Origin of the sequence: Streptomyces sp. NPDC000151, assembly GCF_040301705.1 — a bacterium.
In the GTDB taxonomy this organism is placed as follows: domain Bacteria; phylum Actinomycetota; class Actinomycetes; order Streptomycetales; family Streptomycetaceae; genus Streptomyces.
The window spans coordinates 1-55,505 of record NZ_JBEPFC010000030.1 but is presented as its reverse complement, the minus strand read 5'-3'; the positions used below and the strand labels follow the sequence as shown (position 1 = coordinate 55,505).

Below are 55,505 nucleotides of genomic sequence, written 5' to 3'. Positions count from 1 at the left end.
GCTCGCCGGGCTGGACCGGGAGGCGCTGCGGGGACCGGCCCGCCGGGCGCTGGGCGTCCCGGACGGCGCCCGGCTGCTGCTGGTCAATGGCGGCAGCCTGGGTGCGGCGCGGCTCACCGAGGCAGCGCTCGGGCTGGCCGCCCGGCACCGCCACCGTGCGGACCTGCGGATGCTGATCAAGACCGGCCCCGACGCGCTGGACGCGGCGCGCGAGCGGCTGGTCGCCGAGGGCGGCGCGGCGGTCGCGGAGGCGGTCCCCTACCTGGACCGGATGGACCTCGCCTACGCCGCCGCCGACCTGGTGGTGTGCCGGGCCGGCTCGGCGACCGTCGCGGAGCTGGCCACGATCGGGATGCCCGCGGTCCTCGTCCCGTATCCGCACGCCCCCGGCGACCACCAGACGCACAACGCGCGGGTGCTGTCCGACGCCGGCGCCGCGCTGTTGCTGCCGGACGCCGAGACCACCGCCGAGCGCCTCGACGCCGTCGTCGGCCCCCTGCTGGACGACCCGGCCCGGCTGGCGGCGATGGGCGCCGCGGCCGACCCGGGCACCCACGCCCGCGCCGCCGATCTGCTGGCGGACAAGGTCCTCCGGCTGGCAGGGCGTGCCACCCCCACCACGAACCCGCTCTCTTCGAAGGAGTACGCATGACCACGCAGCACAACCCCTGGAAGGGCCGCCGCGTCCTCGTCACCGGCGCCGAGGGGTTCATCGGCTCCACGCTCGTCGACCTGCTCGTCGCGCGCGGCGCGCGGGTCCGGGCCCTGGTCCACTACAAGCCGTACGCGGAGAAGGGCCACCTCGCGCGCTATCTGCGCCCGGACAGCCCGGTCGAGATGATGGCGGGCGACGTCCGCGACGCGGGCCGGGTTCGGGACGCGGTCGCCGGCTGCGACACGGTCTTCCACCTCGCCGCGCTGATCGGCATCCCGTACAGCTACGACTCGCCCGGCGCGTACGTGCAGACGAACGTGGTCGGTACGGAGAACGTGTGCGAGGCGGCCCGGCTGCACGGCGTGCGGCGGCTCGTCCACACCTCCACCAGCGAGGTGTACGGGACCGCGCGCACCGTGCCCATCGCCGAGAACCACCCGCTCCAGCCGCAGTCCCCGTACTCCGCCTCGAAGATCGGCGCCGACATGCTGGCGCTCTCGCACTGGCACGCCTTCGAGCTGCCGGTCACCGTGGTCCGCCCGTTCAACACCTACGGACCCCGGCAGTCGGCCCGCGCCGTGATCCCCACGATCCTCGCCCAACTGCACTCCGGCGCCCGGGAGATCCGGCTCGGCTCCCTGACGCCGACCCGCGACTTCACCTACGTCACGGACACCGCCGAGGGGTTCCTGGCGCTCGCGGAGTGCGACCGGGCGGTGGGGGAGGTCGTCAACCTCGGTACGGGGCGGGAGATCTCCATCGGGCAGCTCGCGGAGGAGCTGATCGCGGCCTCCGGCCGGGAGGCGAAGGTGGTCGTGGACCCGGCGCGGCTGCGCCCCTCGGGCAGCGAGGTGGAGCGGCTGCTGTCGGACAACGCGCGGGCCCGGGAGCTCTCCGGCTGGCAGCCGCAGGTCTCCCTGGAGGTGGGGCTGCGGCGGACCTCGGACTGGGTCGGCGGGCATCTGCACCTGTTCGCGGGGGAGCGCTACCAGGTCTGAGAACCGCGGTGCGGCCCGCGCTCAGTCCCTGCTCTCCAGGCCGCCCAGCCCGGCGAGCAGGAGGGTGGTGAAGCGGGCCGCCCAGGCCGCGTCCACCGGCTCGCCGCTGACCAGCGCGCGGTGCACCACCGCGCCCGCGATCACGTCGAAGATCAGGTCCACGTGGCGTGCCGCCGCCGCGGCGCCCTCGGACCCGCCGCCGTCCGGCGGCAGTTCGCCGCGCCGCTGGGCGCGCTGCCGGCCCTGCACCACCAGCCGCTTCTGGCGCTCCACGACGGCCTCGCGGATCCGGGCGCGCAGCGCGTCGTCCGTGGTGGACTCGGCGACCACCGCCATCAGCGCGGTCTTGGTCTCCGGGCGGGCCAGCAGCGCGGCGAACTGCAGCACGACGCCCTCGATGTCGTCCTGCAGGGAGCCCCGGTCGGGGAGTTCCAGCTCGTCGAAGAGGACCGCGACGGCGTCCAGCACCAGTTCGTTCTTGCCGGCCCAGCGGCGGTACAGCGTGGTCTTGGCGACCTTGGCGCGTGCGGCCACGTCGCCCATCGTGAGCTTCCCCCAGCCCAGCTCGACGAGGGCCGCGCGGGTGGCGTCGAGGATCGCGGCGTCGGCCTCGGCGCTGCGCGGGCGTCCCGTGCGGCCTCCGGGGCGGGCGCGCCCCTTGCGGGGGCCGGTGGGAGAGCACTGCATGCGGCCGACCATACCGGCCGGTAGGCGCGGGGCGCGCGCGGCGGGTGAGAGAGATCACGAGCGCGGCGGCCCCGCATGGTTGCGGCGGCGGGGGACCGGAGAGTTACGCTACGACTCGTAGCGAAAGAGCGACGCCACATCGGCCGCGGGTGGGGACCCCGGCCACCACAGACAGGTCCTCTCGGGACCGCAGAACGGTCCTCCTCGGGACCACCACAGAGCTCCGCCTCCGGCCCGCTTCAGGCAATCCGGCGGGACGCGCGGCAGGACGCGGAGCTCACCTCGCGGAATCCAGGGCCATGGGGGCCCTGGATTTTCCGCACCGCTTTCCGGAACGGCCCGCTCAGGGGGGAGGATGGGACCATGCAGCCACGCAATATGTCCATGAGTGGAGTGGTCGACCTCGCCGCGGTGAAGGCGGCCGGGGAAGCGAAGCAGAAAGCGGAGCAGTCACGCGCCGAGGCGGCGCGTACGGGTCAGGCCCCGACGGGCGGCCGGCTCGTGGTCGACGTCGACGAGGCGGGCTTCCAGCAGGAGATCCTGCAGCGCTCCACCGAAGTCCCGGTCGTCATCGACTTCTGGGCCGAGTGGTGCGAGCCGTGCAAGCAGCTGGGCCCGCTGCTGGAGCGCCTGGCGGCGGAGTACGCCGGCAAGTTCGTGCTCGCCAAGATCGACGTAGACAGCAATCAGGCCCTTTTCCAGCAGTTCGGTGTGCAGGGCATCCCGGCGGTGTTCGCCGTCGTCGCGGGCCAGCCGATCCCGCTGTTCCAGGGCGCGGCCCCGGAGGCGCAGATCCGGCAGGTGCTGGACCAGCTGGTGCAGGCCGCCGAGCAGCAGTTCGGCATCGTCGGCGCGCCCGTCGACCCCGCGGAGCTCGGCGACGAGGAGCCCGTCGAGGCGCCCGTCCCGGCCGGTCCGTACGACGCGCTGCTGGAGGCCGCGACCCAGGCGCTGGACTCCGGCGACCTCGGCGGCGCCATCCAGGCGTACAAGAACGTGCTCTCCGACGACCCGGCCAACGCCGAGGCGAAGCTGGGCCTCGCGCAGGCCGAGCTGCTGCACCGCGTGCAGGACCTCGACCCGCAGGCGGTGCGCAAGGAGGCGGCCGAGGGCCCGGCCGACGTGCAGGCGCAGATCCGCGCGGCCGATCTGGACCTGGTCGGCGGGCATGTGGAGGACGCCTTCGGGCGGCTGGTCGACGTCGTGAAGCGCACGGCGGGCGACGACCGCGAGGCGGCCCGGGTGCGGCTGCTGGAGCTCTTCGAGGTCATCGGCGGCGACGACCCGCGCGTCGTGCGCGCCCGCACCGCCCTGGCCCGCGTCTTGTTCTGACGACTCGCCAACTCCTCCCTCCTCAAACGGAACGGCGGCCACGTTTTACCAAATCTTGGTAATCGTGGCCGCTGTTACTTGGAGTAAGAGCGCTGGGATGGCTTGGCGTGTTTTGGCCGTAATTTCCGGATGTTTCTTCCGCGTTAAAGGTGACCCTCCGCGCCGGGCCGATTCCCCTCGGTGCAGAGGCGGTTATTTGTCTGTTACTCGTAGGTAACGAGCCCCTTGTGCGTCGGCCCCGAATGGACCACGATCAGCCAAGCTCGGTCCATCACCCCGCAGTCCGGCAGCCGGCCGGGAGGCGCGGAGGGTGGGTCCCCACCGAGTGGCCGGCGGCAGTGGCGCCGGTCGGGACAGGGGGGTCTTCGCCAATCCGGCGGAGCCTGTCCAGAGAGGTTGCGCGAGAGCGTGGCCAGTGGTTGTCGCTCGGGGGTGATCGCCGGCGGTTCGGAACGCAAGACCTCCGAAGCGGGCGCTCTCCTTCCCGAGGACGTAGCACTTCTCCCATCCCAGGTGCGGCCGTATCCATGACCCGAGCGGCCGGTGCCGGAGATGTACGTCCGAGAAGGAGGAAAGTCATGGAGTCCCTGGCTCGTGGCGGGACCAGATGGAAGCGGTTCGCCGTCGTCATGGTGCCGAGCGTCGCTGCGACGGCCGCGATCGGAGTCGCCCTTTCGCAGGGTGCCCTCGCCGCGTCGTTCAGCGTGTCCGGCCAGCAGTTCAAGGTGTCGACCGACCGCCTGGACGGCACCGGCTTCCTGCAGTACGGAGCCGTTGACGCCCAGAAGGGCGGCAAGCAGATCCCGGTCGCGGTCTCGGCGTTCTCGAGCGCCAAGATCAAGAACCTCTGCCAGTCCGTCGTCGTGCCCGTCCCCGTCTTCGGTGACGTGTCGATGAAGCTGCAGGCGGGTGGCGGGTCCACGCCGGTGGAGGCGAAGAACCTCTACATCGACCTGGACCAGCTGGAAGCGGACGCGACCTTCAACAACATCAACATCGGTGTTGCTGCGGGTTCGTCGTCCAAGGGCCCCGGCATCAAGAAGGGCGACAAGGCCGACCCCGGCTCCTTCGCCCAGGAAGCCGACACGGCCACGCTGACCCACGTCAAGCAGACGGCCTGGGCGACCACGGCCGGAACGTTCAAGCTCAGCGGCCTGAAGATGAAGGTCTCCGCGGGCAAGAACGAGTGCTACTGACGCACTGAGCGCGCGGGCACGGGGGAGTCGATCGTCAGGTCTTCGGGCCGCGTCCCTGTGCCCGTTCGCCGGTCCCCGCAGCACTGAGCATCATCAGCTCACGTACCACCGAATTGCCAGTCCCGAGGAGCTGTACGAGATGAGCGCCGACACGCGACCACGGCTGAGCGAGACAATCGGCCGGCAGCGCCGTTCGTTCCGGGTTTGGCGTGGACAACGCCCGTACTGGGGCGGGTTGCTGACCGTGCTTGCCGGCATCCCGATCATGTACATCCCTTACGCGAACCTCACGATCGGTTCCCTGACCGTCCGCATGGCGACGACGGCGGGCGCGGGCTCGCTGATCATCGGCGTGCTGCTGGTCGTGCTCGGTCTGACCATGTGGTTCCAGCCCGCTTCGCGGGTCTTCGCCGGTGTTGCGGGGATCCTGCTGTCGCTGGTGTCCCTGGTCGTCTCCAACTTCGGTGCCTTCCTGGTCGGCTTCCTGCTGGGGCTGATCGGCGGTGCGCTGGCGGTCTCCTGGGCCCCCGGCAAGCCGGCGCCCGCCGCGTCCTCCACCGAGGACACCGACGGTGAGCCCAAGCGCCTGGACGACGGCCTCGGTGAGGAGTTCAGCCCGTTCGGCGACCGGCCCATGGCGGCCGGCGCGGGCGGTTCGCGCGGCGTACTGGACGACCTGTCAGGTAAGAGCCCGACCAACGGGACGAACGGGAGGCACCGTGCCGGGTGATGAGCTGCACGACGAGGGCGCAGCCGCCGGGGCGAGATCCGGGCGGCACGCGGCGCCGCGGAAGCCGCTGCTGACGCGGCTGCACGTACCCGCCGGCAAGGCGATCGCGATCGCCGCCATGCCCTCCGCCGTGCTCATGGGCATGGGGCTCACGCCCCAGCTGGCCGTGGCCAAGCCCAAGCCCCCGGAGAGCCCCTTCCGGGGCGGTCCGTGCGTGACCGCTCCGGACAAGGTGGACGAGCAGGACGCCAAGTCCAAGGACAAGGCCAAGGACAAGAAGGACGACGCGAAGGACGGCAAGGAGTCCGCCGAGCCGTCCGCGAAGCCCTCCGCCTCGCCCTCGTCCGGTGCGGACGAGGACAAGACGTCCGAGCCGTCCGCCACCCCGAAGACCGAGGAGCCGTCGGATTCCGCGACGCCCTCGCCGTCCGCCTCCCCCGAGGCGGAGAAGAAGGACGGCGGCCTGCTGGGCGGCGTCGGTGACGCGCTCGGCGGTCTGCTGGGCGGCGGCGACAAGTCCGGCGACGAGTCCGCCTCGCCGAGCCCGTCCCCGTCGGCGTCCGAGGACACCGCGTCCAAGGACAGCGCGTCCGGGGACTCCGGTTCCGCCGTCGGCAAGGTCACCAAGCCGGTCGAGGACACCGTCGACGGCGTCAAGGACGGCGTCGGCAAGGCCGGCGACTCCCTCAAGGGCGGTTCGAAGGCCGTCGGCGACACCGTCCACGGCGCCGTGGGCATGGCGGACAACGCCCTGCCCGGCGGCGGTCTGGACGGCAAGGACGCCGACGGCAAGAAGGGCTACCCCTGCGTCGTCGAGAACAAGCAGAAGGGCAAGGACGAGCAGACCCCCGTCACCCTGCCCGACCGCCCCTGGCACCTGGAGTCCTCCGCGCTCACCCTGCGCGGCCTGGACTACGAGGGGGTAGTCAACGTCACCACCCAGAGCGGCCACACCAAGCAGGCCCTGAAGTTCACCGCCGACAGCGTGGACATCGGCGACCTGCACCAGACCGTCGACGACCCGGCGTCCGGGAAGAAGTACCACGTCCAGGCGCGCAAGGGCTCCACGTCCACGATCCGCGGCGGCAAGGTGACGATGTACACCGAGAAGCTGCAGGGCAACCTCTTCGGGCTGATCCCCGTGACGTTCGACCCGGAGCACCCGCCGCCCATCAACACGCCCTTCGCGGTCTTCACCAAGGTGAGCATCGACCAGGCGGGCCAGTTCGGCGGCAACCTGCACGTCCCGGGCCTGCAGCAGTACATGACCGGCTGAGCACCACGCCGTCACGGCCCGGTCCACCGGACCCGTTCCGGGAGCCGCACCACGAAGGCCCCGCTCCTCCGAAGAGGAGCGGGGCCTTCGCGTACCTGCGGGACCGTCAGGCACCCAGGTGGTGCACCCGGACCATGTTGGTGGTGCCGGGGACGCCGGGGGGCGAACCGGCCGTGATGATCATGGTGTCACCGGCGTTGTACCGCTTGAGCTTCAGCAGCTCGGAGTCGACCAGGTCGACCATGGCGTCGGTGGTGTTGACGTGCTCCACGACGTAGGTCTCCACGCCCCAGCTCAGCGAGAGCTGGTTGCGGGTCGAGACGTCGGTGGTGAAGGCCAGGATCGGCTGGGCCGCGCGGTAGCGGGACAGCCGGCGCGCGGTGTCACCGGACTTGGTGAAGGCCACCAGCGCCTTGCCGTTGAGGAAGTCGGCCATCTCGGCGGCGGCACGGGCGACGGCGCCGCCCTGCGTACGCGGCTTCTTGCCCGGGACCAGCGGCTGCAGGCCCTTGGACAGCAGCTCCTCCTCGGCCGCCTCGACGATCTTCGACATCGTCTTGACGGTCTGGATCGGGTACTGGCCGACCGAGGACTCCGCGGAGAGCATGACCGCGTCCGCGCCGTCCAGGATCGCGTTGGCGACGTCGGACGCCTCGGCGCGGGTCGGGCGGGAGTTGGTGATCATCGACTCCATCATCTGGGTCGCCACGATCACCGGCTTGGCGTTCCGCCGGCACATCTCCACCAGGCGCTTCTGCACCATCGGGACCTTCTCCAGCGGGTACTCCACCGCCAGGTCACCGCGGGCCACCATGACGCCGTCGAAGGAGGCGACGACCTCTTCCATGTTGGCGACGGCCTGCGGCTTCTCGACCTTGGCGATCACCGGCACCCGGCGGCCGACCTCGTCCATGACGCGGTGCACGTCCTGGACGTCCTTGGCGTCCCGCACGAAGGACAGCGCGACCAGGTCGCAGCCCATGTTCAGGGCGAACTTCAGGTCCTCGATGTCCTTCTCGGACAGCGCCGGGACGTTCACCGCGGCGCCGGGCAGGTTGATGCCCTTGTGGTCGGAGATGACGCCGCCCTCGATGACGATGCAGCGCACGCGGGGGCCGTCGACCTCGATCACCTGGAGGGCGACGTTGCCGTCGTTGATCAGTACCGGGTCGCCCTTGGAGACGTCGCCGGGCAGGCCCTTGTAGGTGGTGCCGCAGATGGTCTTGTCACCGGCCACGTCCTCGGTGGTGATGACGAACTCGTCGCCGCGCACCAGCTCCACCGGACCGTCGGCGAAGGTCTCCAGGCGGATCTTGGGGCCCTGGAGGTCGGCGAGCACGCCGACGGCGCGGCCGGTCTCCTCGGCGGCCTTGCGGAGCCGGTGGTACCGCTCCTCGTGCTCCTCGTGGGTGCCATGGCTCATGTTGAAACGGGCCACGTTCATACCGGCCTCGATCAGCGTCTTCAGCTGGTCGAAGGAGTCAACGGCGGGGCCCAGGGTGCAGACGATTTTCGAACGGCGCATGGGCTGAATCCTATCGGTTTGTTTCAGAGCGGAATATTCCACCTGGCGGAAGCGCCGAAAACTAGGCGCTGACCAGTGCGTATGTCTGGTTGGCGATCTCCAGCTCCTCGTCGGTCGGCACCACGGCGACCGCGACCCGGGCGTATTCGGGGGAAATGATCCGGGCCTCGTCGGACCGCTCGGCGTTCAGCCGCGCGTCCACGGCCAGCCCCATCTCCTCCAGGCCCAGCACCGCGGCCGCGCGCACCGGCGCCGCGTTCTCGCCGACGCCCGCGGTGAACGCCACGGCGTCGACCCGGCCGAGCACCGCGGTGTAGGCGCCGATGTACTTGCGCAGCCGGTGTATGTAGATGTCGAAGGCGAGCGCCGCCCGCTTGTCGCCCTCGTCGATCCGCCGCCGGATCTCCCGCATGTCGTTGTCGCCGCACAGCCCGACCAGCCCGCTCTTCTTGTTGAGCAGCTCGTCGATCTCGGCGCTGGACAACCCGGCGTTGCGCTCCAGGTGGAAGATCACCGCCGGGTCGATGTCGCCCGAGCGGGTGCCCATGACCAGGCCTTCCAGCGGGGTCAGGCCCATCGAGGTGTCGACACAGCGGCCGCCGGCCACCGCCGAGGCCGAGGCGCCGTTGCCCAGGTGCAGCACGATGACGTTGACGTCCTCCGGCTGCTTGCCGAGCAGCTTGGCGGTCTCGCGCGAGACGTAGGCGTGCGAGGTGCCGTGGAAGCCGTACCGGCGCACGCGGTGCGCGTCCGCGGTCTCCACGTCGATGGCGTACCGGGCCGCGTACTCCGGCATCGTCGAGTGGAAGGCGGTGTCGAAGACCGCGACCTGCGGCAGGTCCGGGCGGAGCCGCTGGGCCGTCCGGATGCCGGTGAGGTTGGCCGGGTTGTGCAGCGGCGCCACCGGCACCAGCCGCTCGATCTCCTTGAGCACCGCGTCGTCGATGACGGTCGGCTCGGTGAACCGCAGCCCGCCGTGCACCACCCGGTGGCCGATCGCGGCCAGCTCGGGGGAGTCCAGGCCCAGCCCGTCCGCCGACAGCTCGTCCGCGACGGCCTTCAGCGCGGCGTCGTGGTCGGGCATCGGCTCGGAGCGCTCGCGCTTGTCGCCGCCGGCGGCCAGCGGGGTGTGCACCAGCCGCGAGGCCGGCTCGCCGATCCGCTCGACCAGCCCCACCGCCAGCCGGGTGCCCCCGTTCATGTCCAGCAGCTGGTACTTCAGCGAGGAGGATCCGGAGTTCAGGACGAGGACTCGGGTGGCGTCGGCAGTCATGGAAAAGCTTTCGGTTCGGTTGCGGGAGCGTTCGGTCACGGGAGGTACGGGAGACGGGGACAGGGCTTCAGCGGCCGGTCGGGGCGGTGCCGCCCTGGGCCTGGATGGCCGTGATGGCGACGGTGTTGACGATGTCCTGGACCAGGGCGCCGCGCGAGAGGTCGTTGACCGGCTTGCGCAGGCCCTGCAGCACGGGGCCGACGGCGACCGCGCCGGCCGACCGCTGCACGGCCTTGTAGGTGTTGTTGCCGGTGTTCAGGTCCGGGAACACCAGCACGGTGGCCCGGCCCGCGACCTCGGACTCTGGCAGCTTGGTGCGGGCGACGCTCGCGTCCACCGCGGCGTCGTACTGGATCGGGCCCTCCACCAGCAGGTCGGGGCGGCGCTCGCGGACCAGCTCGGTGGCCTTGCGCACCTTGTCGACGTCCGCGCCGGAGCCGGAGGTGCCGGTGGAGTACGACAGCATCGCGATCCGCGGCTCGACGCCGAACTGGGCGGCGGTGGCGGCGGACTGGATGGCGATGTCGGCGAGCTGCTCGGCGTTCGGGTCCGGGTTGACCGCGCAGTCGCCGTAGACCAGCACCCGGTCGGCCAGGCACATGAAGAAGACGGAGGAGACGATCTGGGCGTCCGGCTTGGTCTTGATGACCTCGAAGGCGGGCCGGATGGTGGCGGCGGTGGAGTGCACGGCGCCCGACACCATGCCGTCGGCCAGCCCCTCCTGGACCATCAGCGTGCCGAAGTACGACACGTCGGCGACCACGTCGTACGCCAGCTCATGGGTGACGCCCTTGTGGGCGCGCAGCTCGGCGTACCGCTCGGCGAAGCGCTCGCGCACCGGCGCGGTCTGCGGGTCGATGATCTGCGCTTCGCCCAGGTCGATGGAGAGGTCGGCGGCGCGCTTGCGGATCGCCTCCTCCTCGCCCAGCAGCGTCAGGTCGCACACGTCGCGGCGGAGCAGCACGTCGGCGGCGCGCAGCACCCGCTCCTCGGTGCCCTCGGGCAGCACGACGCGGCGGCGCCCGGAGCGGGACCGCTCGATCAGCTCGTGTTCGAACATCATCGGGGTGACGCGGTCGGACTTCAGTACGGAGATCCGCTTGGTCAGCTCGACGGTGTCCACGTGCCGCTCGAACAGGCCGAGCGCGGTCTCGGCCTTGCGCGGCGAGGCGGCGCTCATCTTGCCCTCGATGGCGAAGAGCTCGCCGGCCGTCGGGAAGGACCCGCCGGGCACGGATATCACCGGCGTACCGGGCGCGAGCCGGGCGGCCAGCGCCAGGATGTCCGGGCCCGGGCGCTCGCCGAGGGTCAGCAGCACGCCCGCGATCGGCGGGGCGCCCGCGCTGTGCGCGGCGAGCGAGCCGATGATCAGGTCCGCGCGGTCGCCGGGGGCCACCACCAGGCAGCCGTCGGTCAGCGCCTTGAGGAACGTCGGCAGCATGGCGCCGCCGAAGACGAAGTCGCGGGCGTCCCTGGCCAGGCCCGAGTCGTCGCCGAGCAGTATCTCGCCGCCCAGGGTGTGCACGATCTGGCCGACCGTCGGCGCGGAGAGCGAGGCGTCCTCGGGGAGCGCGTAGCAGGGCACCGGGAGGTGCGCCGCCAGCCGCTCCACGACGGCCTCGCGGTCGGCCGGGGCCACCCGGTTCACGACCATGGCGACCACGTCGCAGCCCATGGAGTCGAAGGCGCGGTAGGCGTTGCGGGCCTCGGCCCGTACGGACTCCGACTCCTGGTCGCGGCCCGCGACGACCGGCAGCACCGAGGCGCCGAACTCGTTCGCCAGTCGCGCGTTCAGGCTCAGCTCGTCCGGCAGGCTGGTGTCGGCGTAGTCCGTGCCCAGTACGAGGACGTAGTCGTACTCCCTGGCGACGGCGTGGAAGCGGTCCACCAGGTGCGAGACCAGCTCGTCGGTGCCCCGCTCGGCCTGCAGGGTGCTCGCCTCCTCGTAGCCCATGCCGTACACCGAGTCGGCGGGCTGGGTGAGGCGGTACCGCGACCGCAGCAGGTCGAAGAGGCGGTCAGGGCCGTCGTCGTGCACGAGCGGCCGGAAGACGCCGACCCGGTCGACATGGCGGGTCAGCAGCTCCATGACCCCCAGCTCGATGACCTGGCGGCCGTCGCCGCGGCCGATGCCGGTCACGTACACGCTCCGCGTCACGCGCGATCTCCGTCCTTTTCCGTTGCTCACAGGGGAAAATTACCCGTTATGGCGGGCTTGCCCCCCTTGACAATACCTGCGCCAGTGGATAAGCCGCTCTCCCAGTGTCCATGGTGGGCACCCGTGGGCGAAGAGAGGTGCTCGAGGCGGGTGACCGCCCCTGTGCGGGGTACCCGGAGGCGGGGTACCCGAGACGCGTGAGGGCACCGGTCACCGGCCCGTGAAACAATCGCACCGGCTCACCAGAACCCACATCGAGCACAGGAGACTCAGCACGATGCGTATCGGAGTCCTGACCGCGGGCGGCGACTGCCCCGGCCTCAACGCCGTGATCCGCTCTGTGGTGCACCGCGCCGTCACCGAGCACGACGACGAGGTCATCGGCTTCGAGGACGGCTTCGCTGGTCTGCTCGACGGCCGTTACCGAAAGCTCGACCTGGACGCCGTCGGCGGCATTCTCGCCCGCGGCGGCACGATCCTCGGCTCCTCCCGGCTGGAGCGCGCCCGGCTGCGCCAGGCGTGCGAGGACGCCAAGGACATGTCGAAGGAGTACGGCATCGACGTGCTCATCCCGATCGGCGGCGAGGGCACGCTCACCGCGGCCCGGATGCTCGCCGACGCCGGGCTGCCCGTCGTCGGTGTGCCGAAGACCATCGACAACGACATCTCCTCCACGGACCGCACCTTCGGCTTCGACACGGCCGTCGGCGTCGCGACCGAGGCCATCGACCGCCTGAAGACCACCGCCGAGTCGCACCAGCGGGTCATGGTCGTCGAGGTCATGGGCCGGCACGCGGGCTGGATCGCGCTGGAGTCCGGCATGGCCGGCGGCGCCCACGGCATCTGCCTGCCGGAACGTCCCTTCGATGTGAACGACCTGGTCACGATGGTCGAGGAGCGCTTCTCGCGGGGCAAGAAGTTCGCCGTCGTCTGCGTCGCCGAGGGCGCGCACCCCGCCGAGGGCACGATGGACTACGCGAAGGGCGAGATCGACCAGTTCGGTCACGAGCGCTTCCAGGGCATCGGCACCAAGCTCGCCGTCGAGCTGGAGCGGCGGCTCGGCAAGGAGGCCCGCCCGGTCATCCTCGGCCACGTGCAGCGCGGCGGCACTCCCACCGCGTACGACCGCGTGCTCGCCACCCGCTTCGGCTGGCACGCCGTCGAGGCCGCACACCGCGGCGACTTCGGGAAGATGACGGCGCTGCGCGGCACGGACATCACGATGGTCCCGCTCGCCGAGGCGGTCACCCACCTGAAGACCGTGCCGGCGGACCGCATGGGCGAGGCCGAGTCGGTCTTCTGATCCGGCCGAGCCGCTGAGCGCCGGCCCCCGCCGGGCCCTCCGTGGGCCCGGCGTGCGGGCCCGGCCGTTCAGCCCTCCCCGACCTGCTCCCAGAAATGGTCGAGCACGTCGCGCAGGAACTCCCGGCCCGCGTCGCTGGACTCCGCCGCGCTCTCGGTGCCGCCGCCCCAGCCCAGGGTCCCGGCCATCCGCCGGTGGTACTCCTCGAAGAGGTGCTCCAGCGCCTTCTGCACCTCGGGCTTCGGCAGCCCGAGCAGCTTGCACACCGGGCGCACGTACGCCTGCCAGCGGGTGGTCGCGGCGCCGCGCAGCATCTCCGCCAGCTGCTGGGCCCGGCCGGTCAGCCGCACCAGCGCGGGCAGCGGCAGTTCCAGCTCGGCCTTGAGCGCGGCGGCCTGCCGGTCGTTGCCCTGCCACTGGCCGGTGGCCTCCATCCGCTCGTACGCCGGGATCTCCATGCCGATCCGCAGCGCGAGGTCGTCGGCGGCGATGCCGCGGGAGATCCGGTACTCACGCAAGGTGTCGGGCGTCCCGAGCAGGTCGCCGGGCGCGCACCACAGCGCTCCCGCGAGCGCGTTCAGCTCGCTCTCCGTCGGTGACCCCTCGCCCCGTTCCCAGGCGACGATCATCCGTGGCTGAATCGGTTTTCCGTATGCGGCGTTGATGCCGTACGCGACGTGCGCGGGCGTCATTCCGAGAGCCTCGCGCATGCGCTTGGCGGACTGGGCGTCGAAGGGTGGGCGGCGCTCGCCCCTGTCTGGCGTGTGCACGGCCACACCGTAAGCGACCGACATGTGTCTACGCGGGTAGTTCTGCAGGTTCCTTCGAAAACTCGTAGCAATCTACGGGTTGCTCAGAGTGATCCCGTGACGGTGGGTGATTTTCTCACGGACCGTGACCGTTTGGCGAGAGGATTCTCGGCCAAACTCCTGCGTTACTGAGCGCTTGGTCATCCCTTCACCGCGCCCCCCAGTGCGAAGCCGCCGCCCAGGCGGCGGGCGATCAGGATGTAGAGCAGGAGGACCGGGGTGGAGTACAGGATGGAGAAGGCGGCCAGCTCGCCGAAGGCGATCGCGCCGTAGTTGCCGAAGAACGTGAAGATGCTGACCGAGGCGGGGAGCTGCTCGGGGGAGAGCAGCAGCATGAAGGGGACGAAGAAGTTCCCCCACATCATGATGAAGGTGTAGATGGCGACGACGGTCAGGCCCGGGCCCATCAGGGGCAGGACGATGCGGGTCAGGGTCTGGAGCCAGGAGGCGCCGTCGGTCCAGGCGGCCTCCTCCAGCGCCTTCGGCACGCCGTCCATGAAGTTCTTCATCAGCCATACCGCGAAGGGGAGTTGGGCCGCGGCGAGGAAGAGGGCGGTGCCGTACAGGGTGTCGATGAGGTTGATCTGCACGAAGAGGCCGTAGACCGGCACCATGATCGCGGTTATCGGGAGGCAGCTGGAGAACAGGATGGTGAGCAGGTAGGGGCGGGTCAAGCGGGAGCGGTGGCGGGAGAGTGGATAGGCGGCGAGCGCCGCGCAGACCACCGTCACGGCCGTGCCGCCGCCGCACAGCAGCAGGCTGTTGAGCATCGGGGTGAAGGTGACGTCGGGGGTCAGTACCGCCCCGAAGTTGTCCGCCGTCGGCGCGTCCGGGAGTCGTACCCGCAGCGTCGCGTGCGCGTCCAGGGATGCCGACACCATCCACAGCAGGGGGACGGCGAACGCGGCGGCCACGGCGAGCAGTGCCGCGTCGGCCGCCAGCCGCCGGCGCGCCGGCCGGCCCAGCAGGGGGCGCATCAGACCTCCTCGCGCAGCAGGCGCAGGTAGAAAGCGGAGAAGAGGGCGCCGACCAGCAGGAGGAGCAGGGCGACCGCGGTGCCGTAGCCGATCAGGGCCTTGAGGAACGCCTGGTCGTACATGAAGACCGGGAGGGTCTGGCTGCGGTTGCCCGGGCCGCCGCGGGTCATCGCCCAGATCAGCCCGAAGACGGAGAGCGTGGAGAGGGTGTTGAGCATCAGGTTGGTGGCGATGGAGCGGCGGATCATGGGGAGCGTGATGTGCCAGAGGCGCTGGCGGCTGGTCGCGCCGTCGACCTCCGCCGACTCGGTGACCTCTTGCGGGATCTCGGAGAGCGCCGCGGAGTAGAGCAGCATCGAGAAGGCCGTGCCGCGCCAGACGTTGGCGAACGAGACGGCGAGGATGGGGAGGGTGAACAACCAGTTCTGGGCGGGGAGTTGGAGCCAGTCGAGGAGCGCGTTGAGGGTGCCGCGGCGTTCGAAGAAGGTGTACAGGAGGAAGCCGGCGACGATCTCGGGGACCACCCAGGCGCAGATCACGACCGCGCCGGTGACCGTGCGGACGGCCTTGGAGGCGCGCCGCATCAGCCCGGCCAGGGACAGCCCGAGGACGTTGTGGCCCAGGATCGAGGAGATCACCGTGAAGACGAGGGTCAGGACGACCGCGTTGAGGAAGTTCGGGTCGGCGAAGGCGTGGCGGAAGTTGGCCAGGCCGACGAACGACGTGGACTTCTGGCCGGTCAGCTGCATGTCCGTGAAGGAGATGTAGACGCAGTAGCCGATCGGGCCGGCGAGGAAGAGCAGCAGGAGGAGGGTGGCGGGGGCCAGCGGCAGCCAGCGCAGCGGGTGGGCGCGTCGCATCGGAGCGGTCCCTCAGCGCCTGGTCACGACCCGGCCGTCGACGGTCGCGGCCAGCTGACCGTCGTACGCCTTCGCGGCCTGCTCGGGCGAGGCGTCGCCCGTGGTCACCGACTCCATCGCCTCGCCGATCGCCGCCGAGACCTTCGGGTAGGCCGGCAGCGCGGGACGGTACTTGCTGACCGACACCAGTCCGGTGAAGAAGTCGATGCCGGGCATGGAGGTGAGGTACTCCGGGTCTTTCGCGACGTCCTTGCGCACCGCGATCTGCGCGCCGCGCAGGCACCACTCCCGGGCGTTCGCCCTCGTCTGGAGCGTCTCGATCAACTGCCAGGCCAGGTCGGGGTTCTGAGAGCGCTGTGGGACGGACCAGGTCCAGCCGCCGGCCAGCGAGACCTTCCCCGGTGCCGCGCCGTGCTGCGTCGGGAACGGCGCCTGGCCCAGCGTCTTCGCCCACTGCGGCCACGGCTTGCCGCCGCCCTTGGGCTGCCACTGCTGCCCCAGCCACGAGCCGTCCAGGTCGATGGCCAGCTTCTCCTCGGGCAGCAGCTCGGTGGCGACGTTGGTCTGGATGTTCGGGCTGAGCGCGTCGGAGACGTCGGGGCCGAGCTTCTCGGAGTAGACCGTGTCGAGGAAGCGCAGGCTGTCCCGGAAGCCCTGCGAACCCTTCACCCACTTCTGTGACGTGGGCTCGTAGAGCGGGTCGTCGCCCGTGCCGTACAGCAGCATCTCGAAGCCCTGCATGACGGCGGCCTCGCCCGCGCCCTTGCCGGTGAAAACGTTCAGCGGGATGACGCCGGGGACCTTCTTCTTGACCGTGCGGGCCGCGTCGAGGACGTCTTCCCAGGTCTTCGGCTGCCAGTCGGCGGGCAGCCCGGCCTTCGCGAAGATCTTCTTGTTGAACCACAGGCCGCGGGTGTCCGTGCCGTCCGGGACGCCGTACGTCTTGCCGTCCTGCGCCTTGGCGGCCTCCTTGGCGCTGGGCTGGTACTGCTTCCAGTCCTCCCACTTGGCGAGGTACGGGTCCAGCGGGCGCAGCAGCCCGGCCTCGATGTCGGAGTTGATCAGGAAGGTGTCCTCGTAGACCAGGTCGGGCGCGGTCTTCGGGGAGCGCATCATCTGCTGGACCTTGGCGTAGTAGTCGTTCTCCGACGCCTGGATCGGCAGCAGCTTCACCTTCTTGCCGGGGTGGGCCTTCTCGAACTGCCTGGCCACCATCCCGACATAGTCGTCCCGGACCGTGACCTTGTTGTTGGTGTCCTTGATGAAGGCGACCTTGAGGGTGTTCGCGTCACTTCCGGAGCCGCCGCCACAGGCGGTCAGCGTGCCTGCGGCGAGGACGGCGGAGAGGAGCATCAGCGGGACGGCAGGACGCACGGTACGACCTCCAACTGGCCACGGTGGGCTGCACGGTGACCGTAAGGTGACCGGTTGGTCAGGTCAATGGTCCGACCAGCGATACCGCAATTCGGGGCGGCCGACGTGGCCGTACTGCGGGGCCCGGACCGCCCGCCCCGCGTCCACCAGATGCTCCAGGTAACGCCGCGCCGTGATGCGGGAGATGCCCACCGTCTCGGCCGCCGCGCCCGCCGACAGCCCCTCGGGCGCCGCCCGCAGCGCGTCGGTCACGGCCCGCAGCGTCGCCGGGGTCAGCCCTTTGGGCAGGGTGGCGGGGCGGGGCGCGCGCAGCGCGGCGATGGCCCGGTCCACCTCGTCCTGGCCGCTGGCCTCGCCCGCCGCCGAGCGGAAGACGGCGTATCGGGTCAGCCGGTCGCGCAGCGTGGAGAAGGTGAACGGCTTCAGGACGTACTGGACGATGCCGAGGGAGACGCCTTCGCGGACGACCGTCAGGTCCCGGGCCGAGGTGACGGCGAAGATGTCCGCCGTGTGCCCGGCCGCGCGCAGCGTCCGTACGAGCTGCAGCCCGTGCCCGTCCGGCAGGAAGAGGTCCAGCAGTACCAGGTCGACGGGGTGCTGGTCGAGGTGGCGACGGGCCGCCGCCGCGGTGTGCACCGTGCCGGAGACGGTGAAGCCCTCGACCCGGCCGACGTACAGCGCGTGCGCGTCGGCGGCCACGGGGTCGTCCTCGACGACCAGTACCCGGAGGGGTCTTTCCGGGCGCGTGGGCGTGCGCCCGCTGTCGTCCTGTGAGGTCATTCCCGCAGCTCCGTCCGCAGTGGCAGGCGGACGGCGAAGGCCGCGCCGCCCTCGGGGGCCCGCTCCAGCGTGACCGTACCGCCGTGCCGCCGCACGGTCTGCCGCACGATGGCCAGACCCAGGCCCCGGCCGTGCACCGTAGGCCCCGCCGCCTTGGTCGTCCAGCCGCGCCGGAAGACCTCCTCGGCGTGGTCGGGGTCCACGCCGGGCCCGGAGTCGGCGACCCGCAGCAGCAGCGCGCCGTCCGTGGCGCGCGCGGTGACCACGACCCGGCCGGGCTCGCCCGCCGGGCGCCCACCGGCCGCCGCGTCGATCGCGTTGTCGATGAGGTTGCCCAGTACGGTCACCAGGTCGCGGGCCGGCAGCCAGCCGGGCAGCAGCCCGTCGTCGATCCCGCTGTCCTCGGTCAGGGTGAGCTCCACGCCGTACTCGTTCGCCTGCGCGGCCTTGCCCAGCAGCAGCGCGGCCAGTACCGGCTCGCCGACCGCGCCCACCACCCGGTCGGTGAGCGCCTGGGCCAGCTCCAGCTCGGCGGTGGCGAACTCCACCGCCTCCTCGGCCCGGCCCAGCTCGATCAGCGAGACGACGGTGTGCAGCCGGTTGGCGGCCTCGTGCGCCTGGGAGCGCAGCGCCTCCGCGAAGCCGCGTACGGAGTCCAGCTCGCCGGAGAGCGCCTGCAGCTCGGTGTGGTCGCGCAGGGTGACCATCGTGCCGCGCTGTTCGCCGCCGTCGACCGGCGAGGTGTTCACGACGACCACCCGGTCGGCGGTCAGGTGCAGCTCGTCGACGCGGGGCGCGGGGTCGAGCAGCGCCTCGGTGAGCGGCGCGGGCAGCCCGAGGTCCGCGACCGGCCGGCCCACCGCGTCCCCGGCCACGCCCAGCAGCTCGCGCGCCCCGTCGTTGATCAGCGCGACCGCGCGCCGCCCGTCGAGCAGCAGCAGCCCCTCGCGTACGGCGTGCAGCGCGGCCTCGTGGTAGTCGTGCAGCCGGCTCAGCTCGGCGGCGTTCATGCCGTGCGTGTGGCGCCGCAGCCGGGCGTTGATCACGTACGTGCCGAGGCCGCCCAGGGCCAGCGCGGCGGCCGCGACCACGATCAGCGACAGCATCTGGCGGCGCAGCCCGCCGCTGATGGTCTCGACGGTGATGCCCGAGCTGACCAGGGCGATCACCCGGCCGCCGGCGCGCACCGGCGCCACGACCCGCACGGACGGCCCCAGGGTGCCCCGGTGGGTCTCGTGGAAGACCTCGCCGTGCAGCGCCGGGCCGATGTGTCCGAGGTACTTCTTGCCGATGGCGGACGGCTTCGTATGGGTATACCGGGTCTTGTCGGTGTCCATCACCACGACGAAGGCGACGCCCGCGTCCTTGCGCACCCGCTCGGTGTAGGGCTGCAGCAGCTTCGTGGGGTCCGGGGCGCGGACCGCCCGCGCGACGTAGGGCGCGTCGGCCACGGAGGTGGCGGTGGCGGTCGCCTGGCGGCGCGCGGTCTCCTCCGCCTGCTCGCTCGCGGACAGGTAGGCGAAGACGGCGCAGCCCGCCACGACGACCGCGATCAGCACGGCCTGCACGGCGAAGAGCTGGCCGGCCAGGCTGCGGGGGCGGGGGAGGCGCATGTGCATAAGTTTGCCCGCTGACGTTTACATGAACGAAATGCACGTAAGGGTGACGTGATCAAGAGGGGGGTGTATAGTCGCCGGGACTTTGTTTTGCGTTCAAGAGCCGCAGGTCGCACGCAGAACCGGACAATCGAGGACAGGAGGCAGTCGTGGCTGCAACGATCCTGCCGGGCGGCGGGACACCCGGCGAGCCCGCCACGCCCGCACCGAAGAAGCGTGACCGGACCCATTACCTCTACATCGCCGTCATCGGCGCGGTACTGGCCGGCATCGCCGTCGGCTTCATCGCCCCCGGTGTCGCCGTGGAGCTCAAGCCGCTCGGCACGGGCTTCGTGAACCTCATCAAGATGATGATCTCGCCGGTCATCTTCTGCACGATCGTCCTCGGCGTCGGCTCCGTACGGAAGGCGGCCAAGGTCGGCGCGGTCGGCGGCCTGGCGCTCGGCTACTTCATGGTCATGTCGACCGTGGCGCTCGCCATCGGCCTGGTCGTCGGCAACATCCTGGAGCCCGGCTCCGGGCTGCACCTGACCGAGACGGTCCGGCACGCGGGCCAGGCGCAGACCGCGGGCGGCGGCGAGTCCAGCTCGGAGTTCATGCTCGGCATCATCCCGACCACCCTGGTCTCCGCCTTCACCACCGGCGAGGTGCTGCAGACCCTGCTGGTCGCGCTGCTGGTGGGCTTCGCGCTGCAGGCGATGGGCAAGGCCGGCGAGCCGGTACTGCGCGGCATCGGCCACCTCCAGAAGCTGGTCTTCCGCGTGCTGTCCATGATCATGTGGGCCGCGCCGGTCGGTGCCTTCGGCGCCATCGCCGCGGTGGTCGGCGAGACCGGCCTGGACGCGCTGAAGTCCCTCGCGGTCATCATGGTCGGCTTCTACATCACGTGTCTGCTCTTCGTGATCGTCGTACTCGGCACGCTCCTGCGGCTCATCGCCGGCGTGAACATCTTCGCGCTCCTGAAGTACCTCGGCCGCGAGTTCCTGCTCATCCTCTCCACCTCCTCCTCGGAGTCGGCGCTGCCGCGGCTGATCGCGAAGATGGAGCACCTGGGCGTCAGCAAGCCGGTCGTCGGCATCACCGTCCCGACCGGCTACTCCTTCAACCTCGACGGCACGGCCATCTACCTCACGATGTCCTCGCTCTTCGTCGCCGAGGCGATGGGGTCCCCGCTGCCGATCAGCCAGCAGATCTCCCTCCTCGTCTTCATGATCATCGCGTCCAAGGGCGCGGCCGGCGTCACCGGCGCGGGCCTGGCCACCCTGGCCGGCGGCCTGCAGTCGCACCGCCCCGACCTGGTCGACGGCGTCGGCCTGATCGTCGGCATCGACCGCTTCATGAGCGAGGCCCGCGCCCTCACCAACTTCGCGGGCAACGCGGTCGCCACGGTTCTGATCGGCACCTGGACCAAGGAGATCGACAAGCCCCGAGTCCAGCAAGTACTGGCCGGCGGCCTCCCGTTCGACGAGACAACGCTGGTGGACGACGCCCACGGCCCGGCCCCCGAGGCCGACGGCGAGGCCCCGGACCCGCTCGCCAAGGGCGACAAGGCCACCGTCTGACCCGTCCCCCCCCGCATCACCTCGGAGCCCCGCCGACACCCTCGTCGGCGGGGCTCCGTCGCACGTCACCGCCCCCTATAGCACCGCCCTATCCCCGGATGCGATCACGTCAGGGGCATGCCAAGAGGGTGAGAATGCGGCCTGTGTCCGGCCCCTTCGGGGCCGGGCGGCCGACTCCCTCACCCTCAAGGACGTGCCCCGCCGTGCCCAGAACCTCCGTGCCCAGATCCTCCGCAGCGCTTGCGGCCATGGCCGTCGCCGCCGTCGTCGCCACCGGCGCGCTCGCCCTCCCCGCGTACTCCGCCCCCGCGAGCCCCGCGAGCCCCGCGAGTACCGCAAAGAGCAGCGCTCCCAGCGCGCAGATACGCGACGCCGCGATATCCCGGGCCAAGGCCAATGTCACCCGGCACGCCGCCACCTTCGGGTACGGCAAGGACCAGGGGCTCATCGCCAAGGACGTCGTCATCGACCGGGACGGTACCGAGCACGTCCGGTTCGACCGTACGTACCGCCAACTGCCCGTCGTCGGCGGCGACTTCGTCGTCCACCAGACCCGCGCCGGCAAGCTGGCGTCCGCCTCGCACGCCAAGGCCCGCAAGGTCGCGGTGGACTCGGTGCGGCCGGGCGTCTCCGCGAAGGCGACCGAGTCGAAGGCGCTCAAGGGCGTCACCGGCGTCCGCGGCGCCGAGCCCGACGCCGAGCTGATCGTCTGGGCCGCCGACGGCACGCCGCGGCTCGCCTGGCGGACCACCGTGGCCGGCACCGGTGCGCACGGCGAGCCGGCCGGCAAGGTCGTCGTCACCGACGCGGACAGCGGGCAGCGGATCGAGACGTACGACGCCGAGCACCAGGAAGCCGGCACCGGCCACTCCGAGTACACCGGCGACATCACCCTCGACACCACCAAGCGGGCCGACGGCACGTACGCGCTGATCGACCCCACCCGCGGCACGATCACCAAGGACGCCAACAACGTCTCGTCCTCCGGCCTGAACTCCGGCTCGGGCACGCTCTTCACCGACGCCGACAACATCTGGGGCGACGGGAAGAAGTTCTCCGCCGACCGCGCCACCGCCGCCGTCGACGCGCACGCCAACACCGCGAAGACCTGGGACTACTACCGGGACACCTTCGGCCGGAACGGCATCAAGAACGACGGCAAGGGCGCCACGGTCTTCGTGCACGTCGGCACCCACTGGGACAACGCACAGTGGTCCGACAACTGCTTCTGCATGATGACCGGCGACGGCGACGGCACCACCGACCCCGAGCAGGTCGACCTGGACACCATGGGCCACGAGATGACCCATGGTGTGACCAGCGCGACCGCCAACCTCCGTTACAGCGGTGAGTCCGGCGGCCTGAACGAGTCGACCTCCGACATCTTCGGCACCATGGTCGAGTGGTACGCCGACAACGCGATCGACACCCCCGACTACCTCTTCAGCGACCAGTCCACGCCGCCGTGGCTGCGCCGCATGGACAAGCCCTCCCTGGACGGCCGCTCGGCGGACTACTGGTCCCGCAAGGTCGGCCAGCTCGACGTGCACAACTCCTCGGGCGTGGGCAACCACTGGTTCTACCTGGCCAGTGAGGGCAGCGGCGCCAAGACGATCAACGGCGTCAGCTACAACAGCCCCACCTACAACGGCTCCGCCGTCACCGGCATCGGCAATCAGAAGGCCGCCGCGATCTGGTACCGCGCGCTGACCGTCTACATGACCTCGACCACGGACTACAAGGGCGCCCGCGCAGCGACCCTGAAGGCCGCCACCGACCTGTACGGCGCGACGAGCGCCGAGTACAAGACGGTCGCCGCCGCCTGGACCGCGGTCAACGTGGCCTGACGCGCGCGCCCGAGGCGCTCGCCCAGTTCGCGATCTTGTGCGGAATTTCCCGGTTGCGTCTCAGGATGTCCCGGGCGTGAAACGAAGCCGTGGCGGGACTGTCCCCGGACGCTGTGAGGCGGCAAAGTCTCCAGGGCCGGCGCGAAATCGCCGGTGAACGGGGGAACGGGGGATCACGGGGGAACGGGGCCCGCCGGCGGCAGCCGCCGGCGGGCCCCTTTTCTGTGCGTACGGGCAGGGGGTGCGACACCGGCCCGCAAGCACGTCCGTACGGCCGTCGGAGCGCGCTCCGGGACGGCGCTCAGCCCGCGGGGCGCAGCCAGACGGTGGCGAGCGGCGGCAGGACCGGCGCGATGGAGACGGCCCGGCCGTGGTACGGCACCGGCTCGGACTTCAGCGGCGCCGCGTTGGCCACGCCGCTGCCGCCGAACCGCTCCTCGTCGGTATTGAGCACCTCACGCCAGGCCGGTACGTTCTCCGGCACGCCGAGGCGGTACTCGTGCCGCACCACGGGCGAGAAGTTGCACACCGCGATCAGCGGGTCGCCCGCGTCGTCGTACCGCACGAACGAGAAGACGTTGTCCTCCCACGCGCCGCCGTCGATCCAGGAGAAGCCGGCCGGGTCGGTGTCCCGCTGCCACAGCGCGGGCACCGCGCCGTACAGCCGGTTCAGCTCCCGGACCAGGTCCCGGACGCCGCGGTGGTCCGGCTCGGCGGAGTACGCCGGGTCCAGCAGCCACCAGTCCGGGCCGTGGCCCTCGGACCACTCCGCGCCCTGCGCGAACTCCTGGCCCATGAACAGCAGTTGCTTGCCCGGGTGGGACCACATGAAGCCCAGATACGCGCGGTGGTTGGCGCGCTGCTGCCACCAGTCGCCGGGCATCTTCGAGACCAGCGCCCGCTTGCCGTGCACGACCTCGTCGTGCGAGATGGGCAGGACGTAGTTCTCGGAGTACGCGTACACCATCGAGAAGGTCATCTCGTTGTGGTGGTACTTGCGGTGCACCGGCTCCTTGGACATGTACTCCAGTGAGTCGTGCATCCAGCCCATGTTCCACTTCAGGCCGAAGCCGAGGCCGCCGAAGCCGCCGGGGCCGACGTGATGAGTGGCGCGGGTGACGCCGTCCCAGGCCGTGGACTCCTCGGCGATGGTCACCACGCCCGGGCAGCGCCGGTAGACGGTGGCGTTCATCTCCTGGAGGAAGTCGACCGCGTCGAGGTTCTCCCGGCCGCCGTGCTCGTTGGGCGACCACTCGCCGTGCTCGCGGGAGTAGTCCAGATAGAGCATGGACGCCACGGCGTCGACGCGCAGGCCGTCGATGTGGAATTCGGAGCACCAGTAGACGGCGTTGGCGACCAGGAAGTTACGGACCTCGGTCCGGCCGTAGTCGAATTCGAGCGTGCCCCAGTCGGGGTGCGCGGCCCGCGCCGGGTCCTCGTGCTCGTACAGCGGCCGCCCGTCGAACTCGGCGAGCGCCCAGTCGTCGCGCGGGAAGTGCGCGGGCACCCAGTCCATGATCACGCCGATGTCCGCGCGGTGCAGCGCGTCGACCAGGTACTTGAAGTCGTCCGGCGTGCCGAGCCGGGCCGTCGGCGCGTAGAAGCCGGTGACCTGGTAGCCCCACGAGCCGCCGAAGGGGTGCTCGGCGACCGGCATCAGTTCCACGTGCGTGAAGCCCAGGTCCTTGACGTACGCGGGCAGCTGCTCGGCCAGCTCGCGGTAGGAGAGGCCGGGGCGCCAGGAGGGGAGGTGGACCTCGTAGACGGAGAACGGCGAGGTGTGCACCGGGCGTTCGGCGCGGCGCGCCAGCCACTCGGCGTCGCCCCACTCGTGGTGCGCGACGTCGATGACCGAGGCGTTGGCGGGCGGGCACTCGGTCCGCCGGGCCATCGGGTCGATGCGCAGCGTGTGGCTGCCGTCCGGGCGCGCGATGTCGAACTTGTACAGCTCGCCCTCGCCCAGGCCGGGGATGAACAGCTCCCACACGCCGCAGGCGCCCAGCGAGCGCATCGGGTAGACCGTGCCGTCCCAGTAGTTCATGTTCCCGGCGACGCGGACGCCCTGCGCGTTCGGCGCCCACACCGTGAAGCGGGTGCCGGTGACGCCCTCGTGCTCCATGACGCGGGCGCCGAGCGCCTGCCACAGCTCCTCGTGCCGGCCCTCGCCGATCAGGTGCAGGTCCAGCTCGCCGATCGCGGGCAGGAAGCGGTACGGGTCGTGGACGGTCACCTCGTGCGCGTCGGCGCCCGTGCCGTAGGTGATCACCAACTGATAGTCGGGGATCTCCGACAGCGGCAGCACCCCGGCGAACAGGCCGTCGCCCTCGTCGTGCAGCTCGGCCCGCAGGCCCTTGGCGAGCACGGTCACCGCGGTGGCGTACGGGCGCAGCGCGCGGAAGAGCACCCCGCCGCGTACGGGATGCGCGCCGAGCAGCGCGTGCGGGTCGTGGTGCGTACCGGACAGCAGCCGGCCGCGGTCGGTGTCACTCAGCGGCGACGCGGCGCGCACGCCGCCCTTGCTGCCGCGCGGGGCGGGGGCGCCGGAAGGCACGGCGGCGGCAGCGGGCGCAGCGGCGGCTGCGGGCTCGGCGGTCTTGGGCTCGGCGGTCTTGGGCGTGGTGGTCTTCTTGGCGGCGGGGCGAGCGGCGGGGGTCTTCTTGGCGGCCGTCTTCTTGGCCGTCGTCCTGGCCGTCGTGGTCTTGGCCGTCGCCTTCTTCGTGGCGGCCTTCTTCGCGCCGGCCTTCTTCGGTGCGGGCTTCTTGGCGGCCGCGGCGGCCGGTTCCCCCGCTTCCGGGGCATCGGTCACCGGCGCCCCGGCCGGCTCGGCGCGCGAAGGCTTCCGCGCCGGCTCCGCGGCGCGTTCGGCGGCCGCCTCCGCCTCGGGATCGGGCCCGGTGCGCTGGGCCGGCGGGGCGTCCTGCTCGTCCTCCGACCGGGCGGGGGCCGGCAGGAAGGTGGGCGGGACGTCGGCGTCGGACGCCGGTGCTGCGGGGTCGGACGAGGGGCGGGACGGCGGACGGGGGGTCACGGGAGGAGCCTCCTGGCGGGGCGTTCGACGGGTCGGGGGATCGAAGGGCGGTTCGCTGTGATCAGGTGCGGTCCTCGGGCGGGGCGTAGGTCGTGAACGACGGGTCGCCCTCCTCGGGGTCCGCTTCGGCGTAGGGGTCGGGCCCCGCGCCCACGTGCGGGTCGGTCGTCAGCTGCGGGTCGGTGCCCAGGCGCGGGTCCGGGCCGGCGAGACGGCGGACGGCGGCCATGGGGATGGGCAGCCAGTCCGGCCGGTGCCGTGCCTCGTACAGCACCTCGTACACGGCCTTGTCGGTCTCGTACGCGCGCATCAGCTCCGGAACGGAGTCCGGATCCAGGCCGCCGGCCTCGGCGTAGCCGCGGCAGAACGCGGTCCGTGCGCGCCGCGCCCACTCCAGCGACCAGGCGTCGCCGCCGCCGGGGCCGCTGCGCGCCGCGTAGTCGAAGGACCGGAGCATAGCGGCCACGTCGCGCACCGCGGGCTGGACATCGCGCCTTTCCGCCAACGGCCGGGCCGGCTCCCCCTCGAAGTCGATGACCGACCAGCGGCCCTCGCCCGCGGAGCGCAGGGTTTGGCCGAGATGCAGGTCGCCGTGGATGCGCTGGGCAGCGAAGCCGCGGCCGTCCCGGCCGAGGGTGGTCAGCGCGTGGAAGGCGGTGCGCAGCCGGGTGCGGTACGGGCGCAGCGCCGGGACCGCGCGGGCTGCGACGTCCAGCCGCTCGGCCATGCCGGCGGCGATCAGCTCCAGGTGGGTGCGGCGCAGCTCGGTGGTGGGCAGCGTCTCGGCGAGCGCGGTGTGCACCTCGGCGGTGGCGTGGCCGAGGGCCCGCGCCGAGCCGGTGAAGTCGGCGCGTACGGAGAGGGCGTTGAGCGCGAGCTGCCAGCCGTCGGCCGCGCCGTCCAGGAACGGGGTGAGCACGCCGAGAGTGATCGGTTCTGCGGCGTGGTGGCGCGGGCCCTCGGCGGCCGTCACCGGCCCCGCCGCTTCCGACTCGAACCACGCGACGGGCGGGGGGACCCGCGAGCACTTCGCGCGGGCCAGCGCCAGCGGCAGTTCCAGGTCGGGGTTGAGGCCCGGGGAGGCCCGCCGGAAGACCTTGAGGATGTACGCGTCGCCGAAGACCACCGAGGTGTTGGACTGTTCGGTGGTCAGCGGCCGGGCGGAGAGGCCGGAGGCCAGGGTCGTCTGCGGCTCGACGGTGAAGCGGAGCGCGCCCAGCTGCCCGGGCACCCGCAGCCGTTCCAGCAGCAGCGTGCACAGCCGCGGGTCCAGCAGCGCGTCGTAGACCGTGCGCCCGGCCAGCGGTCCGCCGTCCGGGCGGCCGATCAGCGCGTGGGCGAGCCGCGGCGGCAGCGTGCCGTGCACGCCGAGCAGCAGCTGATAGCAGTCGTCGTCCTCGGGCGTGCGGGTCGGCGGGCCGGGCTGCCGGGCGCGGACGAGCAGGTGCAGCAGCCCGGGCGCGGCGGCGCCGTCGACGGTCCCGTCGACGGGCAGCAGCTCGGCGGCCGCGACGAGATCGAAGCCGGTGACAGGCCGGCCCTTGCCGGCGAACCACCGCTGCCGTGGCACCCATTCGCGCAGCAAAGGGTCGAGCGAGGGCAGCAGTCCGGGTGCGGTGGTGACGGAGGGCCGGTGGTGCCGGCCTTGCAGAGCACGGGTCGAGGCGGTTTCCGACATGACGTCGCGTCCTTTCCCCGGGCACACGACAGCTACGGCAAGTGTCCCGGAATACGGCCTTTACTGTGGGGCGGTGCGGGACGTGTCGGGCGAGGATCGTCCGTACGGCAGCGGATCTGCGGCAGGTGTCCCCACGCCCGCAGGCTCGGCGCGTGGATCGTCCGGCCCGTGCGGCAGTAGGGAGACTGCCCGGGCGAAAGGTCGAAAAACACCCGAACACGCCTTGCGTGCATGTACGGGCGGGTAGGTTCGCGCCTCCGGCACGGACGGCCTGCCGGCCGGCGCGACGGGCCCGTACGCGGCGGTGCGCGGGCGCGCCGTGAGGTGCGCCCGCGCGGCACCGGCCCGTAAGCCCGGCCGGTGCCCGGAACGTCGTGCCGGCTAAGCCACCGCGTCCTTCCGCAGCCGGAACCAGTAGAAGCCGTGCCCCGCCAGGGTCAGCAGGTACGGCAGCTGACCGATGGCCGGGAAGCGCACGCCGCCGATCAGCTCGACCGGGTGCCGGCCGTCGAAGGCCTGCAGGTCCAGCTCGGTGGGCTGGGCGAAGCGCGAGAAGTTGTGCACGCACAGGACCAGGTCGTCCTCGCCTTCCCCGTTCGCGGGGGCCTCGCGCAGGAACGCCAGCACCGCGGGGTTGGACGAGGGCAGTTCGGTGTACGTGCCCAGGCCGAAGGCCGGGTTCTGCTTGCGGATCTCGATCATGCGCCGGGTCCAGTGCAGCAGGGACGACGGCGAGGACATCGCGGCCTCGACGTTGGTCACCTGGTAGCCGTAGACCGGGTCCATGATCGTGGGCAGGAAGAGCCGGCCCGGATCGCAGGACGAGAAGCCGGCGTTGCGGTCCGGCGTCCACTGCATGGGCGTGCGCACCGCGTCCCGGTCGCCCAGCCAGATGTTGTCGCCCATGCCGATCTCGTCGCCGTAGTACAGGATCGGCGTGCCGGGCAGGGAGAGCAGCAGGGCGGTGAACAGCTCGATCTGGTTGCGGTCGTTGTCCAGCAGCGGGGCCAGCCGGCGGCGGATGCCGATGTTGGCGCGCATCCGCGGGTCCTTGGCGTACTCCGCGTACATGTAGTCGCGCTCTTCGTCCGTGACCATTTCGAGCGTGAGCTCGTCGTGGTTGCGCAGGAAGATGCCCCACTGGCAGCCGGACGGGATCGCCGGGGTCTTGGCGAGGATTTCCGAGACCGGGTAGCGGGATTCGCGGCGTACCGCCATGAAGATGCGCGGCATCACCGGGAAGTGGAACGCCATGTGGCACTCGTCGCCGCCGGTCTCCGGGTCGCCGAAGTAGTCGACCACGTCCTCCGGCCACTGGTTGGCCTCGGCCAGCAGCACCGTGTCCGGGTAGTTCGCGTCGATCACCGAACGCACCCGCTTCAGGAAGGCGTGCGAGGCGGGGAGGTTCTCGCAGTTGGTGCCCTCCTCGGCGTAGAGGTAGGGCACGGCGTCCAGCCGGAAGCCGTCGATGCCCAGGTCCAGCCAGAACCGCAGGGCCGAGATCATCTCGTCCTGGACCGCCGGGTTCTCGTAGTTGAGATCCGGCTGGTGGGAGAAGAAGCGGTGCCAGTAGTACTGCTTGCGCACCGGGTCGAAGGTCCAGTTGGACGCCTCGGTGTCGACGAAGATGATGCGGGCGTCCTGGTACTGCTTGTCGTCGTCCGCCCAGACGTAGTAGTCGCCGTACGGCCCTTCGGGGTCGGTGCGGGACTCCTGGAACCACGGATGCTGGTCGCTGGTGTGGTTCATCACCATGTCGATGATCACCCGCATGCCGCGCTGGTGCGCGGCGTCCACGAACTCCACGAAGTCGGCGAGGTCACCGAACTCCGGCAGTACCGAGGTGTAGTCGCTGACGTCGTAACCGCCGTCCCGCAAGGGGGACTTGAAGAACGGCGGCAGCCAGAGGCAGTCGACGCCCAGCCACTGCAGATGATCCAGCTTGGCCGTCAGGCCCTTCAGGTCGCCGACGCCGTCCCCGTTGCTGTCCTGGAACGAACGGACCAGGACTTCGTAGAAGACGGCCCGTTTGAACCAGTCGGGATCGCGGTCCTTGGCCGGAGTGTCCTCGAACGTGTCGGGGACGGGCTCGTTGACGATCAATTGGGTGACCCTCCGATCGGTGAGGACGGTCGCAGGGACAGTACGTGCGCGGGCGCAATGCCACTGCCCGGCTCCAGGCGCACATAGTTGTCCCTGCCCCAGTGGTAGGTCTCGCCGGTGAGCTCGTCGCGCACCGGTACGGACTCGTGCCGGTCGAGGCCGAGCTCCGGCATGTCCAACGACACCGTCGCCTCGTGGGTGTGGTGCGGGTCGAGGTTCACGACCGTGAGGACCACGTCGGCACCCTCGCGCTTGGAGTAGGCGAGGACCGCGTCGTTGTCGACATGATGGAAGTGCAGGGCACGCAACTGCTGGAGTGCCGGATGACGGCGGCGCAGCCGGTTGAGTGCCGTGATGAGAGGAGCGATGCTACGGCCCTCGCGGCCCGCTGTCTGCCAATCCCGGGGACGCAGCTGATACTTCTCCGAATCCAGGTACTCCTCGCTCCCGTCTCGTACCGGAGTCCCCTCGCAGAGCTCGTATCCGGCGTACACGCCCCACGTCGGGGACAGGGTCGCCGCGAGCACCGCGCGTACTTCGAAGGCCGCCCGGCCGCCGTGCTGGAGGTAGGCGTGCAGGATGTCCGGGGTGTTCACGAACAGGTTCGGCCGCATGCAGTCGGCCGAGTCCCGGGACAGCTCGGTGAGGTACTCGGTCAGCTCCTGCTTGGAGTTGCGCCAGGTGAAGTACGTGTAGGACTGCTGGAAGCCGACCTGCGCGAGGGTGCGCATCATGGCGGGGCGGGTGAACGCCTCGGCCAGGAAGATGACGTCCGGATCGGTGCGGTTGATGTCCGAGATCACCTTCTCCCAGAACACCACCGGCTTGGTGTGCGGGTTGTCCACCCGGAAGATGCGGATGCCCTTGTCCATCCAGAAGCGCAGCAGCCGCTCCGTCTCCTTCACCAGGCCGCGGAAGTCCGCGTCGAAGGCGAGGGGGTGGATGTCCTGGTACTTCTTCGGCGGGTTCTCGGCGTACGCGATGGTGCCGTCGGCGCGGTGGTGGAACCACTCGGGATGCTTGTCCAGCCAGGGATGGTCCGGCGAACACTGCAGCGCGAAGTCCAGCGCCACCTCCATCCGCAGGTCCCGCGCGGTGCGCACGAAGTACGCGAAGTCCTCGAAGGTGCCCAGGTCCGGGTGGAGCGCGTCGTGCCCGCCCTCGGCCGAGCCGATCGCCCACGGCGAGCCGACGTCGTGCGGGCCCGCCGAGAGCGCGTTGTTCGGGCCCTTGCGGTGGGTGGTGCCGATCGGGTGGACCGGCGGCAGGTAGACCACGTCGAAGCCCATCGCGGCCACCTCCGGCAGCCGCTCGGCGGCGGTCCGGAAGGTGCCGCTGACCAGGGTCCCGTCGGGCGCCTCGTACGCCCCCTCCGACCGCGGGAACATCTCGTACCACGACCCGTACAGCGCCCGGCGCCGCTCCACCAGCAGCGGCATCGGCCGCGAGGCGCTGACCAGTTCGCGCAGCGGGTGCCGGCCGAGGGTGTCCAGGACCTCGGGGGTGAGTGCCGCGGCCAGCCGGGTGGCGGCCGGCAGGCGCTCGTCGCGCAGCGTGTCGGCCACCCGGAGAATCGATTCGCGCCCCGCGTTCTTCGGCACCCCCGCCGCCGCCCGCTCGTGCAGCGCCGCGCCCTCGGCCAGCACCAGGCCGGTGTCCTGACCGGCCGGGATCTTGACCTGCGCCGTGCGCCGCCAGGTCGTCACCGGGTCCGACCAGGCCTCCACGGTGTACGTCCAGCGGCCCTCGGCGTCCGGAGTGACCAGCGCGCCCCAGCGGTCCGTGCCCTGCGCCAGCTCCCGCATCGGCGTCCACGGGCCGCTCCGGCCGCCCGGGTCGCGCAGCACGACGTTGGCGGCGACCGCGTCGTGGCCTTCCCGGAAGACCGTGGCGGACACTTCGAAGGTTTCGCCGGTCACCGCCTTGGCCGGGCGGCGCCCGCAGTCGATCTGGGGACGGACGTCCAGGACGGGAATGCGACCGATCATGGGATCACCTGAGACTTGGGACACTTTGCGGGGTGTTGTCCTTTGTATCTCCGCGACGGGCTTACGGGTTGCGGGCATGAACGGTCCTGTCGCCTTTCACTCGGTTGGAGGTGCGCAGGGCGGGACACGCGGGGGAGGCACGCAACGGACGTACCGCCAGAGCCTTCCCACGCCCCGCGGCCGGGCAATCCGCCCGCGGGTGAACTACTCGTACGTAACACCGCACCGCGATCAAGCCGGGCGAAGCGGCCGCGCGGGGCTGCGGACAGCAGCGGACCGGCCCCGCCGACGGGCGGAGCCGGCCCTCACGGCCCTGTCCGGGGCGGTACTACTCGACCCGGAGCAGCCGGTCCGGTGCGCCCATGGTGTTCTTGACCTGGCCCGCCGAAGCGTCGGCGACCAGCGCCTTCCCGACCTCCGCCGGCTTCGCCCCCGGGTGCCGCGCCAGGAACAGCGCGGCCGCGCCCGCGGCGTGCGGCGCGGCCATCGAGGTGCCGGACAGCACCCGCTCGGCCGCGTCGCCCGAGTTCCAGGCCGAGGTGATCCCGACACCCGGCGCGAACAGGTCCACCGGCGGACCGAAGTTGGAGAACTCGGCACGGGTGTCGTCGCTGTCGGTGGCGCCGACCGTGACGGCCTCCTCGACCCGGGCGGGCGAGTAGAGGGCGGCCGGCAGATTGTTGTTCCCGGCCGCGACGGTGAACGTCACCCCGGCCTCGATCGCATTGCGCACCGCGTCGTCCAGCTGCGGCGACGCCATGCTGCCCAGGCTCAGGTTGGCCACCGCGGGCCGCTCGGCGTGCTGCGCCACCCAGTCGATGCCCGCGATGACATTGGCGGTGGTGCCGGAGCCGGCCCCGTCCAGCACCCGCACCGAGACGATGTCGGCCTCCTTGGCGACGCCGTGCTTCTCACCCGCAATGGTGGCGGCCACATGGGTGCCGTGGCCGTTCTCGTCGCCCGCGTTCCTGTCGTCGCCGACGAAGTCCCACCCGCTTCTGGCCCGCCCCCCGAAGTCCTGGTGGGTGGTGCGCACGCCGGTGTCCAGGACGTAGACCTGGACATCCTTGCCGCCGCCGGGCGGCATCACGTAGGACTCGTTCAGCGGCAGGGTCTTCTGGTCGATCCGGTCCAGGCCCCAGGACGGCGGGTTCTTCTGCAGGGCCCCCGGCGCCTTCGCCGTGTCCGTCAGCCGTACGGTGCGGTTCTGGCTCACCGCCGCCACCGCGGGGTCCGCCGCCAGACGCCGGGCCTGGGTCGCGTTCGCCCGTATCGCGTAGCCGTTGATGGCCTTGCGGTACGTCCGGCGTATCGCCGCGCCGTACTTCGCCGCCAGCCGCTTGCCCGCCGCCGACCGGGCCTCGACCCCTCGCGCACCCTCCTTGAAGGTGACGATGTAACTGCTGTTCACCGCGCCGGACGCCCCCGCCCCCAGTACCCGGCCTTCGGGCGGCGCGGCGTGGGCCGGCAGCGTGGCGGCGCAGAGCAGGGCCGCCGACGCGGCGGCCGTACTCCCCGCGGCCAGCCGTCGCCGGGCTGTTCGTGTCCAGGCCATGTACGGAGTTCCCCTCTTCAACTCGACAGGCGGGCAAGGGTGTTGCGATTCCGTGGCGCCGGCTGCCGCGCCGCGCTCCACCGACGCCATCCTGCAGCCTTCCGTGGGCCCGCAGTCCGTACAAGAGAGGACGACGGGGCGGAATCGGCCATATCGGGTGGGTGATGCGTGGCGAAGGTTGCGGCGATTTCTGGCCGGATCCCGCGCTCGGCCCGGCCGCGGCCGCCCGGCGGGGCACGCACGGCCGGGCCCACAGGCCCGCTCCGGGGCTGGTGCCTCCGTCAAGAGGCGTACGGGATGGTCGGCAAGGGGCGCAGAGGAGCGCGGCCGGCGCGTGGGGCGGGCCTTTCGAGCGGTTGTCCGCAGCGCCGGGCGCGCGCTGTGGTTGCTGCGGCCCGCCCGCCGCTACGGTCGGAGCGTGAAGGCCATTCGTCGATTCACCGTGCGCCCTGTCCTTCCCCCGTCCCTACGACCGCTCAGCGAACTGGCGCGGAACCTGCGCTGGTCCTGGCACACCGAAACCCGCGAGCTCTTCCACGCCCTGGACCCCGACGGCCGGCAGCGGCCCGGCACCGACCCGGTCCAGCTCCTCGGCACCGTCACCGCCGAACGCCTGGCCGAGCTGGCCGCCGACCGCCGCTTCCTGCGCCGGCTCACCGCCTGCGCCGACGACCTGCAGGACTACCTCGCCGGCCGCCGCTGGTACCAGTCCGTCGACGGTGCCCTGCCCGAGGCCGTCGCCTACTTCTCACCGGAATTCGGCATCACCGCCGCCCTCCCGCAGTACTCCGGCGGCCTCGGCATCCTCGCCGGCGACCATCTCAAGGCCGCGTCCGACCTCGGCGTCCCGCTGATCGGCGTCGGCCTGCTCTACCGCCACGGCTACTTCCGCCAGACCCTCTCCCGCGAGGGCTGGCAGCAGGAGCACTACCCCGTCCTCGACCCCAACGAGCTGCCGCTGGAACTCCTCCGTGAGGACGACGGCAGCCCCGCCCAGGTCTCCCTCGCGCTCCCCGGCGGCCGCCGCCTGCGCTCGTACATCTGGCAGGCCCGCGTCGGCCGCGTGCCGCTCCTCCTCCTCGACTCCGACGTCGAGGAGAACGGCCCCGGCGAACGCCAGGTCACCGACCGGCTCTACGGCGGCGGCAGCGAACACCGCCTCCTCCAGGAAATGCTGCTGGGCATCGGCGGCGTACGGGCCGTCCGTACGTACTGCCGGCTCACCGGCCACCCGGCCCCCGAGGTCTTCCACACCAACGAGGGGCACGCCGGCTTCCTCGGCCTGGAACGCATCCGCGAACTGTCCGAAGAGGACGCCGGCGGGCTGGACTTCGACAGCGCCCTGGAAGCCGTACGGGCCGGCACCGTCTTCACCACCCACACCCCCGTGCCCGCCGGCATCGACCGCTTCGACCGCGAACTGGTCGCCCGGCACTTCGGCCCCGACGGCGAACTCCCCGGCATCGACGCGGCCCGCGTCCTCGGCCTCGGCATGGAGAGCTACCCCGGCGGCGAGCCGAACGTCTTCAACATGGCCGTGATGGGCCTGCGGCTGGCCCAGCGCGCCAACGGAGTCTCCACGCTGCACGGCGGCGTCAGCCGCGGCATGTTCGCCGGCCTGTGGCCCGGCTTCGACCCCGACGAGGTGCCGATCACCTCCGTCACCAACGGCGTGCACGCACCCACCTGGGTCGCCCCCGAGGTCTTCCGCCTCGGCGCCCGCCAGATCGGCGCCCAGCGCACCGAGGACGCGCTCACCGTGGGCGGCTCCGAACGCTGGGACCGGGTCGCCGACATCGCCGACCCCGCCATCTGGGACCTCCGCCGCACCCTGCGCGAACAGCTCGTCACCGAAGTACGGATGCGGCTGCGCACCTCCTGGCGGCAGCGCGGCGCCGCCACCGCCGAACTGGCCTGGATCGACGGCGTCCTCGACCCCGACGTCCTCACCATCGGTTTCGCCCGCCGGGTGCCGTCCTACAAGCGCCTCACCCTCATGCTCCGCGACCGCGACCGCCTCATGGAGCTGCTGCTCCACCCCGAGCGGCCGATCCAGATCGTGGTCGCCGGCAAGGCGCACCCCGCCGACGACAGCGGCAAACGCCTCGTACAGGAACTGGTCCGCTTCGCCGACGACCCGCGGGTCCGGCACCGCATCGTCTTCCTGCCCGACTACGGCATGGCCATGGCGCAGAAGCTCTACCCGGGCTGCGACATCTGGCTGAACAACCCGCTGCGCCCCCTGGAGGCGTGCGGCACCTCCGGCATGAAGGCCGCCCTGAACGGAGCGCTGAACCTCTCCGTCCTGGACGGCTGGTGGGACGAGTGGTACGAGCCGGACTTCGGCTGGTCCATCCCCACCGCCGACGGCACCGCCACCGACGACGAGCGCCGCGACGACCTCGAAGCCGCGGCCCTCTACGAACTCCTCGAACAGCGCGTCGCGCCGCGCTTCTACGAGCGCGACGAGGCGGGCGTGCCGCACCGCTGGGTCGAGATGGTCCGCCGCACGCTGGTCACCCTCGGCCCGAAGGTGCTCGCCGGCCGGATGGTCCGGGAGTACGTCGAGCGGCTCTACGCGCCCGCGGCGCACGCGCACCGCGCCCTCACCCCGGAGGCCGCGCGCGGTCTCGCGGAGTGGAAGGTCAGGGTGCGGGAGGCGTGGCCGCGGGTCGCGGTGGACCACGTCGAGACCGGCAGCCCCGCCACGCCCGCCAACGGCCAGGCCGAACTGGGCGGCACCCTCGTCCTGCGCGTCCGGGTCGCGCTGGACGAGCTGGCCCCCGAGGACGTCGAGGTACAGCTGGTCTCCGGCCGGGTCGACGAGTCCGACCGGATCGCCGACCCGCTCACCGTCCCGCTCAAGCCGGCCGGCGGCCCCGACCTGGAAGGCCGCTGGCTGTACGAGGGCCCCCTGGTCCTGGACCGCACCGGCCCCTTCGGCTACACGGTCCGCATCCTCCCCGCCCACCCCCTGCTCTCCACGCACGCCGAGATGGGCCTGATCGCCGTCCCGTCGGAAGCCACGGGCGAGGCGGCGGGGGTCCTTCTGCGGTAACGGTGACCGCCACCGCCCCATGAAAGAGCGGTGTCCGGGGGGATAACGGGAGCCCCCGGACACCGCCCGGTCTGTGCGTACGGTCTGCCCCCTGGAGGAGTACGGGGGCGGATCACCCTGTGGACAAAGCCCACACGACTCTCCGCCCCCATAAGATCCCCGGCTGTAAGGGGGGCCAAGTGGCGGAGCGTTACTTCACCGCCACGCCCGTCCAAGCCGCCTCGACGCCCTTGACCTCGGCGCCGTCCGCGCCGTACAGGTCGGTGGCCGCCTTGACGGTCGCCTCGCGGGCGGCCTTGTAGTCCGTCGTCGAGGTCATGTACTCGGTCAGCGCCTTGTACCAGATCTTCTCGGCCTTGTCCCGGCCGATGCCCTCGACCTTGGAGCCGTCGGCGGTCGGGCTGTCGTACTTCACGCCCCCGATCTCCTTCGCGCCGCTGCCCTCGGACAGCAGGTAGAAGAAGTGGTTGGCGATGCCCGAGGAGTAGTGCACGTCGACGTCGCCCGCGCCCTCCTTCCAGAAGTCCAGCGACTGGCCGTCCTTGCTGGGCTTGTCCATGTAGCGCAGCGGCGAGCCGTCACCGTTGATGTCGATCTTCTCGCCGATGAGGTAGTCGCCCGGGTCCTCGGTGTTCTTGGCGTTGAACTCCACCGAGGTGCCGAAGATGTCCGAGGTGGCCTCGTTCAGGCCGCCGGACTCGCCGCTGTACTCCAGGTTCGCGGTCGCCGAGGTGACGCCGTGCGACATCTCGTGCGCCGCGACGTCCAGGGCGGTCAGCGGGTGGGTGTTGCCCTCGCCGTCGCCGTACGTCATGCAGAAGCAGCTGTCGTCCCAGAACGCGTTGACGTAGTTCTGGCCGTAGTGCACGCGGGAGGACGCGCCCTTGCCGTCGCCCTTGATGCCGCTGCGGCCGTGCACGTTCTTGTAGTAGTCCCAGGTGACCTGCGCGCCGTACGCCGCGTCGACGGCCGCGGTCTGCGGGTCGTCGCCCTTGCCGGTGCCCCAGTTGTCGTCGTCGTCCGTGAGCAGCTTGCCCTCGCCGCTCTCCGAGCCGCCCAGGTCGAACGTGGAGTGGCCGCCGCGGGTGTCGTCGGTCAGCTCGTAGCCGCTGCCGCCCTTCTTGGTGGCCAGGTCGACCTTGCCGCTGTACATGCTGGTGCCGGCGCCGGTCTCGATGGCCTGGTGCTGGAACAGCTTCTTGCCGGTACTGGCGTCGGTGACGACGTGCAGCTCGCTGGGGGTGCCGTCCTTCTGGACGCCCTTGACGACGGTCTCGTACGCGAGGACCGGCTTGCCCGAGGCGGCCCAGATCACCTTGTTCGGCGTCGCCGCGTCGGACTTCTTGATGCCCTCCGTCTTACCGGACACCGACTCGGCGGACGTTGCGGCGGACTTCGGAGCGATCTTCGGGGTGGTGGAGGCGACCTTGATGGTGGCCTTCGTGGCCTTGGTGGTCGACTTGACGGCGCCGCCCTTGGCCTGGTGGACGACGAGGTCGCCGCCGAGCACGGGCAGGCCGTCGTAGGTGCGCTCGTAGCGGGTGTGCGTGGTGCCGTCGGCGTCCTTGATGACGTCCTTGACGACCAGCTTCTCCTTGGACCCGAGGCCCAGTTCCTCGGCGGTCTTCGCCTTCGTGGCCTGCGCGTCGCGCAGCAGTTCGGCGCGGTGCGAGGCGGTCATCTTCAGCGGTGCGCCGGCGGCCTGGTGGCCGGCCGGGGCCGCGCCCGCCGTGCCGGTGGCGATGCCGGCCGCGAGCAGCGCGGCTGCGGCGACGGAGGCACCGGCGATACGGGTGGTACGCGATATGTGGGGGATCACGCGTGCTCCTTCAACTTTGCCTGTGGTGGGGGGTGCAAAGCGATGCGGGTGGTACGTGCGGGGTTAGCGTGCCATCCGAACGGGTGTCTGTCACCGGGTAATTGGGGCCCGTTCGCAATTTGTTCGCAAAGAGCGAGCCGACGTCCGCATAACGGAGGAGTGCCACCCCCGCCGCTCGGCGGGGGTGGCACTCCTGGTTCCGTGCGTGGTGAGGGACCTGGTCAGAAGGTCAGCTTCCAGCTGTTGAGGTAGCCGGTGTCGCCGGAGTACACGTCCCGCACCCGCAGCTTCCAGGTGCCGGCCGCGTTCTCCGAGGAGGCGTTCACGGTGTACGTGGTCTTCACGTCCGCCGCCGAGTCCCAGGAGCTGGAGTTCTTCAGGCGGTACGCGGTGCCGTCCGGCGCGACCAGGTCGATGACCAGGTCACCGCGGTAGGTGTGCACGATGTCCACGCCGACCTTGAGGGTGCTGGGCGCCGCGCCGGTCCGGTTGACGCTGATCGGCGAGGTGACCGCGGCACCGGCGTCCGGGATCGCCAGGTCGTTGGTGTTCTCGAAGACGTTGCCGCCCGGGTCCGGGTCGCCGCCGTCCCCGACGCGGCTGCCGACGTTCACCGCGGCCCAGGTGTTGGCGACCGTGTTGTACGTCGGGGTGTCCTTGCCGAAGAGGTCGGCGGCCGCCTGCAGGGTGGCGGTGCGGGCACCCGCGTAGTTGGTGTTGGAGCTCATGTACTGGGTGAGCGCCTTGTACCAGACCTTCTCGGCGTTGGCCCGGCCGATGCCCGGCACGGGCAGGCCGTCGGAGGTCGGGCTGTCGTAGTGCACGCCGTTCACGTCCTTCGCGCCGCTGCCCTCGGACAGCAGGTAGAAGTAGTGGTTGGCGATGCCGGAGGAGTAGTGCACGTCGACGTTGCCGACGCCGGAGTACCAGGAGTCCTTGGACGCGCCGTCCTTGCTGGGCTTGTCCATGTAGCGCAGCGGCGAGCCGTCGCCGTTGATGTCGATCTTCTCGCCGATGAGGTAGTCGCCCGGGTCCTTGGCGTTGTTCGCGTTGAACTCGACGGCCGACGCGAAGATGTCGGAGGTCGCCTCGTTCAGGCCGCCGGACTCACCGCTGTAGGTGAGGTTCGCGGTCGCGGAGGTGACGCCGTGCGTCATCTCGTGCGCGGCCACGTCGATCGAGGTGAGCGGGTGGGTGTTGCCCGACCCGTCGCCGTAGGTCATGCAGAAGCAGCTGTCGTCCCAGAAGGCGTTGACGTAGTTGTTGCTGTAGTGCACGCGGCTGTACGCGCCGACGCCGTCACCGCGGATGCCGCTCCGGCCGTGCACGCTCTTGTAGTAGTCCCAGGTCAGCTGGGCGCCGTAGGCGGCGTCCACGCCCGCGGTCTGGACGTTCGTCGCGGTCCCGTCGCCCCAGGTGTCGTCCGGGTCGGAGAAGAGCGTGCCGGTGCCGGACGAGCCGTGGTTGAGGTTGTAGGTCTTGTGGTTGCCGCGCGTGGTGTCGGTCATGGTGTACGAGGGCGCCGTGCCGATCGTCACCTGGCCGCTGTACTGGCTGTTGCCGGTGCCCTGCTCGATGCCCTGGTACTGGTAGAGCTGCTTGCCGGTGGTGGCGTCGGTGACGACGTGCAGCTGGTTCGGCGTCTTGCCGTCGTCCTGCAGCCCGCCGACGACGGTCTCGTACGCCAGGACCGGCTTGCCGTCGGCCGCCCAGACCACCTTGCGCGGCTCCTTGGCGGCGGCCTTCTCGGCCCCCTCCGCCTGGGACGCCTTCAGGGCCTTGGCCTCGGCCGTCGCCGGCCGCACGGCCGCCTTCGTACTGGCCACGGCTATCCGGGCCCGTACGCCCTTGGTGACCCGCTCGACCTTGCCGGTCCTGGTCTCGTGCACGACGAGGTCGCCGCCGAGGACGGGCAGCCCCTCGTAGGTGCGCTCGTACCGGGTGTGCGTCGTGCCGTCCACGTCCTGCTGGACGTCCCGGACGACGAGCTTCTCCTTGGCGCCGAGCTGCAGCTTCTTCGCCGTCTGCGCGGTGGTGCCGGCGGCCTCCTTCAGCAGCTCCGCACGCTGCGAGGGGGAGAGCTTGGCGGGCAGGGCGCCCGCTCGGGGCTGTGCGTGCGTGCTGCCGGGGTTGGGCGCGGCGTTGCCCGCGCCGGTCTGCACGCCGACGGCGAGCAGGGCCGTCACGGCGACGAGGGTGCCGGTGGCCATCACACGTCTGCGGCCCGTCACGGCACGACCATGGGGGGTGCGTCTCACGCTGGCTCCTTCTGCGGGGCCGCGGCGGGATGGGCCGCGACCGGGGGGACCGGGCGGCGAGGTGGCCGTCCGGGCAGAACAAGTGCGTGTGGGGGGAGCGGTACATACGCGACCGGGGCAGGGGTGGTGTTGCCGTGGGGGCCCCGTTTCCGGACACGTTTTCGGACTGCCGCGCAGCTTCCCACCCACCGGGCCGGTTTGTCAGGCACCGCTCAACAACATGGCCGAAACCGTCCGTAGAGCGGCGGTTCGCGTCCGCATAACGGTCGAGCGGCCTGCCGTACCTCGTCAGTGGGCCGATACCCGTGGCGCCGCTGAAGGCAGTTCAGCCTGCTCCCGGCACTGGGCCGCCCGCTGCGAATGGCGAGCCACCTGGACGGCGAAGTCGGACAACTGCTGGCGGAGCTCGTCGCCGGAGATGCGGCTGTCGCCGGCAACGGTCGCCTCAATGTCCAGCGAAAATGCCGTCTCGGCCTCGTTGCTCTTCTTTCCTGGCGGTGTGCACGGCAGGTAAATCGTCGTCTTGTTCGGCCAAGAAAGAAGGTGCAAATTTCCGGGCGGTTCAACGTATCCGTCGCCCAAGTCCTTACGCCAGTAATTTCGCCACGATGTGACACTCGCGTCGTGCTTTTTCACGATGGCCGAGATCGCGGAATCGCCTGTATCGAGCGAACAGAGGAAGAAAAAGTTGTCTGCCGGTGACTCTTGCGATTCATATTTCACTTCATGTGCGGCGGGGAGGATTTTTGCCGCAGTCGCCCGCTGAACGGCACCGCCGCACGGCCGCTTCGGCAGTTCCTCGATGCCTTGCAAATAAATTTCTCGGTAGCCGAATATCGCACCGGTGAGCACTATCGCACAGCTGGTCCCACCGATGAGCCAGTTACGCCTCGACTTTTGCTTCACTGTGATGCTTCCTTCGGAGGGGTGTCAAGAAGTGGCGCTCTTACTGACTTCCTTGAGCCTGGTGTGACTTTCGAGCCAGCCAGCCCTGACGGATTCCCGGATGGTATTGTCCAAAGCATCCTGGCTCGGGCCGCCTTCGTGGGATTTCCGCGCTTCGTGGCCCGCATCGATGACGGTGCCGATAGTGTCGTCCTCGGAAATGTACAGACGGCGGCCACTTTGATACATCGCCTTGTCCATGCCGTCGAGCTCCCGGCCGTCCATGATGCGGTCCACGCCCATCGTGGCGGCGCCGGCGAAGAACGCGCCCCCTGCGCCGACGGCCGCCTCCGCGGCCGCTCCCACTGGAGCGAGAGCCACAGCGCCGACCGCGAAACCGGTGGACAGCATGGTCTTGAAGAACTCTCCTTGCCGCTTGATCGCCTCGTTCTCCGCCTTCTCCCCTTCCTGCTGGTTCCCGACCTCCATGTCCTGCCGTGAATGTGCCAGAATCCCTTCGATCACGCCGGAGTTGTGGGAAATCGCTGTGATCGCGTCGGTGGTGCTTCCCCCGAAAAGGTGTGGATCGGCGATGTGGGCTTCCATCGTGCTGCTCGTGTAGATGCTGCGCCCGTAGATGACGGCAGCACTGGCATCGTCGTCCCTGCCCAGGGCGCTCAGGAATCGGTATGTGTCGGCCCGGTCGAGGTTGCCTGGCGCGTCACTGTGCGTCAGGAAGATGTGTTCGGCGCCCTGCCCTGCGATGGTCCGGTTGATCTCCGGCATATATGCCGCGGCCATGTGGCCCAGGCTCGCCCCCATCTTTTTGTCGACCAGATCGGCGCCGCCCTCGGGGTTCGCCACCGCGTGCATGACGTTCCTCATGATGTCGACCTGGGTCCGGTCGTGCGGGATGGGGGCGGTCGGCTTGGTGTCGCCGTGTGCGACGCCTGTGACGGCGGCTTCGAGCGCGTGGCCTACGGAAGTGCCGCGGTCGGTGTTCTTCGTGCTTTCCAGGAGGTGATTCAGGTCGGTCTTCTTGTCGAAGGCGTGCTCGGCGGATTCTGGATTATGGGAGAGTGCGTCCATGAAGCCGATCAGGGGATCGCTTCCGTCCTGCTTGCCGAATACCAGGTCGACCCCGCCGGTGTTCCCCCAGATTTCTTCCGTGCGGGTCGCGCCCATGGCGTGGCTCTTGTCCTTGCGGAGGAGGGCGCTGCCGTACGCGTCCAGAAATTCCGTGTCGTACCGGCCGTGACCCATCAGGCTGCTCATGACCTGGAATCCGAGCGCGCTGTTGGAGCTCCGTACCGGGTCCGGCTGGAAGCTGGTGTTGCCCGCCTTGATGATCGACTGCTCCCAGCTCTGCATCGCCGGGCTGTCGGAGTGCGTCGCGGTGGCCAGCGTCATGCTGAGGTTCGTCTGCAGGTCCTTCAGCATGGCCGCATGGCCTCGGTCTCCTTGGTTCGCGCCCGCTGTTCTCGTCCAGAACTCCAGCGTCCCGTCGGCACCGAGTTCGGTGGCGAAGGTCTCGGCGAAGAGGTCATCGTCGCGGTATTTCTTCAGGTCCCGGTTGAATGCGCTGAGCTCTTCCGGTGACATGCCCTTCGAGTTCCTGGCGGCCTTGGCCATTTCCGCTGCCCGCCGCAGTGCCCGGGCTGCGGAGTCACGATCCTTGTACGAGGCGTCCGAAAACCCGTACTTGCTCTGATCCGCCAGTGCGCGCAGGGCCTTCGCCGCGCTGGTGTCGGACTCCGTGGCTTTGCCCAGAATCTCCGCGATCTCATCCCTGACGGCGTTGAGTTCGCCCTCGTCGGGCTCGTCCTCTTCCGTTGTGCACAGCGAGCTGACGAGGAACTTGCCGCCGCCGGTGGGTACCACGCTGATCTTCTTGTCCCGCGCGCGGCTCAGTGCCTCCTTGAGCGTCTCGCGGTAGCTGATGAGCTCGCCGCGGGTGTCTCGGAGGATGTTGCGGATGGAAGTGGCCTGGGTGACCGCGTCACCGAACTCCGTTGCCGTCTTGGTGACGAACTCTCGGGTGACGGTGGCGTTGAGGCCGGCCCAGTTCGCCTTCTTGGCCTTGGCGTCGAGCTCCTTCTCCGCCCGCTCCCGCAGTTCTGTGAGCTTGTCCACCATGGCCGACCAGTCCGTGACGGCCTCGCCCAGTTTGGCGAAGTTGCCGTGCTGCAGAGCGTCCAGGTCCATCAGCGACCGCCCCGCCCGTCGAAGCCTTTGTCGAGCTCGGAAATCCGGCTGAAGACGGTGGCGAGATACGTCTCCTGCCCCCGGTGGGCCTTCTTCGTGTAGTCGAGGTGATTCGAGATGTGCGCACATGCGTCGAGAAGGGACCGCTGCTGATCGACCCACCTGGCCGTGACGTGGTCCAGCGCGCTTCCCAGTGCGAAATCCTTCTTGAGGGAAGAGGCGGCCTCAAAACTGCTCAGCCGTGCGTGGTCGCCGTCCCTGCTGAGGTCTTCGTGAAGTCTGAAGGCGGCGTCACCGATGGCGGCCAGGTCCCGTTGGCTGACCCGCAGGTCCCCCTGCGGGACGCCGCCTCCTCCGCCTTCCGGGGCCAGCTGGTTGAGACGTACATGGGTCTGTCGGGTATCGGACGAGTCCGTCTTGAGCTGCTTCCACTCGGCTTCGAAGGACATATGTCCGATTCCTTGGCGTAGTTGACGCGACGAAGTGGTGCGAGGGGCAAGCCCACTGTGCATGGTGGGCGCAGGGGAAACCGACACGGGCGAGCGCAGTGTGCCTGGCGCGCCACGTGAGGCAGTGGAGATTTTACGGATGTAGGGGCAGTCAGGGAGCCATTGACGGTAATCGACAGGCGCTCGGCGCGGACGCTTCACTGCTCGCCGCTCACTGCACCAGGCTGTCCCGCCAGGCTTCGTGGAGGGAGGCGAACTCGCCCTTGTCCGCGATGAGTTCGGGTGGGGTGCCGTCCTCGACGATGCGGCCGTGGGACATCACCAGGACGCGGTCGGCGATTTCGACCGTGGAGAGTCGGTGGGCGATGACGACGGCGGTGCGGTCGCGCAGGACGGTGTGCATGGCGCGCTGGACGGCGCGTTCGCCGGGGACGTCCAGGGATGAGGTGGCCTCGTCGAGGATCAGTACCGCGGGGTCGGCGAGGAGGGCACGGGCGAAGGCGACGAGCTGGCGCTGGCCTGCGGAGATGCGGCCGCCGCGCTTGCGCACGTCGGTGTCGTAGCCCTCGGGGAGCGCGGCGATGAAGTCGTGGGCGCCGAGGGCCTTCGCGGCCCGCTCGATCTCGGCGCGCGGGGCCTCGGGGCGGCCGATGGCGATGTTCTCCGCGACCGTGCCGGAGAAGAGGAACGCCTCCTGGGTGACCATGACGACCCCGCGCCGCAGGTCAGTCGTGGAGAGGTCGCGCAGGTCGACGCCGTCCAGCAGGACCCGGCCGCCCGTGGGGTCGTAGAAGCGGGCGAGCAGCTTGGCGAGGGTGGACTTGCCCGCGCCCGTGCTGCCGACCACCGCGACGGTCTTCCCCGCGGTGAGGGTGAGGTCGAAGCGGGGGAGTACCTCGCCGCCGGTGCGGTAGGAGAAGTGGACGCCGGAGAAGACGACTTCGCGGCCGGGGCGGTCGGCGGCGCGCTCGGGCAGCGGGACGGGCGTGGCCGGTTCCGGGACGGCGGGCCGCTGGGCGAGGAGGCCCGCGATCTTCTCCAGGGAGGCGGACGCCGACTGGTAGGCGTTCAGGAACATGCCGAGGCGGTCGATCGGGTCGTACAGCCGGCGCAGGTAGAGGACCGCGGCGGCGAGTACGCCGAGGGCCAGCGAGCCGGTGGCGACGCGGTACGCGCCCCACAGGACGATGGCCGCGAGGGCGATGTTGGCGGCCGTGCGGGAGAGGAGGACGTACCGGGCCATCTCCAGGATGGCGGTGCCGTTGACCCGCTCGTGGACGCGGTTGAGGCGGCCGAACGCCGCGTCGTTGGGCCGCTCGCGGCGGAACGCCTGCACCGGGCGGATGCCGTTGAGCGTCTCGGCGAACTTCACGATGACCGCGGCGATGGCCGTCGAGCGGCGCTCGTAGACCCGCCGGGAGCGGCGCCGGAAGGAGCGGATGAAGAGCAGCAGCGGCCCCGTGGAGAGCACGGCCGCCGTGCCCAGGCCCCAGTCCAAGTACAGCAGCATCGCCGTGACGTAGACCATGGACAGTACGACCCCGACGAGCTCCTGCAGGCCGTCGTTGAGCAGCTCGCGCAGCGATTCCACGTCGGTGGTGGAGCGGGAGATCAGCCGTCCCGAGGTGTAGCGCTCGTGGAAGTCCAGGCTGAGCGCCTGGGCGTGCCGGAAGATCCGGCCGCGCAGGTCGCGCAGCACGTCCTGGCTGACCCGCGCGCAGGACCGCGTGAAGCCGTACTGCAGGGCGCCCGCGGCCAGCGCGCACGCCAGGTATCCGGCGCCGACGGCGAGCAGCGGGCCGTGGTCGTGCGCCCGCAGCGCGGGCACGGCGCTGTCGATGGCGTACGCGACGAGCAGCGGCCCGGCCTGCACGGCGGCCTGCTGGAGGAGGAGCAGGACGACGGTGAGCCGGCCGCGGCCCGCGTACGGGCGCAGCAGCGAGCGGAGCAGGGCGAGCGAGGCGCCCTTGGGGGTGGGCAGGACGTCCCGGTCGAAGGGATCGCCGGCGGAGGGGTCGCCGGACGAGGGGTCGCCGGACGAGGGCGAACCGGGCGGCGCGGCCGCGTCGTCGTCGCTGTCCTCGGGCGGCCGGCCGGCGGCGGTCGTGGTCGTGGTCATCGCTCCGTCTCCTCTGCGGTACGGGCCGGCGCGGCGGCGTCTGCGGTGGGGGCCGACCCGGCGGCAGGGCTCGGGGCACCGGACCGGTCGGCGCCGGCCGGGTCGGCGTCGGTCTCGGCGCCCGCCGGACCCGCGCCCACCGGACCCGCGCCCGACATCAAGTGCGCGTACTCCGCGCTCTCGCGCAGCAGTTGCTGGTGTGTGCCGACGGCGGCGACGCGGCCGCCGGAGAGCAGCGCGACCCGGTCGGCGAGCAGCACCGTGGAGGGGCGGTGCGCGACGATCAGCGCGGTCGTGGTCGCCAGTACCTCCCGCAGCGCGGCCTCCACCCGCGCCTCGGTGTGCACGTCCAGCGCGGAGAGCGGGTCGTCCAGGATGAGGAAGCGCGGGGACCCGACCACCGCGCGGGCCAGCGCGAGCCGCTGCCGCTGCCCGCCGGACAGGCTCAGGCCCTGCTCGCCGACCTGGGTGTGCTCGGCCTGCGGCAGCGCGGCGACGAACTCGTGCGCCTGGGCGACCCGCAGCGCCCGCCGCACGCCGTCCCCGTCCGCCTCCGCGCCGCCCATCAGGACGTTCTCCGCCGCGGTCGCCGAGAAGAGCGTCGGCTCCTCGAAGGCCACCGCGACCAGCGACCGCAGCTCGTCCCGCGGCAGGCTCATGATGTCGCGCCCGTCCAGGGTGATCCGCCCGCCGGTGGCGTCGTACAGCCGCGGTACCAGCGCGGTCAGCGTGGTCTTGCCACTGCCCGTGGCGCCCACCAGGGCCATCGTCTCGCCGGGGCGGACGTGCAGGTCGACGCCGCGCAGCGTGGGCGGCGCGTCGGCGGGCGCGTCGGGATAGCGGAACTCCACGCCGGTGAGGACGAGGCCGTCGGGGGCCGGGGCGCCGGGGGCGGCAGCGGCGGCGCGTACGGCCGCGTCGGCCGCGTCCGCCGGCGGGACGTCCATGACCTCGAAGTACCGGTCGGCGGCGGTGGCCGACTCGTTGCTGATGGCCAGCAGGAAGCCGATCGACTCCACGGGCCAGCGCAGCGCCAGCGCGGTGGACAGGAACGCCACGAGCGTGCCCGCCGACAGGTCACCGTCCGCGACCTGGACCGTACCGAGGACCAGCGCGGCCCCGATGGCGGTCTCCGGCAGGACCGTGATGACGCCCCAGATCGCGGCGAGCAGCCGGGCCTTGTGCAGCTCGGTGGCGCGCAGCTCGTGGGTGAGGGCGGTGTACGCGCGGGCCTGGGCGCGGTGCCGCCCGAAGCCCTTGATGATGCGGATGCCCAGTACCGACTCCTCGACCAGCGTGGTCAGGTCGCCGACCTGGTCCTGCGAACGGCGCGCCGCCACGGAGTACTTCGCCTCGAACACCGAGCACAGCACCACCAGCGGCACGAGCGGCGCGAGGAGCACCAGCCCCAGCGTCCAGCGCTGGGCGAGCAGGATGGCGCAGCCGGCGAGGATCGTGACGCCGTTGACGAACAGGAACGTCATCGGGAACGCCAGGAACATCCGCAGCAGCTGCAGGTCGGTCGTGCCGCGGGAGAGCAGCTGCCCGGTGGGCCAGCGGTCGTGGAAGGCCACCGGGAGCCGCTGGAGGTGGCGGTAGAGCGCGGCGCGCATGGCCGCCTCGACGCCCGCCAGCGGGCGCGCGACCAGCCACCGGCGCAGCCCGAAGAGCCCGGCCTCGGCCAGCCCCAGGAGCACCAGGATGCCGCCGCCCAGCCAGACGCCGCCCGCGTCCCGCTCCGCGACCGGCCCGTCCACCAGCCACTTCAGTACGAGCGGGAGGAGCAGGCCCATGCCGGACGCCAGGACGCCGACGCCGGCCGCGCAGAGCAGCCGGGTCCGTACTACGCGTACGTACGGCCACAGGCGCAGCAGCGAGCGCACGGGGGAGCGGGGAGTGGGGACGGCGGACTCGGGGCGGTGCGCGTCATCGCTCATCAGTAGTGAGCCTAGAAGTCACCACTGACAATCCTCATGCGGTTTTTTCCCGCCGCGCGGGCACGTGGGCGCGGCGGTCACCGCCCGGCCCGCAGCAGCCACACCGCCCGGCCCGGCATCTCCACCTCGGCACCCGCCTCGTACGCCGTGCCCGGCTCCGCCGTCTGGTCCTCCCGCGCGGTGTCGACGAGGAGCTCGTACGTACGGGCCCACGGCGCGCCCGGAAGGGTGAAGCGGCCCGGCTCCTCCCCGGCGTGCAGCACGACGAGGAAGCTGTCGTCGGTGACCGGCAGCCCGCGCTCGTCCCGCTGCGGGATGTCCGTACCGGACAGGAACATGCTCAGGCCCGCGGCGTGCGCATACCAGTCCGCGTCCGTCATCTCCGTCCCCGCGGGCGTGAACCACGCCAGGTCCCGCAGCCCGTCGGGCCCCTGCGGCCGCCCCGAGAAGAAGGCGCGGCGGCGCAGCACCGGGTGCGCCCGGCGCAGCGTGATCAGCCGGGTGACCAGCTCGGTCAGCGGCCGCCACGCCGGGTCGTTCGCCAGCGACCAGTCCAGCCAGCCCAGCTCGTTGTCCTGGCAGTAGCCGTTGTTGTTGCCGTGCTGGGTGCGGCCCAGCTCGTCGCCCGCGACCAGCATCGGCACGCCGGTGGAGAGCAGCAGCGTGGTGAGCAGGTTGCGCAGCTGGCGGCGGCGGAGCGCCTTGATGCCGGGGTCGTCGGTCTCGCCCTCGGCGCCGCAGTTCGACGAGCGGTTGTCGTCCGTGCCGTCGCGGTTGCCCTCGCCGTTGGCCTCGTTGTGCTTGTGCTCGTAGGAGACCAGGTCGCGCAGCGTGAAGCCGTCGTGCGCCGTGATGAAGTTGACCGACGCCTGCGGGCGGCGGCCGCCCCAGGCGTACAGGTCGCTGGAGCCGGACAGCCGGTACCCCAGGTCGCGGACGTCCGGGTACGCGCCGCGCCAGAAGTCGCGGACGGCGTCGCGGTACCGGTCGTTCCACTCCGTCCACAGCGGCGGGAAGGCCCCGACCTGGTACCCGCCCATCCCCACGTCCCACGGCTCGGCGATCAGCTTCACCCGGCGCAGCACCGGGTCCTGCGCGATCACCGCGAGGAACGGCGAGAGCATGTCCACGTCGTGCATGGAGCGGGCGAGCGCGGCGGCCAGGTCGAAGCGGAAGCCGTCCACGCCCATCTCGGTGACCCAGTAGCGCAGCGAGTCGGTGATCAGGCGCAGCACGTTGGGCTGGACGACGTGCAGGGTGTTGCCGCAGCCGGTGTAGTCGGCGTACCGGCGCGGATCCTGCTGGAGGCGGTAGTAACCGCGGTTGTCTATGCCGCGCAGGGACAGCATCGGGCCCATCTCGTTCGCCTCGGCCGTGTGGTTGTAGACCACGTCGAGGATGACCTCGATGCCCGCGTCGTGCAGCGCGCGCACCATCCGCCGGAACTCGCCCACCTGCTGGCCGCGCGTCCCGGAGGCGGCGTACGCGGCGTGCGGCGCGAAGTAGCCGATGGAGTTGTAGCCCCAGTAATTGCGCAGGCCGCGCCGGAGCAGATGGTCCTCGTGCGCGAACTGGTGCACGGGCAGCAGCTCGACGGCGGTGACGCCGAGCCGGGTCAAGTGCCCGATCGCGGCCGGGTGCGCGAGCCCCGCGTACGTGCCGCGCAGGTGCTCCGGGATGCCGGGGTGCCGCTTCGTGAAGCCGCGCACGTGCAGCTCGTAGAGGACCGAGTCGGCCCACGGCGTCTTCGGGCGGCGGTCGTCCGCCCACTCGTCACCGGGCGCGTCGTCGTGCACCACGACGCCCTTGGGGACGTGCGGCGCGGAGTCCCGGTCGTCACGCACGGTGTCCGCTATGTGCTGCTCGGGCCAGTCCCGCACATGGCCGTACACCTCCGGCGGCAGCCCGAAGTCCCCGTCGACCGCGCGGGCGTACGGGTCGAGCAGCAGCTTCGCCGGATTCCAGCGGGCCCCGGTCCACGGGTCCCAGCGGCCGTGCACGCGGTAGCCGTACCGCGCCCCCGGCAGCACGCCGGGCACGAAGCCGTGCCAGATCTCGTGCGTCAGCTCGGTGAGCGCGTACCGGGTCTCGGCGCCCGCGTCGTCGAAGAGGCACACCTCCACCGCCTCGGCGCCCGCCGCCCACAGCGCGAAGTTCGTCCCCGCGACGCCGTCCGGACCGCTGCGGAAGCGCGCCCCGAGGGGCTGCGGGCTCCCGGGGCGCACCGTGACCGTGCCCGGGGCCGTTCTCGCCCGGCCGTCGTCCGGCAGTGCCTCCTGCTCCAGCGCGCTCGACACGTGGCAGCCTCCCGCCGCTCGGCGACTCGATCGGGCGGTGCCGCACACGGCGTCCCGGCCGCGTGCGTGGACGTGCCCTCCCGGCGATCCATCCCTGCACCCTTCCTTCCCCGAACTGGGCAGGACCTCACGTTTCCCCACGAAGCGAACGCTCGTTGAGACCACCGTGAGCTACCGAACCCTCAGAAACCGAGCGGCCGGGCGGCCCTGGACGGCCGCCGTACCGCTGCTCACCGGCGCCGTCCTGCTCTCCGGCTGCCAGCTGCCCGGCGGCTGGACGTCGGACGCGCCGCGCTCCCCGCGCGAGGTCGTACGGGTGGATCCGGACGACGGCGCGCGCGGCGTGCGCGCGGGCCACCGCATCGAGGTACGCGTACCGGACGGGCGCCTGGAACGGGTCGAGGTCACCCGGGCGGGGGACACCGGCAGCGCGCCGGTGCCCGGCCGGCTCTCCCGCGACGGGCTCGGCTGGCGCTCGGCCGGCGCCCCGCTCGCGCTCGGCTCCCGGTACACCGTCGAGGCCGTGGCGCTGGACGGGCAGGGGCGGCGCACCGCCCGGCACACGACCTTCACCACGTACGTGCCCGAGCACCGCGTCGTCGGCTTCTTCCGGCCCGAGCACCGCTCCACCGTCGGCACCGGAATGATCGTCTCCTTCGACTTCAACCGCCCGGTGCGCGACCGCGCCGCCGTAGAGCGGGCCGTCTCCGTCACCGCGCGCCCCGCTGTCCGCATCGCTCCCCACTGGTTCGGCGCGCGCCGGCTGGACTTCCGGCCCCGGGAGCGCTGGCGGCCGGGCACGGAGGTGACGATGGCGCTGCGGCTGCGGGACGTGCGTGCGGCGCCCGGGGTGTACGGGATCCAGCACAAGACCGTCCGTTTCCGGATCGGCCGGGATCAGACCAGCGTGGTTGACGCCGCCGCGCACACCATGACCGTACGGCGCGCGGGGACGCCGCCGGTGACCCTGCCGGTCACCGCCGGGGACCAGGACAACCCCACATACAACGGCCGGATGGTGATCCTGGAACGGCATCCGATGACCCGGATGGACGGCGGCACGGTCGGTTTCGGTGGTGAGTACGACATCCCCGATGTGCCGCACGCGCTGCGCCTGACCACGTCGGGGACGTTCCTGCACGGGAACTACTGGGCGGCGCGGGGGACGTTCGGCGGCGCCAACACCAGCCACGGGTGCGTCGGGCTGCGGGACGAGCAGGGCGGCAGCCCGTCCACGCCGGCGGGGTGGTTCTACCGCAACTCGCTGATCGGCGACATCGTCGAGGTGATCCGCTCGCGCGACGCGACGGTGGCACCGGACAACGGGCTGGGCGGCTGGAACATGCCGTGGGAGGAGTGGCTGCGGGGCTCCGCCGTCCGCTGATCCCGGGGGCCGCGCGGGCACCGACCGCACCGTTATCCGGTCGACTTGACCGCCCGCGCGGCCCCCTCGCGCACGTCCCGTACCACCGTCACCACTTGGGACGAAACGGTGACATGTCCGGGGAGTCCGTCCTCGTCCCCGGTGTGGTTATCTGGCGGCAGCCGCGCGCGTGGCCCGTGCCGCGCGCCGCGGATGCGGGCCGTGCGAGGGGAAAAGAGGCCAAGTCTTGGACGTGCAGCCGATATGGGGGGCGCCGCGAGGGCGGTTTCGGCGGCGGCAGGGGGGAAGGGTCCTGCTCGCTCCGGTGCTCGGGGCGCTGATGGTACTGGTGGCCGCGTGCGGCGGCAGCGGGGGAGACAAGGACGGGGACAAGGACGCGGCGTCGCAGGCCGCGGTGAAGATCTCGCCGAAGGACGGCGCCGAGGACGTCGCCACGAGCGGCGCCCTGAAGGTGACGGTGGACAAGGGCACGCTGAAGTCCGTGACGGTCAAGGACGCCAAGGGCAACACCGTCGACGGCCGGCTCTCCAAGGGCGGCGGCGTCTGGCGGCCGGTCGGGCACCTCGGCGCGTCGACGGAGTACACGGTCGACGCGGTCGCGAAGGACGCCGAGGGCCGCGAGGCCGCCGAGCACGCCGCCTTCACGACCCTGGTGCCCAAGAACACCTTCGTCGGGCGCCACGTCCCGGAGAACGGGCAGACGGTCGGTGTCGGAATGCCGGTCGATGTGCGCTTCACGCGCGGCATCACGCACCCGAAGGCCGTGGAGAACGCGATCAAGGTGACGGCCGAGCCGTCGGTGCCCATCGAGGGCCGCTGGTTCGGCAACGACCGCCTGGAGTTCCGCCCGGAGAAGTACTGGAAGCCGGGCACGAAGGTCACCCTGACCATGAACCTCAACGGGGTCGAGGGCCGCCCCGGGGTCTACGGGACGCAGACCAAGAAGGTCACCTTCACCGTCGGCCGCAGTCAGATCAGCACGGTCGACGCGGCCTCGCACCAGATGACCGTGGTCCGCGACGGCAAGAAGATCAAGACGCTGCCGATCACCTCGGGCGCGCCGGGCACCGAGACGTACAACGGCAAGATGGTCATCAGCGAGAAGCACCCGGTGACGCGGATGAACGGCGACACCGTGGGCTTCGGCGGCGAGTACGACATCAAGGACGTGCCGCACGCGATGCGGCTCAGCGACTCCGGCACGTTCATCCACGGCAACTACTGGTCCGGGCAGTGGACCTTCGGCAACCGCAACGCCAGCCACGGCTGCGTGGGCCTCTTCGACTACCGCGGCGGCAGCACGTCCACGCCCGCCGGGTGGTTCTACGGCAACTCCATGATCGGTGACCTGGTCGTCGTCAAGAACTCGCACGACCGCACCATCCAGCCGGAGAACGGCCTGAACGTGTGGAACATGCCGTGGAAGGAGTGGAAGGCGGGAGACTAGCGACGCCTGCCCCTGGGTATCCCCCAGTAGGGGGCCCCGGGGGCTGCACAAGTAGGCGGGGCGCCGCGTTCGAAACGCCTCCGGCCACTGTGACCAAGTGCACCGGCGCCGTTCGCGTGAACGGCTATTAACCTGCCCTCATGACTGTGAACTTCGAGGTGGCCGACGGCGTCGGCACCGTCCGCCTGGACCGTCCGCCCATGAACGCGCTGGACACCGCCACCCAGGACCGGCTGCGCGAGCTGGCCGAGGAGGCCACCCGCCGCGACGACGTCCGCGCGGTGGTGATCTGGGGCGGCGAGAAGGTGTTCGCGGCCGGCGCGGACATCAAGGAGATGCAGGTGATGGACCACGCGGCGATGGTCGCCCGGTCCAAGGCGCTGCAGGACTCCTTCACCGCCGTGGCCCGCATCCCCAAGCCCGTGGTGGCCGCGGTGACCGGGTACGCGCTCGGCGGCGGCTGCGAGCTCGCGCTCTGCGCCGACTTCCGCATCGCGGCGGAGAACGCCAAGCTCGGCCAGCCCGAGATCCTGCTCGGCCTGATCCCGGGCGCGGGCGGCACCCAGCGCCTCGCCCGCCTCATCGGCCCGTCCAAGGCCAAGGACCTGATCTTCACCGGCCGTCAGGTGAAGGCCGACGAGGCGCTCGCCCTCGGGCTGGTGGACCGGGTGGTTCCCGCCGAAGAGGTGTACGCGCAGGCGCACGCCTGGGCGGCCCGGCTCGCCGTCGGCCCGGCGATCGCGCTGCGTGCCGCGAAGGAGTCGGTGGACGCCGGTTTGGAGACCGACATCGACACCGGGCTGACCATCGAACGGAACTGGTTCGCAGGCTTGTTCGCCACCGAGGACCGCGCGACGGGCATGCGCAGTTTCGTCGAGGAGGGCCCGGGCAAGGCCAAGTTCCTCTGATAAGAGCGGTGTTGGTGGTACGGATGGGATCGGGCATGCACGGCCCGTGCTCCTTGCGGGCGAATGAAGTGAGGCTCAAGGGGGCCTTATGTCATCGCCGCGCGCCGGTCCCGGCGATCGCCTGCGAGCGGGCTGCCGCGCAGGTCAGACGGGTCGCGCGGGGGTGTTGACTGCCCTTGGCATATGTCGGTGAGGGGTGCGGGAACCGCGGATTCCGGGCGACCGATTCCAGCGGTTCCGCCCCCGTACCGTGCCCGTTGCGTCCATGATGGTGGCATGGCGGGCCTCGAAGGAACGGAGCAGCCGCGGCCGGGGACCGGCACGGCTGCCGCGCGACGGTTTCTGCCCGCCCAGGACGTGGAGGGGGAGAGGGCGAGGGTGACGGCTGCCGCTCGGGGTGACGGAGCGATCCAGATGCTCGATCTCATCGGCGATCCCGCCCACGAAGAGGTACGACTGCCCTCGCGTCCCGAATCCGCCGCCACGGCCCGCAGATTGACGCAGTCCGTCCTGCTGAAGCAGTGGTCGCTGACGCCCCAGCTCGCCGAGCACGCCGTGCTGCTCGTCTCGGAGCTGGTCGGCAACGCCGTACGGCACACCGGCGCCCGGTCGTTCGGCCTGCGGATGCTGCGCCGCCGCGGCTGGATCCGCGTCGAGGTGCGCGACCCGTCCCGCGGGCTGCCCTGTCTGATGCCGGTCCACGAGCTGGACGTGAGCGGCCGCGGGCTCTTCCTCGTGGACAAGCTCTCCGACCGCTGGGGCGTGGACCTGCTGCCGCGCGGCAAGACGACGTGGTTCGAGATGCGGGTGACGGACCGCGCGTGACGGATCGCGCGTAACGGACCGCGTGTGACGGATCGCGTGGGCCGCGCGGGAAAACGTGACTGGGGCCCTTCCGCGTTGTCCGCGGAACGGGCCCCAGTAATCCGCGCCGATGGACGGAAGGGGTGTGCCCACGGCGCCGTGCGACCTGGCCCGGGTCAATGGGGGGTCGTTGCCCCGACTATCGCAGGCGGGGCGGGCGGCTGCCAAAAGGGCATATCGGTCGGTCTCGGGGCGTACGGGGAGTAAGTCGCGGTTGATCGAAGGTGAGTTGCGCCACCGGCCTTTCAATCACCGACCCCGGCCGGGAATCGCTGAGTAATTACGTACCGGCGTTCCCTCGTGGGAGCGGGCCGGTACGGTCCGTAGGATGGGCGCCGAGCCGCTCGCCCGTGGGCGGCACCGGACACCGGGGAGGGAGCGGCCGCATGGGAGCGACGGGACGTGCGCACCGCTCGGCGGCCTGGACGCTGCTCCTCCTCCTGACGGTGGTCTTCGCGCCGCTGCTGTGCGGCACGTCCGGCGGCCCGGCCGCGGCGCCGGCCGCAGCCGCGTCCATGACGGCGCCGGCCGCCTCCGCCGTCACAGCGGCGCCGGTCTCCGTGGC

At 71.2% G+C, this 55,505-nt stretch carries 37 protein-coding genes; 14 read left to right on the top strand and 23 right to left on the bottom strand.

Translation table 11 applies throughout. The features are described from left to right. Positions 1 to 652: UDP-N-acetylglucosamine--N-acetylmuramyl-(pentapeptide) pyrophosphoryl-undecaprenol N-acetylglucosamine transferase (locus ABT381_RS12220; RefSeq protein WP_351591727.1), on the top strand; the 652-nt coding region annotated here is incomplete at its 5' end. After that, complete coding sequence (locus ABT381_RS12215) at positions 649 to 1,653, top strand: GDP-mannose 4,6-dehydratase (RefSeq protein ID WP_351591724.1); 1,005 nt, start codon at positions 649 to 651, stop codon at positions 1,651 to 1,653. The genes ABT381_RS12220 and ABT381_RS12215, both read left to right, overlap by 4 nt. A 21-nt stretch (positions 1,654 to 1,674) precedes the next feature. On the opposite strand, the gene ABT381_RS12210 is transcribed toward ABT381_RS12215, so the two are convergent. Next, on the bottom strand, positions 1,675 to 2,340 hold the full coding sequence (locus ABT381_RS12210; RefSeq protein WP_351591721.1) for a TetR/AcrR family transcriptional regulator: 666 nt from the start codon (positions 2,338 to 2,340) through the stop codon (positions 1,675 to 1,677). A 363-nt stretch (positions 2,341 to 2,703) separates the two neighbouring features. Here ABT381_RS12210 and ABT381_RS12205 point away from each other — a divergent pair, with 363 nt between their 5' ends. The 4 genes from ABT381_RS12205 (at position 2,704) to ABT381_RS12190 (ending at position 6,874) form a co-directional block, all read left to right on the top strand. Then, complete coding sequence (locus ABT381_RS12205) at positions 2,704 to 3,672, top strand: tetratricopeptide repeat protein (RefSeq protein WP_351591718.1); 969 nt, start codon at positions 2,704 to 2,706, stop codon at positions 3,670 to 3,672. A 578-nt stretch (positions 3,673 to 4,250) separates the two neighbouring features. Next, positions 4,251 to 4,868 (top strand): DUF6230 family protein, encoded by a 618-nt coding sequence (locus ABT381_RS12200; protein ID WP_351591715.1) that lies wholly within the window; start codon positions 4,251 to 4,253, stop codon positions 4,866 to 4,868. Between the two features lie 139 nt (positions 4,869 to 5,007). After that, positions 5,008 to 5,598, top strand: a complete 591-nt coding sequence (locus ABT381_RS12195; RefSeq protein ID WP_351591712.1) for a DUF6114 domain-containing protein — start codon at positions 5,008 to 5,010, stop codon at positions 5,596 to 5,598. Continuing rightward, positions 5,588 to 6,874 (top strand): hypothetical protein, encoded by a 1,287-nt coding sequence (locus tag ABT381_RS12190; RefSeq protein WP_351591709.1) that lies wholly within the window; start codon positions 5,588 to 5,590, stop codon positions 6,872 to 6,874. Before ABT381_RS12195 ends, ABT381_RS12190 begins: the two co-directional genes overlap by 11 nt. A gap of 106 nt (positions 6,875 to 6,980) precedes the next feature. Here ABT381_RS12190 and pyk read toward each other — a convergent pair whose 3' ends face one another. The 3 genes from pyk to pta all read right to left on the bottom strand — a co-directional run bounded on the left by pyk (position 6,981) and on the right by pta (position 11,830). Beyond that, a complete protein-coding gene (pyk, locus tag ABT381_RS12185) occupies positions 6,981 to 8,399 on the bottom strand; it encodes a pyruvate kinase (protein ID WP_351591706.1) in 1,419 nt (472 codons plus the stop codon). Positions 8,400 to 8,460: 61 nt separating this feature from the next. Beyond that, positions 8,461 to 9,672, bottom strand: coding sequence for an acetate kinase (locus ABT381_RS12180; RefSeq protein ID WP_351591703.1), 1,212 nt, complete (start codon positions 9,670 to 9,672; stop codon positions 8,461 to 8,463). Between the two features lie 67 nt (positions 9,673 to 9,739). Continuing rightward, positions 9,740 to 11,830 (bottom strand): phosphate acetyltransferase, encoded by a 2,091-nt coding sequence (gene pta, locus ABT381_RS12175; RefSeq protein WP_351591700.1) that lies wholly within the window; start codon positions 11,828 to 11,830, stop codon positions 9,740 to 9,742. 277 nt (positions 11,831 to 12,107) lie between these two features. On the opposite strand from pta, the gene ABT381_RS12170 reads away from it, so the two are divergent. Beyond that, positions 12,108 to 13,133, top strand: coding sequence for a 6-phosphofructokinase (locus tag ABT381_RS12170; RefSeq protein ID WP_351591697.1), 1,026 nt, complete (start codon positions 12,108 to 12,110; stop codon positions 13,131 to 13,133). Positions 13,134 to 13,201: 68 nt separating this feature from the next. Here the strand turns inward: ABT381_RS12170 and ABT381_RS12165 are convergent, their stop codons facing one another. From ABT381_RS12165 to ABT381_RS12140, 6 genes are all read right to left on the bottom strand, one after another. Further along, complete coding sequence (locus ABT381_RS12165; RefSeq protein ID WP_351591694.1) at positions 13,202 to 13,903, bottom strand: helix-turn-helix domain-containing protein; 702 nt, start codon at positions 13,901 to 13,903, stop codon at positions 13,202 to 13,204. Between the two features lie 179 nt (positions 13,904 to 14,082). Next, positions 14,083 to 14,919, bottom strand: coding sequence for a carbohydrate ABC transporter permease (locus tag ABT381_RS12160; RefSeq protein ID WP_351591691.1), 837 nt, complete (start codon positions 14,917 to 14,919; stop codon positions 14,083 to 14,085). Continuing rightward, complete coding sequence (locus ABT381_RS12155) at positions 14,919 to 15,779, bottom strand: carbohydrate ABC transporter permease (protein ID WP_351591688.1); 861 nt, start codon at positions 15,777 to 15,779, stop codon at positions 14,919 to 14,921. The genes ABT381_RS12160 and ABT381_RS12155 overlap by 1 nt, the downstream gene beginning before the upstream one ends. A gap of 12 nt (positions 15,780 to 15,791) precedes the next feature. Further along, positions 15,792 to 17,153, bottom strand: coding sequence for an extracellular solute-binding protein (locus tag ABT381_RS12150; protein WP_351591685.1), 1,362 nt, complete (start codon positions 17,151 to 17,153; stop codon positions 15,792 to 15,794). Positions 17,154 to 17,216: 63 nt separating this feature from the next. Continuing rightward, the gene (locus tag ABT381_RS12145) at positions 17,217 to 17,933 is read right to left on the bottom strand and encodes a response regulator (protein WP_351591682.1); all 717 of its coding nucleotides are present in this window, start codon (positions 17,931 to 17,933) and stop codon (positions 17,217 to 17,219) included. After that, positions 17,930 to 19,546 carry a sensor histidine kinase gene (locus tag ABT381_RS12140; RefSeq protein WP_351591679.1) on the bottom strand — a complete coding sequence of 539 codons (1,617 nt, stop codon included), beginning with the start codon at positions 19,544 to 19,546 and terminating at the stop codon, positions 17,930 to 17,932. The genes ABT381_RS12145 and ABT381_RS12140 overlap by 4 nt, the downstream gene beginning before the upstream one ends. 152 nt (positions 19,547 to 19,698) lie before the next feature. Here ABT381_RS12140 and ABT381_RS12135 point away from each other — a divergent pair, with 152 nt between their 5' ends. Both ABT381_RS12135 and ABT381_RS12130 read left to right on the top strand, forming a co-directional pair. Then, positions 19,699 to 21,111, top strand: coding sequence for a cation:dicarboxylate symporter family transporter (locus ABT381_RS12135; protein ID WP_467754574.1), 1,413 nt, complete (start codon positions 19,699 to 19,701; stop codon positions 21,109 to 21,111). Between the two features lie 248 nt (positions 21,112 to 21,359). Beyond that, the gene (locus ABT381_RS12130; RefSeq protein ID WP_467754581.1) at positions 21,360 to 22,958 is read left to right on the top strand and encodes a M4 family metallopeptidase; all 1,599 of its coding nucleotides are present in this window, start codon (positions 21,360 to 21,362) and stop codon (positions 22,956 to 22,958) included. 301 nt (positions 22,959 to 23,259) lie between these two features. Here ABT381_RS12130 and glgB read toward each other — a convergent pair whose 3' ends face one another. The 5 genes from glgB to ABT381_RS12105 form a co-directional block, all read right to left on the bottom strand. Next, complete coding sequence (glgB, locus tag ABT381_RS12125; protein WP_351591673.1) at positions 23,260 to 25,986, bottom strand: 1,4-alpha-glucan branching enzyme; 2,727 nt, start codon at positions 25,984 to 25,986, stop codon at positions 23,260 to 23,262. A gap of 61 nt (positions 25,987 to 26,047) precedes the next feature. Continuing rightward, the gene (locus ABT381_RS12120; protein WP_351591670.1) at positions 26,048 to 27,664 is read right to left on the bottom strand and encodes a maltokinase N-terminal cap-like domain-containing protein; all 1,617 of its coding nucleotides are present in this window, start codon (positions 27,662 to 27,664) and stop codon (positions 26,048 to 26,050) included. A gap of 381 nt (positions 27,665 to 28,045) precedes the next feature. Next, complete coding sequence (gene treS / locus ABT381_RS12115) at positions 28,046 to 29,767, bottom strand: maltose alpha-D-glucosyltransferase (RefSeq protein ID WP_351591667.1); 1,722 nt, start codon at positions 29,765 to 29,767, stop codon at positions 28,046 to 28,048. Continuing rightward, positions 29,764 to 31,755 (bottom strand): alpha-1,4-glucan--maltose-1-phosphate maltosyltransferase, encoded by a 1,992-nt coding sequence (locus ABT381_RS12110; protein WP_351591664.1) that lies wholly within the window; start codon positions 31,753 to 31,755, stop codon positions 29,764 to 29,766. The genes treS and ABT381_RS12110 overlap by 4 nt, the downstream gene beginning before the upstream one ends. Positions 31,756 to 32,083: 328 nt before the next feature. After that, the gene (locus tag ABT381_RS12105) at positions 32,084 to 33,310 is read right to left on the bottom strand and encodes a S8 family peptidase (RefSeq protein WP_351591661.1); all 1,227 of its coding nucleotides are present in this window, start codon (positions 33,308 to 33,310) and stop codon (positions 32,084 to 32,086) included. A 418-nt stretch (positions 33,311 to 33,728) separates the two neighbouring features. On the opposite strand from ABT381_RS12105, the gene glgP reads away from it, so the two are divergent. Next, positions 33,729 to 36,368, top strand: a complete 2,640-nt coding sequence (gene glgP / locus ABT381_RS12100) for an alpha-glucan family phosphorylase (RefSeq protein ID WP_351591658.1) — start codon at positions 33,729 to 33,731, stop codon at positions 36,366 to 36,368. A 190-nt stretch (positions 36,369 to 36,558) separates the two neighbouring features. Here glgP and ABT381_RS12095 read toward each other — a convergent pair whose 3' ends face one another. The 8 genes from ABT381_RS12095 to glgX form a co-directional block, all read right to left on the bottom strand. After that, positions 36,559 to 38,187, bottom strand: coding sequence for a M4 family metallopeptidase (locus tag ABT381_RS12095; RefSeq protein WP_351591655.1), 1,629 nt, complete (start codon positions 38,185 to 38,187; stop codon positions 36,559 to 36,561). Positions 38,188 to 38,408: 221 nt separating this feature from the next. Further along, positions 38,409 to 40,397, bottom strand: a complete 1,989-nt coding sequence (locus ABT381_RS12090) for a M4 family metallopeptidase (RefSeq protein WP_351591733.1) — start codon at positions 40,395 to 40,397, stop codon at positions 38,409 to 38,411. Positions 40,398 to 40,733: 336 nt separating this feature from the next. Then, positions 40,734 to 41,351 (bottom strand): hypothetical protein, encoded by a 618-nt coding sequence (locus ABT381_RS12085; protein ID WP_351591652.1) that lies wholly within the window; start codon positions 41,349 to 41,351, stop codon positions 40,734 to 40,736. Positions 41,352 to 41,375: 24 nt separating this feature from the next. Then, positions 41,376 to 43,535: a hypothetical protein gene (locus ABT381_RS12080; RefSeq protein WP_351591650.1), complete on the bottom strand. Its 2,160-nt coding sequence runs from the start codon at positions 43,533 to 43,535 to the stop codon at positions 41,376 to 41,378. Next, positions 43,535 to 43,984 (bottom strand): hypothetical protein, encoded by a 450-nt coding sequence (locus ABT381_RS12075; RefSeq protein ID WP_351591647.1) that lies wholly within the window; start codon positions 43,982 to 43,984, stop codon positions 43,535 to 43,537. The genes ABT381_RS12080 and ABT381_RS12075 overlap by 1 nt, the downstream gene beginning before the upstream one ends. Before the next feature lie 211 nt (positions 43,985 to 44,195). Next, positions 44,196 to 46,103 carry an ABC transporter ATP-binding protein gene (locus ABT381_RS12070; protein WP_351591644.1) on the bottom strand — a complete coding sequence of 636 codons (1,908 nt, stop codon included), beginning with the start codon at positions 46,101 to 46,103 and terminating at the stop codon, positions 44,196 to 44,198. Further along, complete coding sequence (locus tag ABT381_RS12065; RefSeq protein ID WP_351591641.1) at positions 46,100 to 48,040, bottom strand: ABC transporter ATP-binding protein; 1,941 nt, start codon at positions 48,038 to 48,040, stop codon at positions 46,100 to 46,102. Before ABT381_RS12065 ends, ABT381_RS12070 begins: the two co-directional genes overlap by 4 nt. A gap of 77 nt (positions 48,041 to 48,117) precedes the next feature. After that, the gene (gene glgX, locus ABT381_RS12060) at positions 48,118 to 50,337 is read right to left on the bottom strand and encodes a glycogen debranching protein GlgX (protein ID WP_467754811.1); all 2,220 of its coding nucleotides are present in this window, start codon (positions 50,335 to 50,337) and stop codon (positions 48,118 to 48,120) included. Positions 50,338 to 50,503: 166 nt separating this feature from the next. Here glgX and ABT381_RS12055 point away from each other — a divergent pair, with 166 nt between their 5' ends. From ABT381_RS12055 to ABT381_RS12040, 4 genes are all read left to right on the top strand, one after another. Beyond that, positions 50,504 to 51,721, top strand: a complete 1,218-nt coding sequence (locus ABT381_RS12055; protein WP_351591638.1) for a L,D-transpeptidase — start codon at positions 50,504 to 50,506, stop codon at positions 51,719 to 51,721. 226 nt (positions 51,722 to 51,947) lie between these two features. Continuing rightward, positions 51,948 to 53,168: a L,D-transpeptidase gene (locus ABT381_RS12050; protein WP_351591635.1), complete on the top strand. Its 1,221-nt coding sequence runs from the start codon at positions 51,948 to 51,950 to the stop codon at positions 53,166 to 53,168. 140 nt (positions 53,169 to 53,308) lie between these two features. Next, entirely contained in the window at positions 53,309 to 54,076 is a 768-nt protein-coding gene (locus tag ABT381_RS12045; protein ID WP_351591633.1) for an enoyl-CoA hydratase/isomerase family protein, read from the top strand. 276 nt (positions 54,077 to 54,352) lie between these two features. Beyond that, entirely contained in the window at positions 54,353 to 54,901 is a 549-nt protein-coding gene (locus ABT381_RS12040; RefSeq protein WP_351591630.1) for an ATP-binding protein, read from the top strand. The last annotated feature ends 604 nt before the right edge of the window (positions 54,902 to 55,505 follow it).

Excerpts from the sequence above, each read along its gene's own strand:
- ABT381_RS12215 (WP_351591724.1), top strand. The coding sequence starts at position 649 with ATGACCACGCAGCACAACCCCTGGAAGGGCCGCCGCGTCCTCGTCACC.
- ABT381_RS12210 (WP_351591721.1), bottom strand. The coding sequence starts at position 2,340 with ATGCAGTGCTCTCCCACCGGCCCCCGCAAGGGGCGCGCCCGCCCCGGA.
- ABT381_RS12205 (WP_351591718.1), top strand. The coding sequence starts at position 2,704 with ATGCAGCCACGCAATATGTCCATGAGTGGAGTGGTCGACCTCGCCGCG.
- ABT381_RS12200 (WP_351591715.1), top strand. The coding sequence starts at position 4,251 with ATGGAGTCCCTGGCTCGTGGCGGGACCAGATGGAAGCGGTTCGCCGTC.
- ABT381_RS12195 (WP_351591712.1), top strand. The coding sequence starts at position 5,008 with ATGAGCGCCGACACGCGACCACGGCTGAGCGAGACAATCGGCCGGCAG.
- pyk (WP_351591706.1), bottom strand. The coding sequence starts at position 8,399 with ATGCGCCGTTCGAAAATCGTCTGCACCCTGGGCCCCGCCGTTGACTCC.
- ABT381_RS12180 (WP_351591703.1), bottom strand. The coding sequence starts at position 9,672 with ATGACTGCCGACGCCACCCGAGTCCTCGTCCTGAACTCCGGATCCTCC.
- ABT381_RS12170 (WP_351591697.1), top strand. The coding sequence starts at position 12,108 with ATGCGTATCGGAGTCCTGACCGCGGGCGGCGACTGCCCCGGCCTCAAC.
- ABT381_RS12160 (WP_351591691.1), bottom strand. The coding sequence starts at position 14,919 with ATGCGCCCCCTGCTGGGCCGGCCGGCGCGCCGGCGGCTGGCGGCCGAC.
- ABT381_RS12155 (WP_351591688.1), bottom strand. The coding sequence starts at position 15,779 with ATGCGACGCGCCCACCCGCTGCGCTGGCTGCCGCTGGCCCCCGCCACC.
- ABT381_RS12145 (WP_351591682.1), bottom strand. The coding sequence starts at position 17,933 with ATGACCTCACAGGACGACAGCGGGCGCACGCCCACGCGCCCGGAAAGA.
- ABT381_RS12140 (WP_351591679.1), bottom strand. The coding sequence starts at position 19,546 with ATGCGCCTCCCCCGCCCCCGCAGCCTGGCCGGCCAGCTCTTCGCCGTG.
- ABT381_RS12130 (WP_467754581.1), top strand. The coding sequence starts at position 21,360 with ATGGCCGTCGCCGCCGTCGTCGCCACCGGCGCGCTCGCCCTCCCCGCG.
- ABT381_RS12120 (WP_351591670.1), bottom strand. The coding sequence starts at position 27,664 with ATGTCGGAAACCGCCTCGACCCGTGCTCTGCAAGGCCGGCACCACCGG.
- ABT381_RS12110 (WP_351591664.1), bottom strand. The coding sequence starts at position 31,755 with ATGATCGGTCGCATTCCCGTCCTGGACGTCCGTCCCCAGATCGACTGC.
- ABT381_RS12105 (WP_351591661.1), bottom strand. The coding sequence starts at position 33,310 with ATGGCCTGGACACGAACAGCCCGGCGACGGCTGGCCGCGGGGAGTACG.
- ABT381_RS12090 (WP_351591733.1), bottom strand. The coding sequence starts at position 40,397 with ATGGCCACCGGCACCCTCGTCGCCGTGACGGCCCTGCTCGCCGTCGGC.
- ABT381_RS12080 (WP_351591650.1), bottom strand. The coding sequence starts at position 43,535 with ATGGACCTGGACGCTCTGCAGCACGGCAACTTCGCCAAACTGGGCGAG.
- ABT381_RS12075 (WP_351591647.1), bottom strand. The coding sequence starts at position 43,984 with ATGTCCTTCGAAGCCGAGTGGAAGCAGCTCAAGACGGACTCGTCCGAT.
- ABT381_RS12070 (WP_351591644.1), bottom strand. The coding sequence starts at position 46,103 with ATGACCACGACCACGACCGCCGCCGGCCGGCCGCCCGAGGACAGCGAC.
- ABT381_RS12065 (WP_351591641.1), bottom strand. The coding sequence starts at position 48,040 with ATGAGCGATGACGCGCACCGCCCCGAGTCCGCCGTCCCCACTCCCCGC.
- ABT381_RS12045 (WP_351591633.1), top strand. The coding sequence starts at position 53,309 with ATGACTGTGAACTTCGAGGTGGCCGACGGCGTCGGCACCGTCCGCCTG.
- ABT381_RS12040 (WP_351591630.1), top strand. The coding sequence starts at position 54,353 with ATGGCGGGCCTCGAAGGAACGGAGCAGCCGCGGCCGGGGACCGGCACG.